Annotated in this window: 44 protein-coding genes (2 of these 44 running past the window's edge); 25 read left to right on the forward strand and 19 right to left on the reverse strand. The window is 49.8% G+C overall.

Annotated features, from left to right (window positions below; all coding sequences use genetic code 11):
- The 5 genes from Q0577_RS11275 to Q0577_RS11295 form a co-directional block, all read left to right on the forward strand.
- Window positions 1–727, forward strand: partial view of a hypothetical protein gene (locus Q0577_RS11275; RefSeq protein ID WP_298736156.1) — the 3' portion only. Its footprint begins 563 nt before the window's first position; only the last 727 of its 1,290 coding nucleotides appear in the window; the start codon falls outside the window, past its left edge; the stop codon is at window positions 725–727.
- Window positions 728–851: 124 nt separating this feature from the next.
- Window positions 852–1,769, forward strand: a complete 918-nt coding sequence (locus tag Q0577_RS11280) for a hypothetical protein (protein WP_298736160.1) — start codon at window positions 852–854, stop codon at window positions 1,767–1,769.
- Window positions 1,770–1,899: 130 nt separating this feature from the next.
- Entirely contained in the window at window positions 1,900–4,770 is a 2,871-nt protein-coding gene (uvrA, locus tag Q0577_RS11285) for an excinuclease ABC subunit UvrA (protein ID WP_298736162.1), read from the forward strand.
- A 111-nt stretch (window positions 4,771–4,881) separates the two neighbouring features.
- Window positions 4,882–5,361 (forward strand): DUF6452 family protein, encoded by a 480-nt coding sequence (locus Q0577_RS11290; RefSeq protein WP_298736164.1) that lies wholly within the window; start codon window positions 4,882–4,884, stop codon window positions 5,359–5,361.
- Window positions 5,324–6,154 carry a DUF6048 family protein gene (locus tag Q0577_RS11295; RefSeq protein WP_298736166.1) on the forward strand — a complete coding sequence of 277 codons (831 nt, stop codon included), beginning with the start codon at window positions 5,324–5,326 and terminating at the stop codon, window positions 6,152–6,154. The genes Q0577_RS11290 and Q0577_RS11295 overlap by 38 nt, the downstream gene beginning before the upstream one ends.
- A gap of 7 nt (window positions 6,155–6,161) precedes the next feature.
- On the opposite strand, the gene Q0577_RS11300 is transcribed toward Q0577_RS11295, so the two are convergent.
- Window positions 6,162–6,620 carry a GNAT family N-acetyltransferase gene (locus Q0577_RS11300; protein WP_298736168.1) on the reverse strand — a complete coding sequence of 153 codons (459 nt, stop codon included), beginning with the start codon at window positions 6,618–6,620 and terminating at the stop codon, window positions 6,162–6,164.
- An 82-nt stretch (window positions 6,621–6,702) separates the two neighbouring features.
- Between Q0577_RS11300 and Q0577_RS11305 the strand changes: the two genes are divergently transcribed.
- The 4 genes from Q0577_RS11305 to pbpC all read left to right on the forward strand — a co-directional run bounded on the left by Q0577_RS11305 (window position 6,703) and on the right by pbpC (window position 16,772).
- Window positions 6,703–8,226, forward strand: a complete 1,524-nt coding sequence (locus Q0577_RS11305) for an ATP-binding cassette domain-containing protein (protein ID WP_298736171.1) — start codon at window positions 6,703–6,705, stop codon at window positions 8,224–8,226.
- A gap of 186 nt (window positions 8,227–8,412) precedes the next feature.
- Entirely contained in the window at window positions 8,413–8,670 is a 258-nt protein-coding gene (locus tag Q0577_RS11310; protein WP_298736174.1) for a hypothetical protein, read from the forward strand.
- 85 nt (window positions 8,671–8,755) lie between these two features.
- Window positions 8,756–14,365, forward strand: coding sequence for an MG2 domain-containing protein (locus Q0577_RS11315; RefSeq protein ID WP_298736176.1), 5,610 nt, complete (start codon window positions 8,756–8,758; stop codon window positions 14,363–14,365).
- A gap of 19 nt (window positions 14,366–14,384) precedes the next feature.
- Window positions 14,385–16,772 (forward strand): penicillin-binding protein 1C, encoded by a 2,388-nt coding sequence (gene pbpC, locus Q0577_RS11320; RefSeq protein ID WP_298736179.1) that lies wholly within the window; start codon window positions 14,385–14,387, stop codon window positions 16,770–16,772.
- A 1-nt stretch (window position 16,773) separates the two neighbouring features.
- Here pbpC and Q0577_RS11325 read toward each other — a convergent pair whose 3' ends face one another.
- Together Q0577_RS11325 and Q0577_RS11330 are read right to left on the reverse strand one after the other, a co-directional pair.
- Complete coding sequence (locus Q0577_RS11325; RefSeq protein ID WP_298736182.1) at window positions 16,774–18,030, reverse strand: replication-associated recombination protein A; 1,257 nt, start codon at window positions 18,028–18,030, stop codon at window positions 16,774–16,776.
- Window positions 18,031–18,097: 67 nt separating this feature from the next.
- Window positions 18,098–18,589, reverse strand: coding sequence for a hypothetical protein (locus Q0577_RS11330; protein ID WP_298736184.1), 492 nt, complete (start codon window positions 18,587–18,589; stop codon window positions 18,098–18,100).
- A gap of 98 nt (window positions 18,590–18,687) precedes the next feature.
- Between Q0577_RS11330 and Q0577_RS11335 the strand changes: the two genes are divergently transcribed.
- The 3 genes from Q0577_RS11335 (at window position 18,688) to Q0577_RS11345 (ending at window position 21,362) form a co-directional block, all read left to right on the forward strand.
- The gene (locus Q0577_RS11335) at window positions 18,688–20,745 is read left to right on the forward strand and encodes a M13 family metallopeptidase (RefSeq protein WP_298736186.1); all 2,058 of its coding nucleotides are present in this window, start codon (window positions 18,688–18,690) and stop codon (window positions 20,743–20,745) included.
- A gap of 102 nt (window positions 20,746–20,847) precedes the next feature.
- Complete coding sequence (locus Q0577_RS11340) at window positions 20,848–21,072, forward strand: hypothetical protein (RefSeq protein WP_298736189.1); 225 nt, start codon at window positions 20,848–20,850, stop codon at window positions 21,070–21,072.
- An 11-nt stretch (window positions 21,073–21,083) separates the two neighbouring features.
- A complete protein-coding gene (locus Q0577_RS11345; protein WP_298736192.1) occupies window positions 21,084–21,362 on the forward strand; it encodes a YHS domain-containing protein in 279 nt (92 codons plus the stop codon).
- 96 nt (window positions 21,363–21,458) lie between these two features.
- Here Q0577_RS11345 and Q0577_RS11350 read toward each other — a convergent pair whose 3' ends face one another.
- On the reverse strand, window positions 21,459–21,722 hold the full coding sequence (locus Q0577_RS11350) for a hypothetical protein (RefSeq protein WP_298736194.1): 264 nt from the start codon (window positions 21,720–21,722) through the stop codon (window positions 21,459–21,461).
- Between the two features lie 286 nt (window positions 21,723–22,008).
- Here Q0577_RS11350 and Q0577_RS11355 point away from each other — a divergent pair, with 286 nt between their 5' ends.
- Complete coding sequence (locus tag Q0577_RS11355; RefSeq protein WP_298736196.1) at window positions 22,009–22,425, forward strand: hypothetical protein; 417 nt, start codon at window positions 22,009–22,011, stop codon at window positions 22,423–22,425.
- A gap of 83 nt (window positions 22,426–22,508) precedes the next feature.
- Here Q0577_RS11355 and Q0577_RS11360 read toward each other — a convergent pair whose 3' ends face one another.
- The 4 genes from Q0577_RS11360 to Q0577_RS11375 form a co-directional block, all read right to left on the reverse strand.
- A complete protein-coding gene (locus tag Q0577_RS11360; protein ID WP_298736198.1) occupies window positions 22,509–23,864 on the reverse strand; it encodes a hypothetical protein in 1,356 nt (451 codons plus the stop codon).
- Window positions 23,865–23,948: 84 nt separating this feature from the next.
- Window positions 23,949–26,819, reverse strand: a complete 2,871-nt coding sequence (locus Q0577_RS11365; protein WP_298736199.1) for a TonB-dependent receptor — start codon at window positions 26,817–26,819, stop codon at window positions 23,949–23,951.
- Window positions 26,820–27,004: 185 nt separating this feature from the next.
- Window positions 27,005–27,418 (reverse strand): hypothetical protein, encoded by a 414-nt coding sequence (locus Q0577_RS11370; RefSeq protein WP_298736201.1) that lies wholly within the window; start codon window positions 27,416–27,418, stop codon window positions 27,005–27,007.
- A 182-nt stretch (window positions 27,419–27,600) separates the two neighbouring features.
- On the reverse strand, window positions 27,601–28,431 hold the full coding sequence (locus tag Q0577_RS11375; protein WP_298736204.1) for a UDP-2,3-diacylglucosamine diphosphatase: 831 nt from the start codon (window positions 28,429–28,431) through the stop codon (window positions 27,601–27,603).
- A gap of 148 nt (window positions 28,432–28,579) precedes the next feature.
- Here Q0577_RS11375 and Q0577_RS11380 point away from each other — a divergent pair, with 148 nt between their 5' ends.
- From Q0577_RS11380 to Q0577_RS11420, 9 genes are all read left to right on the forward strand, one after another.
- A complete protein-coding gene (locus tag Q0577_RS11380; protein ID WP_298736206.1) occupies window positions 28,580–29,230 on the forward strand; it encodes a DUF47 family protein in 651 nt (216 codons plus the stop codon).
- 52 nt (window positions 29,231–29,282) lie between these two features.
- Window positions 29,283–30,290 carry an inorganic phosphate transporter gene (locus tag Q0577_RS11385; RefSeq protein WP_298736209.1) on the forward strand — a complete coding sequence of 336 codons (1,008 nt, stop codon included), beginning with the start codon at window positions 29,283–29,285 and terminating at the stop codon, window positions 30,288–30,290.
- A 164-nt stretch (window positions 30,291–30,454) separates the two neighbouring features.
- Complete coding sequence (gene rfbA, locus Q0577_RS11390; protein WP_298736212.1) at window positions 30,455–31,324, forward strand: glucose-1-phosphate thymidylyltransferase RfbA; 870 nt, start codon at window positions 30,455–30,457, stop codon at window positions 31,322–31,324.
- A gap of 27 nt (window positions 31,325–31,351) precedes the next feature.
- Window positions 31,352–32,380 (forward strand): UDP-glucose 4-epimerase GalE, encoded by a 1,029-nt coding sequence (galE, locus tag Q0577_RS11395; RefSeq protein ID WP_298736215.1) that lies wholly within the window; start codon window positions 31,352–31,354, stop codon window positions 32,378–32,380.
- Between the two features lie 53 nt (window positions 32,381–32,433).
- The gene (locus Q0577_RS11400; RefSeq protein ID WP_298736218.1) at window positions 32,434–33,396 is read left to right on the forward strand and encodes a transketolase family protein; all 963 of its coding nucleotides are present in this window, start codon (window positions 32,434–32,436) and stop codon (window positions 33,394–33,396) included.
- Window positions 33,397–33,518: 122 nt separating this feature from the next.
- Window positions 33,519–34,070 carry a sigma-70 family RNA polymerase sigma factor gene (locus tag Q0577_RS11405; RefSeq protein ID WP_298736221.1) on the forward strand — a complete coding sequence of 184 codons (552 nt, stop codon included), beginning with the start codon at window positions 33,519–33,521 and terminating at the stop codon, window positions 34,068–34,070.
- A 77-nt stretch (window positions 34,071–34,147) separates the two neighbouring features.
- The gene (locus Q0577_RS11410; RefSeq protein ID WP_298736223.1) at window positions 34,148–34,777 is read left to right on the forward strand and encodes a hypothetical protein; all 630 of its coding nucleotides are present in this window, start codon (window positions 34,148–34,150) and stop codon (window positions 34,775–34,777) included.
- Between the two features lie 24 nt (window positions 34,778–34,801).
- Entirely contained in the window at window positions 34,802–35,275 is a 474-nt protein-coding gene (locus tag Q0577_RS11415) for a hypothetical protein (RefSeq protein ID WP_298736226.1), read from the forward strand.
- 68 nt (window positions 35,276–35,343) lie between these two features.
- Window positions 35,344–36,090, forward strand: a complete 747-nt coding sequence (locus Q0577_RS11420; protein ID WP_298736227.1) for an MBL fold metallo-hydrolase — start codon at window positions 35,344–35,346, stop codon at window positions 36,088–36,090.
- Between the two features lie 9 nt (window positions 36,091–36,099).
- Here the strand turns inward: Q0577_RS11420 and mrdA (Q0577_RS11425) are convergent, their stop codons facing one another.
- The 7 genes from mrdA (Q0577_RS11425) to purD form a co-directional block, all read right to left on the reverse strand.
- Window positions 36,100–38,055, reverse strand: coding sequence for a penicillin-binding protein 2 (gene mrdA / locus Q0577_RS11425; RefSeq protein WP_298736229.1), 1,956 nt, complete (start codon window positions 38,053–38,055; stop codon window positions 36,100–36,102).
- Between the two features lie 32 nt (window positions 38,056–38,087).
- A complete protein-coding gene (rodA, locus tag Q0577_RS11430; RefSeq protein WP_298736231.1) occupies window positions 38,088–39,377 on the reverse strand; it encodes a rod shape-determining protein RodA in 1,290 nt (429 codons plus the stop codon).
- A 5-nt stretch (window positions 39,378–39,382) separates the two neighbouring features.
- Entirely contained in the window at window positions 39,383–41,338 is a 1,956-nt protein-coding gene (mrdA, locus tag Q0577_RS11435; protein ID WP_298736232.1) for a penicillin-binding protein 2, read from the reverse strand.
- Between the two features lie 45 nt (window positions 41,339–41,383).
- A complete protein-coding gene (locus Q0577_RS11440) occupies window positions 41,384–41,893 on the reverse strand; it encodes a rod shape-determining protein MreD (RefSeq protein WP_298736234.1) in 510 nt (169 codons plus the stop codon).
- Window positions 41,890–42,792 (reverse strand): rod shape-determining protein MreC, encoded by a 903-nt coding sequence (gene mreC / locus Q0577_RS11445; protein WP_298736237.1) that lies wholly within the window; start codon window positions 42,790–42,792, stop codon window positions 41,890–41,892. The genes Q0577_RS11440 and mreC overlap by 4 nt, the downstream gene beginning before the upstream one ends.
- 82 nt (window positions 42,793–42,874) lie before the next feature.
- Window positions 42,875–43,897, reverse strand: coding sequence for a rod shape-determining protein (locus tag Q0577_RS11450; protein ID WP_145710359.1), 1,023 nt, complete (start codon window positions 43,895–43,897; stop codon window positions 42,875–42,877).
- 271 nt (window positions 43,898–44,168) lie between these two features.
- A complete protein-coding gene (gene purD, locus Q0577_RS11455; protein WP_298736250.1) occupies window positions 44,169–45,446 on the reverse strand; it encodes a phosphoribosylamine--glycine ligase in 1,278 nt (425 codons plus the stop codon).
- 276 nt (window positions 45,447–45,722) lie between these two features.
- On the opposite strand from purD, the gene Q0577_RS11460 reads away from it, so the two are divergent.
- Window positions 45,723–47,426 carry a peptide MFS transporter gene (locus Q0577_RS11460; protein ID WP_298736252.1) on the forward strand — a complete coding sequence of 568 codons (1,704 nt, stop codon included), beginning with the start codon at window positions 45,723–45,725 and terminating at the stop codon, window positions 47,424–47,426.
- 64 nt (window positions 47,427–47,490) lie between these two features.
- On the forward strand, window positions 47,491–49,554 hold the full coding sequence (locus Q0577_RS11465) for an OPT/YSL family transporter (RefSeq protein WP_298736257.1): 2,064 nt from the start codon (window positions 47,491–47,493) through the stop codon (window positions 49,552–49,554).
- Window positions 49,555–49,803: 249 nt separating this feature from the next.
- Here the strand turns inward: Q0577_RS11465 and Q0577_RS11470 are convergent, their stop codons facing one another.
- The 3 genes from Q0577_RS11470 to Q0577_RS11480 are packed head-to-tail and all read right to left on the reverse strand — an operon-like array spanning window position 49,804 to window position 55,667.
- On the reverse strand, window positions 49,804–50,913 hold the full coding sequence (locus tag Q0577_RS11470; protein ID WP_298736260.1) for a 6-bladed beta-propeller: 1,110 nt from the start codon (window positions 50,911–50,913) through the stop codon (window positions 49,804–49,806).
- A gap of 11 nt (window positions 50,914–50,924) precedes the next feature.
- Window positions 50,925–52,433, reverse strand: coding sequence for a DUF1501 domain-containing protein (locus Q0577_RS11475; RefSeq protein WP_298736263.1), 1,509 nt, complete (start codon window positions 52,431–52,433; stop codon window positions 50,925–50,927).
- Window positions 52,434–52,439: 6 nt separating this feature from the next.
- Window positions 52,440–55,667: a DUF1553 domain-containing protein gene (locus Q0577_RS11480; RefSeq protein ID WP_298736265.1), complete on the reverse strand. Its 3,228-nt coding sequence runs from the start codon at window positions 55,665–55,667 to the stop codon at window positions 52,440–52,442.
- A gap of 137 nt (window positions 55,668–55,804) precedes the next feature.
- Here Q0577_RS11480 and Q0577_RS11485 point away from each other — a divergent pair, with 137 nt between their 5' ends.
- Complete coding sequence (locus Q0577_RS11485; RefSeq protein ID WP_298736268.1) at window positions 55,805–56,677, forward strand: AraC family transcriptional regulator; 873 nt, start codon at window positions 55,805–55,807, stop codon at window positions 56,675–56,677.
- Window positions 56,678–56,743: 66 nt separating this feature from the next.
- On the opposite strand, the gene Q0577_RS11490 is transcribed toward Q0577_RS11485, so the two are convergent.
- A protein-coding gene (locus tag Q0577_RS11490) for a molybdopterin molybdotransferase MoeA (protein WP_298736271.1) crosses the window boundary here: on the reverse strand, window positions 56,744–57,671 show its 3' portion. It continues 281 nt past the right edge of the window; only the last 928 of its 1,209 coding nucleotides appear in the window; its start codon lies off the right edge, out of view; its stop codon occupies window positions 56,744–56,746.

A 57,671-nucleotide genomic window follows, 5' to 3' on the forward strand; every position in this document is an offset into this window, starting at 1 on the left:
TATTATCAGCCGTGGTTACGGACTGGCTACTTTTTTCTACGGCGAGATAGAGGCAGACAAAGCCGATGGCTGGGAAACCGGCATTCGCAATAAACTGAAAGACGAACTGCGCATACAGCCACAGGAATGGAGCGCCATGGGCGTATGGGCATGGGCGTTATGCCGTGCGCTGGACTACCTGCAGCAGGATCCCGGCGTAGATCCCAGGCAGGTGATCGTGATGGGGCATTCCCGGCTGGGAAAAGCCGCCCTGTGGGCCGGCGCAAGTGATACCCGCTTTACGATGGTGATCTCCAATGAATCCGGCGAAGGCGGCGCGGCGCTGTCCAAACGCTGGTACGGGGAAACCGTTGGCGTGATCACCCATGTATTTCCCCACTGGTTTGCGCCGGCATATAAAACCTACGCCAATAATACCGATGCACTGCCGGTAGACCAGCACATGCTGCTGGCGCTGATCGCTCCACGGCCCCTGTATGTGGCCAGCGCTTTGGGCGACCAGTGGTCAGACCCTAAAGGAGAATTCCTGAGCGCACGCTACGCCGAGCCCGTATACCGGCTGTTTGGGAAACGCGGACTGGGAACTGACCAGTTTCCGCGCGTGCAGCAGCCCACCGGTGAGTTTATCCGTTACCACATCCGTTCCGGCAAGCACGATGTAACGCCTTACGACTGGGAGCAATACCTGCAGTTTGCAGGTAAGCATTGCACCCTTTATTACCCATAACAGATTTTAATATATTACGTATAGAAATATGGCTGAATGCGGGAAACATTTGATTGCGGGCGCGTGTTAACCCTTTAGCGGCATTACTATGCCAGATCCGCATCACCCATTAATCCTCCTCAAAATGAAACGAACTTCAGCCGGCCTGTACATGGCCTTTTTCTGCATTGCTTCAATGCTCATGCACGCTTGTAAGAAAAACGAACCCGGGAATCCTTCCACGCCTTGTTTTCCGCTACCTGTCTGCGATGTACAAACACTGCTTATCAGCCCGATCAACCAACATTTTCCCGGTGGCACTTATGTGACGCCCTACAAGTTTAAGAAAACGTATGGCGCCGACGGCCGGATCACTTACATAGACGCACTGCTGGGGCCCAACTGGAGCACCAACCCTTTCAAAGGCCCTGTGCGATATGCCAATAAACGTGTGTGCATGCTCAATACCAGCAACGATACCATCATGGTGGCAGAGCTGAATGATTGCGGACAGGTGATACGGGCAAGGCTGAATAACGTTTATCCATGGTCGCCAGACCCGGACGTTTATACACAGCGTTTTGTATATCAGTATGATTACAAGGGCAGGCTGTCAAGACTGTGGACTTATTTCAGCCCTTCTTATGCGCCGGATGTATGTATTTACCGCTATGACGAATATGACAATGTGCTCAATATCCAGCATGCGCAGGACATTACCAGGTATACCGCTTACAAGTATAACTACCAGCGTCCCATCAAAGGCGGCGTATATGACCAGGGGATCATACAGGCTACCGGCGCTTACCTGCTGGAAATGCTGGGCTTCTACACCACGCAGCCGCACCACCTGCTGGAAGAAATGACCACCACTTATGAATATCCTATCGGCACTTCCGTTTACTTTGACCAGGTGGTAGCTGCAGACGGTTACCTGCAGTCGTATAAGGTGTATCCTTTTGGCGACACGACCGTAGGTATAAAAGGGCAGATGGTCTGGAAATGCCCAGGCAGCGGAAGCCCTTCTACAGGGGGTAATGTGCTTACTTATCCAAAGTACTGAAAGCCAGCAAGTCCGTACTACAGGCCGGTATGGCATTCTTTTCCTCCAAAAGAAAAATTGACGTTGGCAATCAATTATGCTGTAGTTTAGTAGTTTGAAAAAGTCCGTAGCGGACTTATCGGCTAAGCTTATGTCAAAAAAGAAGAATGCAACGGTTCCTGCCGTGCCTGTAGCTGCAGATGACAATATTGCAGTGTTTGGCGCCCGGGAGCATAACCTGAAGAACCTGGACCTGCAGTTGCCCAAGAACAAGCTGGTGGTGATAACCGGTATCAGCGGCAGCGGAAAATCTTCCCTGGCTTTTGATACCATTTATGCAGAAGGGCAGCGGCGCTATATGGAGAGCTTTTCGGCCTACGCGCGCCAGTTTATCGGCGATATGGAAAGGCCTGATGTTGACAAGATCACCGGCCTGTCGCCGGTTATTTCCATAGAACAGAAAACCACCAATAAGAACCCGCGCTCTACTGTAGGCACCATCACGGAGATCTATGATTTTCTGCGCCTGCTGTACGCACGTATCGGCGTAGCTTACTCCTACAATACCGGCAAACGGATGACCCGTTTCTCGGAAGAAGAGATATTGGCACACCTGTTCAAGAACTACCCGAAGCGTAAACTGAATATCCTGGCTCCACTGGTACGCGGCCGTAAAGGCCATTACCGCGAGCTGTTTGAGCAGGTACGCAAACAGGGCTACCTCAAGGTACGGGTAGATGGGGAAATACAGGACCTGAAAGAACGTATGCAGGTGGATCGCTATAAGATCCATGAAATAGAACTGGTGATAGACCGCATACAGGTGCAGGAGGACGCCCGCGCCCGCATCAGCCAGAGTGTGCAGAAAGCGCTGCAGATGGGAAAAGGGCTGATGTTCGTAATGGACAATGATACCCAGAAGGTTAGCCAGTACAGTAAGCAGCTGATGTGTGAAGACACCGGTCTTTCTTACGAGGAGCCTTCTCCCAACACCTTCTCCTTTAACTCTCCCTACGGCGCCTGCCCCCGCTGCAAAGGCCTGGGCACCATCTACCAGATCAATATGGACGAGGTCATACCAGACTACAGCGTGTCTATCAACGACGGCGGACTGGCCCCCCTGGGTGAAGCCCGCGACACCTTTACCTTTAAACAGGTGCAGCAGCTGGCCCGTAAATATAAATTCTCCCTCAGCGCGCCTATCTCTGATATTCCCCAGAAGGCAATGAACGTGCTGCTGTTTGGCGACGAAAATGGCAAGCTGGAAGTTGATATGGAGTTTGACGGAAATGGCGGCAACGGCTACGCGACCGACTATGAAGGCGTGGTGAACATGGTGCGCCGCTATTTTAATGACACCTCTTCCGACTACGTGCGCAACTGGGCGGAAGGTTTTATGCAGCTCAGCACCTGCCCGGAATGTAATGGCGCCCGCCTGAAAAAGGAAAGCCTTTTCTTCAAGGTAGATGAGAAGAATATCTCAGCGCTGGGAGAGATGGACCTGGATAAACTGGGAGACTGGTTCCGGGACATTGAGAAGCGGCTGGACAACAAACAGAATGTAATTGCCAAAGATATTCTGAAAGAGATCCGGGAAAGGCTGCAATTCCTGCTCAATGTAGGTTTAAGCTACCTTACCCTGAACCGCCCTACCCGTACGCTGAGCGGCGGCGAATCTCAGCGTATCCGCCTGGCTACCCAGATAGGCTCCCAGCTGATGGGCATCACCTATATCCTGGACGAACCCAGTATAGGCCTGCATCAGCGGGATAATATGCAGCTGATAGAAGCGCTGCAGCACCTGCGGGAAATGGGCAATACCGTCATAGTGGTAGAGCATGATAAAGACATTATGCTGCATGCAGACCACCTGGTAGATATAGGCCCCGGTGCAGGCGTGCACGGCGGCCGGATCATTGCACAGGGCACCCCGCAGCAGGTGCTTAAGCTGGATACGCCCACGGCAGGTTACCTGGCCGGTACGCGGGGTATCGGTATCCCCGCAGAAAGGCGCAAAGGCAATGGAAAGTTCCTGGAGCTGAAAGGCGCCAGCGGCAATAACCTGAAAAATGTAAGCGTAAAGCTGCCCCTGGGCACTTTTATTTGTGTGACAGGTGTTTCCGGCAGTGGTAAATCTACCCTGATCAATGAAACGCTGTACCCTATCCTGTCTAAACACGCCTACGATTCCAAGCTGGTGCCTATGCCCTACAAGAGCATTAAAGGCCTGGAAAATATCGATAAGGTGATAGAGATAGATCAGTCGCCCATAGGCCGTACGCCGCGCAGCAACCCGGCCACCTACTGCGGTTTCTTTACGGATATCCGCCAGCTGTTCTCACAGGTACCGGAGGCCAAGATCAGGGGCTACAATGCAGGCCGTTTCTCCTTTAACGTAAAAAGCGGCCGCTGCGATGTTTGTGAAGGCGGCGGCATGCGCGTGATCGAGATGAATTTCCTGCCCGATGTATATGTGCACTGTGAAAAATGTAACGGTCGCCGCTACAACCGCGAAACCCTTGAAATACGGTATAAAGGAAAATCCATTTCAGATGTGCTGGATATGACGGTAGATGAAGCGGTGGAGTTCTTCCAGCCTGTAAACTACATTTACCGCAAGATCAAAACCCTGCAGGATGTAGGCCTGGGGTATATCACGCTGGGGCAATCTGCCGTTACCCTTTCGGGTGGTGAAGCCCAGCGTGTAAAACTGGCTACGGAACTGTCTAAAAAAGATACCGGCAAAACCATTTATATACTGGACGAGCCTACCACCGGCCTGCACTTCCAGGATATACAGCTGCTGCTGAATGTACTGAATAAGCTGGTAGACAGGGGCAATACCATACTGGTGATAGAACATAACCTGGATGTTATTAAAATGGCCGACCACATTATAGACCTGGGCCCTGAAGGCGGCGCTGGCGGAGGCACTATCCTTTGCACCGGCACACCGGAAGAGGTAAGCAATTGCAAAGGCAGTCATACTGCACGCTTCCTGAAAAAAGAGCTCAATAATTAATAATGAATATTTAATAATGCACCGTGCACAATGCCCGGGCGGTACACCAGTTCCGCAACTATTAATTATTCATTATTAATTATTGATATTGTTGTTAATTGCAGCCTGATTATGAAACAGTTTATAATATTAGCAGTGGTTGCACTGGTGACGGTAATGGCCTGCAGTGATGAAACCAAGGTGTGCGACCAGGCATCTGCTACTGATATGAGGATCCGTTTTAAACGGGACAGCTCGGGGATTATCCGGGATACCACCATGCCGGCGGTAACGCTATATGCACTGAACAGGGACAGTATTTACCGTAAACAGGCGGTATCTTCCGTGTTCCTGTCGCTCTCGCCGGTGGCAGACAGCAGCCGTTTTTACCTGAAAGTGGATACCTCCAACACCACTGTACCGGATACACTGATCTTCCGGTATACCAGGAGGCCCAATTTCATCTCTCCTGGTTGTGGCTTTTCCACTTTCTTTTCATTGGATACGGTGATCAGCACCAGGCATACCATTCAGTCATTTATCGTTAATCAAAGCGAAATAACGTCCACCCTAAATGATACAGCGCATATTACTCTTTACTTTGGGATTTAGCATCCTGGTAACCGCGGCGGCAGCCCAGGTGAAACCGGCTGCTCCCAAAACAGACAGCGTTGCGCCCAGAACGGACAGCGTGGCGGTCAGCAAAGACAGTGTGGTCAGAAAGCACGTTGGCAAAGCGCATGCGCCTGTATTACCGGACAGTTTCTATTATGTACCGCAGGGCCTCAGGCTGGGTGTTGATCTCAGCCGTATTGCCGTTAAAGCTTTTCAACCTTACAGAACGGACGTATCTGTATCGGCAGACTATCGCCTGAAAAAGAACCTGTATGCAGCAGCAGAAGCAGGTTGGCATACTACCTCTCATAGTGACAGCAATTATACCTATAAGGGAAATGGCGCCTTTATCACCATAGGCGTTGACAATAATTTCCTGAAAAAACAGGATACGAAGGAACGCTTTCTTTTTTATGGAGGCCTGCGTTATGGCTTTGCCTATCTAAATTATGAGGCGCCAACCTATACTATTTACGACAATTACTGGGGCGACCGGGTGCCGGGCAGTTTTCCCAAAACCAGTGTTAATGCCCATTGGGTAGAATTGCTGATAGGCATCAAGGCAGAAGTGCTGAAGAATTTTTTCCTGGGATGGAACATCCGGGAGAAGATCATGGTCAGCGGGCCTGACCGGGATGGCCCTTTTCCGCCTATTGTAATACCGGGCTTTGGCAGCGGTACCAAAGGTTCGCAGTTTGACTGGCAATACACGGTATCTTACTCTATTCCTCTGGGCAACCTCAGGGTACGCGAGCGCCGGAAACAGGAGAACCCTCCGCCCAGGCGGTAACCGGCAACTATTCCCGTATCATCTCTATATGCGGGATATTATCTTCCAGGTACATATCACTGGTTTGACGAAAGCCAAAGGATTGATAGAACTTTGTGAGGTACTGCTGTGCGCTTATTTTGATGGGCTGTTTGCCAAATCGTGTTTCTACTGCAGCAATGGCCTTTTGCATCAGTTCTTTTCCCGCGCCTTGTCCGCGGGCCGCTTTTGAAGTGATCACCCGGCCAATAGAAGCCTTGTTATATTGCATGCCGCGTGAGTAGATACCGGGGGCAAATATGCGCGCATAAGCAGCCAGCTGCTGCTGATCATCATATCCCATTATATGAACGGCATGCTGGTCTGCAAAATCCACATCCTGGTAAGGGCATTGCTGCTCCACTACAAACACTTCGGCCCGTAAATGCAGGAGGCTGTATAATTCGGCAGTGGTCAGTTCTTCAAACGTTTTTTCTACCCAGGTCATGATACTTCAGCTTTTTCAGGGATAATGAATATTTGCTATAAAACTAGTGCAAAGCTTTCATAAATTTATGGGCTTTATAACCATGCAACCATCATTGATCATGAGTGAAAATGCCGTTCCATTCCTTTCTCTGGAACATATAACTGTACGCTACCTGGATAAAACCTTATTCACCGGCCTGGATTGGGAACTGAAAAAAGGCGAACAATGGGCCATTACAGGCAACAGCGGCTCCGGTAAGACAGCGCTGCTGAACACTATTGCCGGTAAGTTCAATGTGATCAACGGGGGCATTCATTACCATTTTTATGATCAGCACAGGCAAACCCATACTGTCAGCGATCCTTATTTCAACTACCGCAACCTGCTGGCGCTGGTAGCGCACCACCACGATTTCAGGAACCGCAGCAATACAACGGATTTCTATTACCAGCAGCGCTTCAACAGCATGGACGCGGCTGATGCGCCTACCGTACAGCAGCACCTGTATGGTGACAATGGCGTACCTCCGCAGGAAGACCCGCTGCTGGCGCCATTGCGCATAGGCCCTTTAATGGGAAAAGAGCTGATCAAGCTCTCGAACGGGGAAACGCGCCGCGTAATGATCGCCAAAGCCCTGTTGCAAAAACCCGTGCTGCTGATGCTGGATAATCCCTTCAGCGGTATAGACGTGCAAACACGCCAGCACTTTATGGAGATGGTGAACCAGATCATCAACACCGGCATTACTGTATTGCTGGTAACAAGCCCTGATGAGATACCCGCTAATATTACCCACGTGCTTACGCTGGATAAGGGCGCTATTACCGGTAAGCACACACGTGAAGCGTTCCTGCGCGCTGCTGTTCCGGCTACAGCCATCCCGGCTGCTCCGGCCATTGATGCAGAAAAGCTGCGTGCATTCATCAAGCCGGCTCCCCGCCCCTTTGATACGATGGTGCGCATGGAACAGGTAAGGGTGCAGTATGGAGAAAATGTAATACTGGATGATATTAACTGGACGGTACGCACCAATGAAAAGTGGGCGCTGCTGGGACCCAACGGAGCCGGCAAATCAACGCTGCTAAGCCTCATTAACGGCGATAATCCGCAGGCGTATGCCAACGAGATCTACCTGTTTGACCGCAAACGCGGTACCGGTGAAAGCATATGGGATATCAAACGTAAAATAGGCTTTGTGTCTCCTGAGCTGCATCAATATTTCCCGGCAGGTAATAACTGCCTGCAGGTAGTGTGCTCGGGCTTTCACGATATACTGGGGCAATCCCGTACTGCCAGCCCTGAACAAACGGAACATGCTGCGGGATGGATGGAGATACTGGGCATTGACAGCTACAGTGCCCAGCCTTTTAAACAGGTGCCCGAAAGTGTACAAAGACTTGCCCTGCTGGCCCGCGCCCTGGTAAAAGATCCGCCCCTGCTTATTTTCGATGAGCCTTGCCAGGGACTTGATGCACAACAGAAACAACATTTCAAAAGCGTGATAGATACGCTTTGTGCGGTGATGGAATTCAGTCTCATTTTTGTTACGCACTACCAGGAAGAAATACCCGCCGCCGTTACGAAAGTACTGAAGCTGGAGAAAGGGAAAGTGGTGCCTTCCTGAAATGCCGTGAGAGCAAAACGTAGGGCCGTGTCATCTTTTTTTGTTATTTCTACCTTTTTTATAAACCTTTTCTCAGTACATCTGTTATATATTGCTGTTAACTAACCCAGGTTGCGTCATTACCAGGCGTAGCCTGGGTTTCTTATTAAGTTCAATCCTTTTGTTAACCGGTAAAAAAACCAAACCATGAACAATTTATCCTTTAACCCTTTACAGCACATCCATTACCAGTTAATGGAGCTGCAGCAAACCGTGAAGCAACGTATCTGTGAAGAATGCAACTGGAGCCTGCCTACCTACTACCGCAAGGTAAAGAACGGAGAGATCAGCAATGCAGAAAAAGAAAAGATCATTGTTATTGTCTATGATCAGCTGCGGAACACCTGGGATCATTGCAGCAACGGTAATGATCTGCCACCTGCTGCGGTAGTGGCGCCGCTCTAACCCTTTTACCCTTAAGTCATTCCGCCTTACGCATTGTGTTGCTGTACAATGCGTAAGGCTTTTTTATATATTTTACATTACCTTTATGTATCACCTAAACGTGCACAAGAGAATGTATCCCAAACCCAAGTATGCGGTGACAGCCGCTTTTACCTGCCTGTTATTCCTATTGCTATCAAATTCATGCAAGCAGGCTAAAAAAGTCATGAACCCGGCCCTGGCGCAGTATGTAGCAGCTTATACAGCCGGAGTGATCTCCAAACAAAGCACTATACGCGTACAGCTGGCCGGCAATGTGAATGTTACACATACCCAGAACGAACCACTGGAAACCAACATTTTCAATTTCAGTCCTGACATCAAAGGAAAGGCCTACTGGATTGATGCCACCACTATTGAGTTCCGGCCGGATGAAAACCTGCAGCCGGGTAAAACGTATAAATCCAGTTTCCGCCTCTCCAAGGTGATGAAGGTGCCCGGCGATCTCTCCTCCTTTGACTTTGAGTTTAAGGTGATGAGCCCATCTTTCTCCGTAGAGGATTTTGGCCTGAAAACCGCAGACAATTCCACCATGGATCGCATGGTGCTCACCGGTATGATACAGACCGCTGATGTGGAAAACCCGCAGCAGATAGAAAAACTGCTGCGCAACAGTTATAACGGTAAAGCCCTGCCCATTACCTGGCAGCATAATCCCGCAGCAAGAACGTCTAAATTCAGCATTGCCAACATTGTGCTTACCAAAACTGCCGGCAAACTGGAACTGAGCTGGGACGGCGCCCCTTTGAAAGTGGATCTCAGCGGTAAAAAAACAATAGAGGTACCCGCTGTGGGGGATTTTAAAGTAATGGACATACGGGCGGTATCAGACCCCGAACAATACGTGCTGGTGCAGTTCTCCAATCCTGTGAGCGTGGCACAGCAACTGGACGGGTTGATAGGTATCAGCGGACAAGGCGACTTACGCTATACCATCGAAGGCAGCGAAGTAAAAGTATTTGCGCCTACCCGACTGGAAGGTAATTACTCGGTTACCGTGAATGAAGGCGTTATCAATATCATGGATGTACGCCTGGGTAAAACCTTTTCTGCCAATGTGGATTTTGAGAACACGCTGCCCTCTGTCAGCATCCCCGGCAACGGTGTGATACTGCCCCAGAGCAATAAACTGGCCATGCCCTTTGAAGCGGTGAACCTTAAAGCCGTGGATGTAACCATCATCAAAATATATGAAAGCAATATCCCGCAATACCTGCAGACCAATAACCTGAACGGTGAGCAGGAACTGCGCAGGGTGGGCAAACCCGTTGTGGAAAAGACCATCCGCCTGGATATGGATAAATCCCTTAACCTGCATAAACGCAACCGGTTTTTCCTGGATCTTGAAAAGATGCTGCGTACGGAACCAGGCGCCATTTACCGCGTAACCCTTGGTTTCCGCAAATCATATGCACTGCAAACCTGCCATAGCGAAGAAAACGCCGGAGAAGGCAGTAACAATGAAGGTGAGGAAGACGGTGAAGAAGAACAACGCTACTACGGCGAACAGATAGATGAGGACGACGGCTTCTGGCAAAGGTATGACAGCTACTACCCTTATGGCTATAACTGGGATGAACGCACAGATCCCTGCTCTAATTCGTACTACAACAAAGAAAAATGGGCCTCCCGTAATATCATTACGTCCAATATCGGCCTTACCGCCAAAAGAGGCAATGATAACAGTATGGTGATCGCCGTAACAGACATCCGCGATACCAAACCAATGATGGGCGTGGAACTGGAATTACTGGATTACCAGCAACAGGTGATCTTCAAAACCAAAAGCGATGGGGACGGCCTGGCCACCTTTGAGCTGAAACGCAAACCCTGGCTGCTGATCGCTAAAAAAGACGACGAGCGGGGATATCTTAAACTGGACGATGGCAGCTCCCTGCCCCTTAGCCGTTTCGATGTGAAAGGAGAAGAAGTGCAAAACGGCATTAAAGGATTCCTCTACGGTGAACGTGGTGTATGGCGGCCCGGCGACTCACTTTTCCTGACATTCATCCTGGAAGACAAAGAAAAAAAGCTGCCCGAAAACCATCCCGTGACACTGGAGCTGTACAACCCTAAAGGACAGCTATACAAACGGATAGCGCAGCACCAGTCAGTGAACGGTTTTTACAATTTCTCTACCGCCACTGCGGCTGAAGATCCCACCGGTAACTGGAGCGCTAAAGTAAAAGTGGGGGGCGCCGTGTTCCAGAAGAACCTGAAAATAGAAACCGTAAAACCCAACCGCTTAAAAATAAAGCTGGACTTTGATAAAGGCGCTCTGTCCAAAAAGGCGCCCGTAGCAGGTACGCTCTCTGCCCAATGGTTGTTCGGCGCTGCCGGGCGTAACCTGAAAGCTAAAGTAGATGTTGCCCTCAGCTCACAAACCACCCGCTTTCCCAAATTTGCGGATTATAGTTTTGATGATCCGGTAACACATTTTGAAACGGAAGACAAAACGCTGTTTGAAGGCCCGCTGAATGACAACGGCAGCGCATCGGTAAATACAGACCTGCCCCTGGGTAAACTGGCCCCGGGCCAGCTGAAAGCCAATTTCGAAATAAAGGTATTTGAACCGGGGGGCGACTTCAGCATAGATCATTTCTCTATGCCTTATAATCCCTTTGCCACTTATGCAGGGCTGCGCATTCCGGATGGCGACCGCCTTACCGGTATGCTGCTTACAGACAAACCGCATGCGGTAAGCATCGTAAACGTAGATGAACAGGGAAATGTACTTTCCGGCGACCGGGAAGTACAGGTAGAACTGTATAAGATACGCTGGCGCTGGTGGTGGGATGACGGCGCAGGCGATGACTTCAGCAATTTCACACAGGACAGCTATAACCAGCTGCTGCAGAAAGAAACCATCACCCTGCATAACGGTAAAGGCAGCTGGAACCTGATGGTGCGCTACCCCGACTGGGGCCGCTACCTGGTAAGGGTAAAAGACATGAAAAGCGGCCATACCGCCGGACAGGCAGTATACATCGACTGGCCGGGATGGGCAGAACGCATGCAGAAAGAGAACCCGGCAGAAGCAGCCATGCTGGTATTCACCTCTGATAAAACCAGGTACAATGTTGGAGAAGATATTACCCTGACCATCCCCAGCAGCGAAGGCGGCCGCGGACTGGTAAGCGTTGAATCCGGCAGCCGGGTGCTGAAAACAGAATGGATCGAGACCAAAAAGGGCCAGACCACTTTCCGGTTCAAGGCAGAAAAGAACATGGCGCCTAATATATACGTGAACGTTAGCCTGCTGCAGCCGCACGCACAAACCGCGAACGATCTGCCCATCCGTATGTATGGCACCATACCCGTAGCTATAGAGGATCAGCAGACCATTCTGCAGCCGGTGATCAACATGCCCGCTACCCTCAGACCCGAACAGGAAGCCAGCATTACCGTTTCAGAAGCGAAAGGTAAAGCCATGACCTACACGATCGCCTTGGTAGATGAGGGCCTGCTGGACCTGACCCGTTTTAAAACCCCTGACCCGCACAAGTCTTTCTACGCAAGAGAAGCGCTGGGCGTTAAAACCTGGGACCTTTTTGATTATGTAATAGGCGCCTGGGGCGCAGATATGGACCGCATACTCAGCATCGGTGGTGATGAAGGACTGGACAGGAATGCCGGTAATGCCAAGGCCAACCGCTTTAAACCGGTAGTGAAATACATGGGGCCCTTCTACCTGAAAAAAGGAGATGAACAAACACATAAATTTAAACTGCCTCCCTACATCGGCGCTGTAAAGGCCATGGTGGTAGCTGGCTACGAAGGCGCTTACGGCGCCGCAGAGAAAATTGCCGCCGTGAAAAAGCCTTTGATGCTGCTCACCACACTACCCCGTGTACTGGGCCCTTCTGAGACCATACAATTGCCGGTGACGGTATTTGGACTGGAAAGCAACATCCGCAGGGCAAACGTTACCCTTTCAACGAACGGCCTGCTGGAAGTAGTGGGTGAACGTACCAAAACCGTTACCTTCTCCCAACCCGGCGAACAACTGGTATATTTTGACGTACGTGTAAAACCGCAGGTTGGTATTGCAAAAGTAAAAGTAACCGCCACCAGCGGCAGTGAAAAAGCAGAAGAGGCTACAGAAGTGCAGGTGCGCAACCCTAACCCGGTACTTACCACTATACAGGAAAAAACACTGGAAGCAAACTCCAGCTGGAGCACTGCTTTCAGTCCGGTGGGTATGACGGGCACCAACACTGGCACACTGGAAATATCTACCATCCCCTCACTGAACCTGGCCAAACGCCTCCGTTACCTGATAGAATACCCGCACGGCTGTATAGAACAAACTACGTCTTCCGTGTTCCCGCAGCTGTCGCTGGGCCAGTTAACAGATCTAAAATCCTCTCAGCAGGCTGAGATAGATCGCAACATCAAAGCAGGCATTAACCGTATAAAAGGTTTCCAGGCTTCAGACGGCGGTTTCAGTTACTGGCCGGGCGGCGGACAGTCAGACGAATGGGGCACCAATTACGCCGGGCACTTCCTGCTGGAAGCACAGGCCAAAGGCTACGCCCTGCCTGCAGGCCTACTGGACCAGTGGAAGAAATACCAACGCAATAAAGCGGCGACCTGGGCACCGAATTCATATAACTTCTACGGCGGCGACCTGATACAATCCTATCGCCTGTATCTTCTTGCACTGGCCAAAGTTCCCGAGCTGGGCGCCATGAACCGGCTGAAGGAATTTACCTATATCTCTCCTGCCGCCAAATGGCGGCTGGCTGCAGCCTATCGCCTCAGCGGACAACCGGAGGTGGCCAATTCACTGGTGAGCAGCCTGGGTACAGACGTAAAAGCCTACAACCAGCTGGGCGGCACTTTTGGTTCTGACCTGCGCGACAAGGCCATGATACTGGAAACCCTCACCGTGCTGGGCCAGCGCAATAAAGCAAATGAGCTGGTCAAACAGATTGCAGCACAGCTGTCGCAGGAAACCTGGTACAGCACGCAGACCACTGCCTATGCGCTGATCGCTATCGCAAAATTCTGCGGCAATAACAGCGGCGGCAGCAAAATGAATTTCACTTATGAGCTCAATGGCAGCAAAGGCACTGTAAACGGCAACTCCTATGTTACACAGCTGCCGGTGAACTTCAACACTTCCAACGGCAGCTTAACACTGCAGAACAAGGGGCAGAACATATTGTATGTGCGCCTCATCCTTCAGGGACAACCGGATGCAGGACAGGAACCTGTACCCAGCCATCAACCGGAGATCCTGGATGTACAGGTGAAATACAGCACCCGTAACGGCAAACCGCTGGATCCGGCCACCCTGCAACAGGGATCGGACTTTATGGCCACCGTTACCATTCACAATCCCGGCAAACGTGGTTATTATGAACAAATGGCGCTGAGCCAGATCTTCCCCTCCGGCTGGGAAATACTGAATACCCGCCTGCTGGAAACTGACAGCGCCTTTTCACAATCGCCATTCACGTATATGGATATACGTGATGACAGGGTATACACCTATTTTAACCTGGAAGAACGTAAAACCCATACCTATAATGTGCTGCTGAACGCAGCTTACCTGGGCCGCTATTATTTGCCGGCTACTTCGTGCGAAGCCATGTATAATAACAGCATTCACGACTTTGTACCGGGTAAATGGGTGGAGATCGTGAAATAAATAATAGTGTGCATTGAAAATGACGAGGATCCGGCTTTGGATATTACGTAAAAAATGGTGGTTAACAGGAGCAGCCCTGCTGCTCCTGTGCTACTATTTTATCCTGCCTTCAAAACTGTTTGATACCCCTACCTCATTTGTCATAGAAGACAACAGCGGAGACCTGCTGAGTGCCGCTATAGCAACAGACGGCCAATGGCGGTTTCCCCTGAACAGCGATGTGCCTGAGAAATTTGCACGCTGCATCACCACCTATGAGGATAAACGCTTTTACTATCACTGGGGGGTAGATCCCATTGCACTGGCAAGGGCCATCAGGCAGAATATAGGCCGTCATAAAGTGGTGAGCGGCGGCAGCACGCTTACCATGCAGGTAATACGCCTGTCGCGCAACAAACCGCGCAACCTGTGGCAAAAACTGGTGGAAGCCGTGCTGGCCACCCGCCTTGAATTTGCCTGTTCTAAAAAGGAGATACTGGCTTTATATGCGGGCAACGCGCCTTTTGGCGGCAATGTAGTGGGCCTGGAAGCCGCTGCCTGGCGCTACTATGGCCGCAGCGCCGGCCAGCTATCCTGGGGAGAGACGGCCGCCCTGGCGGTATTACCCAACAGCCCCGCATTGGTGCACCCCGGCAGGAACCGCCGTATCCTGGCAGCTAAGCGCGACCAGCTGCTGGACAAATTATATCAACAGCACCACATAGACAGCACCACCTGCAGCCTGGCTAAACTGGAACCCCTGCCGGATCAGCCCCTGCCCCTGCCGCAGTGGGCGCCCCACCTGCTGGACCGTTTCAAACTGGATTACCAGCAGCAACGTCAGTCAGGCGCTACCCGCATCCGCACTACCGTAGATGCCGCACTGCAAAAAAATGTGACCGGTATTATTGAACGTTATCACCAGCAGTACAAAGCCAACGGCATCAATAATGCGGCTGCCCTGGTGCTCGACGCTGAAACCGGCAACACGCTTGCCTATGTAGGCAATGTATACGATCCCGCTGATCCCGAACTGGAAAGCCATGTGGATATCATCCAGGCGCCCCGCAGTCCCGGCAGCACACTGAAACCATTGCTGTACGCTGCCATGATGCAGGACGGGCTGATACTGCCCAATACCCTGGTACCAGACATTCCGACCCAGATTGCCGGTTATTCCCCACAGAACTTTGACCTGGGCTTTGATGGCGCCGTACCTGCCTCCCGCGCGCTGGCGCGCTCCCTGAATATCCCCGCGGTACGTATGCTGCGTGATTACCGCTACGAGCGTTTTCATGCACTGCTGCGGCAAATGGGCATCACCACCCTTAAGCGCCCTGCAGATCACTATGGCCTTTCCATGATCCTGGGAGGCGGCGAAACCACGCTCTGGGAGCTGACCGGCATGTATGCCAGTATGGCCAGGACCTTACTGCACCTTGACCAGTACCAGGGTAAATATGACCGCGACGATATCCATGCACCCAACTACCGGAAGGATACCCGGCAAAGCACCGAACACGCCCCCACTACGGCAGGCGTACTGGATGCAGGCGCCATCTGGCAAACCTTCCAGGCGATGCAGGAAGTAATGCGTCCCGGGGAAGAGCTGCTGTGGCAGCAGTTCTCATCATCCCAGCGCATTGCCTGGAAAACAGGCACCAGCTTTGGCTTCCGCGACGGCTGGGCCATTGGCGTTACCCCGCAATACGTAGTAGGCGTTTGGGTAGGCAATGCGGACGGAGAAGGCAGGCCCGGCCTCCTGGGAGTAGCTACCGCGGCGCCGGTACTGTTTGATGTATTCCGCCTGCTGCCTGTAAGCGGCTGGTTCAATACGCCATACAGTAAACTGAAAAAGATTGAGGTATGCCGCCAAAGCGGCTATCGTGCAAGTGAACTGTGCCCGGATAAAGATTCAATATGGGTACCCGCCGCCGGATTACGATCAGGTGTATGCCCCTATCACCAGCTGGTGCACCTGGATCACAGCGGGCAATGGAGAGTGACAGACAATTGCGAATCGCCCCGGCTGATGCAGCATAAACCCTGGTTTGTACTGCCGCCCGCCATGGAATATTACTATCGCGCAAAAAACAACTATCAGCCCTTGCCACCTTACAAGCCTGCATGCCTGGCCTCCCTGCACCAGGAAAAAGCGCCCATGGAACTGATCTATCCCCGGCCCAATGCGCGCATATTTGTACCGGTGGAAATAGACGGGCAGCCGGGCCAGACCATCTTTACCGCAACCCACCGCAATACTGCGGCGCGTATATTCTGGCACCTGGATAATAACTATGTAGGCACAACGGCGGAATTTCACCAGCTGGCGTTGCATCCAGCTCCGGGTAAGCATACTATTACCCTGGTAGATGAAGATGGGGAAGAAGTGAGAACAGCTTTTGAAATACTGGGCAGAGAAAAATAGTTCAATAATTGTATTTATCCTTCCACAGCCCTTTCAGATAGCGCCGTAATTCCTCTTCCCTGGCATTTTTACCGGGATCGTATAGCTTAGTACCGCTTATCTCATCCGGCAGGTATTCCTGGGCGGAAAAGCTATTTTCAAAATCATGTGAATAGGCGTAATCCTTGCCGTAGTTCAGCTGTTTCATCAGCTTGGTGGGAGCATTACGTATGTGCAGCGGTACGGGCAGATCCCCGGTTCGCGCCACCAGCGATTGTGCATTGTTAATGGCCATATAGGCGGCATTGCTCTTGGGAGAAGACGCCAGGTAGGTAGCACATTGCGAAAGAATGATCCGGGCCTCCGGGAAACCGATCATGTTCACCGCCTGGAAACAGCTGGTGGCCAGTAACTGGGCGTTCGGGTTGGCATTACCGATATCTTCCGATGCCAGTATCACCATGCGGCGGGCAATGAACTTTACATCCTCTCCGCCTTCAATCATTCTTGCCAGCCAGTATACCGCGCCATTGGGATCACTGCCCCTGATAGACTTGATAAAGGCGGATATGATATCATAATGTTGTTCACCACCCTTATCGTAAATAGCAATACGCTGCTGCGCAATGTCCATTACCTTCTTGTCTGTGATCACCAGCGGGTATTCCTGCAGGGTATCTACCACCAGCTCAAAGAGGTTCAGCAGCTTGCGGGCATCGCCTCCTGAAATGTTCAGCAGCGCAGCGGTTTCTTTGAGCTCGATCTTTTTACTGCCCAGCCATTCATCTTTCTCCATGGCCTGCTGCAACAGCTGTAACAGCTCTTTTTTATCCAGGGGTTTCAGCACATACACCTGGCTGCGGGATAACAATGCTGAATTTACTTCAAAAGAAGGGTTCTCTGTTGTAGCGCCAATGAGGGTGATGATACCTTTCTCCACAGCGCCCAGCAATGCATCCTGCTGGGATTTATTGAAGCGGTGTATCTCGTCTATGAACAGCACAGCATGTCCCTGCCGCCGTGCAATTTCAATCACTTCCCGCACTTCCTTTACGCCAGCGGAGATGGCGCTCAGCGTATAGAACGGCGCCTGCAGCGTATGGGCGATGATGTTGGCGATGGTGGTCTTTCCTACTCCGGGAGGGCCCCACAATATCATGGAAGGTATTTTGCCCTGCCCTATAGCTTTACGTAGAATGCTGCCTTCACCGGTAAGATGCGCTTGCCCCACCAGCTCATCCAGCGTTGTTGGTCTTAATCTTTCTGCTAAAGGCTCCATAAAATCATTTGACGGTTGGCAGTTGGCAATTAGTCTACAGACGTTAGCCTTCCGCTATTAACAACTGCTATTTATTCGTTTCCTGCCATTGCCGCAGATAGGCAAAAGACAGGGCGCAGTTCACCAATACGGCTGCTGCATGCAGGATCAGCACAATAATAAAGCCGGTCATCATACTACGCAGGGATTGCAGGCTGGGCGCCGGCTGGCTCTTAGGCATCTGTTGCACCAACTGTGGCAGCATCTCTTCAATATTCCTCAGCACAAATATCCCGTTGGTGATCAGCAGCACCGCATAGAAAATGGCCATGAAGCCCATGATACGCAGCCCTCCCGGCGTGCTGGACTTCAGCTGCCTGGAAGGGTCTTTAATGCTTTGCTGCAGGCCTATGCTCAAAAAACTGTGTATCACAACGGCCCCGGTTAACAGCATAAAAATAAGCACCGGCGACATAGCGGGCATAAAAAGTAAACCCAGCAACAACATCAGTACAAGGAAACCTGCTATCAGTAAATTGATGATACTCAGGAACCTGAATAATCCAAACTTTGAAGACATGTTCTCACTTTTTGTAAATACAAACCTAGCTAAATTAGTTGACAGTGATTATTTAATAGTTAAATCCTGTATATTTAGCCACTAAACCTGTTTTACTTATGAATAACACGCATGCTGTAAAGCTTTTGTTGCTGGCAGCCATGACTTCTGTGGCAGCCTGTAACTCCCAAAGCTCTTCACAAGAGGCGGGGGCGGATTCTACCAAAGTACCTGCCTTTGCTGTCAACTCCATAGATTCTACCATTAAACCCTGCGACGACTTTGACGAATTTGCCAACGGCAACTGGAAAAAGAATAACCCTATTCCTTCCACTGAAAGCCGCTGGGGCGCTTTTAATGTGCTGGATAAGGAGAACAAGGAAGTAAGGCTCAAAGGCATCATCGCAGAGATCACCGCCATGACCGATCTCAAAAAAGGAACAGAAGAACAGCAGATCGCTGATTACTACCGCTCCTTTCTCGATACCGCTACCATCGAAAAGCTGGGCATCTCTCCCCTGCAGCCCTATCTTGATAAGATCAATGCAGTAAAATCCCTGGAAGAATGGTCTAAAGTAAGCGGCGAACTGCAGAAGTTCGGCGTACCTACCTTTGCTGCTTTCTACGTAGATGCTGATGCCAGAAACAGTTCCATGAATGCGCTATATGCATACCAGGACGGACTAAGCCTTGGCGAAAGAAGCTACTATGACAGAACGGACTCTAACACCGTGAACGTTAGAAATGAGTTTGTGAAGCATGTGGACACCATGTTCGCGATGGCTGGCTGGACCGATAAGAACCCGGGCAAAACGTTACTGGCCTTCGAAACCAAACTGGCCAAACTGCAGCTTACCAACGTGCAGCGCCGCGATCCTGTAAAGACCTACAACAAAGCGCCATTTTCCGAATTAAAAACACTGGCGCCGCAATTTGACTGGGATGGATACGCCAGTGCACAGGATATTAAGAAAACAGACACTATTATTATTGAAGATAAAGCTTACCTGAAAAATGCAGGCACGCTACTGAAAGCAACCCCGCTGGAAACACTGAAGCTGTACGCCCGCTGGCGGCTGCTCAGCGATTTTGCCGGCTTCCTGCCGAAGAAATTCGATGACGCCAATTTCCATTTCTACGGCACCGTAATGAGAGGTCAGAAGGAACAGAAGAAACGTGACGAAAGGGCCATCCGCTCTACAGATGGCAACATGGGCATGCCACTGGGTAAAGTGTTCGTGAAAAAATACTTCCCGGAAGATTCCAAACAGAAAGTTTCTGAAATGATCGAGAACGTGCGTAAGGTATACGGTGAAAGGATCGATAAACTTACCTGGATGAGCGATTCTACCAAGCAGATGGCGCACAAGAAACTGGCCTCCTTTACTTACAAAATAGGCTATCCTGATAAGTGGAAAGACTATTCCAGCATTAACATCCAGCCAGGCACCCTCATCGAAAACGTGATCGCAGCCAACCTGTACAGAAATGATGAAGCGGTTAAGAAGATCGGCAAGCCGGTAGACAAAAAAGAATGGCTCATGACACCGCAAACGGTGAATGCGTACTATAATCCTACCAACAACGAAGTGGTGTTCCCCGCAGGCATCCTGCAGCCGCCCTTCTTTAATCCAAATGCAGACGATGCGATCAACTATGGTGGTATCATTGCCGTAATAGGCCACGAATTTACCCATGGTTTTGACGACCAGGGCTCTCAGTTCGATGCTGAAGGCAACCTGAAAAACTGGTGGACGGCCGCTGACCGCGCCAACTTTGATAAGCTGACCGGTAAATACGCACAGTATTTCGGTGGTATAGAAGCGCTTCCCGGCTTCTCCATCAATGGCCAGCTGACACTGGGCGAAAACGTAGCAGACCTGGGTGGCCTTACCCTGGCCTATTACGCACTGGTTAAATCCCTGGAAGGCAAACCTGAACCGGCGCCTATCGATGGCTATAACTGGAAACAGCGATTCTTCCTGGGTTGGGCGCAAGTATGGCATGCCAACACCACAGATCCCGCACTGCGTCAGCAGATACAGACAGACCCGCATTCACCTGCGCGTTACCGTATCAATGGCCCGCTGCCACACATGAAAGAATTCCAGGAAGCCTGGGGCTGCACCGGTGGCAAAATGACACTGCCGGATTCAGCCCGTGTAGTGATCTGGTAATTTTATCAAAACAATAACTTTTTACATATACGTGCCACCTGGATGCTCACCGGGTGGCACGTCTTTTTGGTGTATATTTGCAGGGTTTTAAAATCCATTAAGATGACAGCTTTATTGAAACAATACAGAAAGGAGATCCGCAATATATTGCTGCTTGCCCTGCTGGTAGCCCTCTTACCCTACCTGCCGCAGGCATTCAGGTTTGCTCAGAGCTTTACGGGCCTGGTGCTCATGATAGGACTTTTATGCGCCTGTGTGCTGGGCCTGAGCCTTAAACTGCACTACCGCATTGTAGTTATGCGCATTAACCAGGAAAATCAGCTTTAAAAACATCACTCATGTATAAAGTATTATTTGCGCTCTCCCTGGCTGTTTTTTTTCTGGCCTGCGGCGCTCCGTCCGGCCAGCAATCAACCGCCACAGAAGATACGACTGCAACTGCCACGGCTACTGTTGCAGTGAATGGTAAGCCAGGTGACCCGGTGTGCGAAATGCCATACGATACCAGCTACCAGGAGTTCAGCATATACAAGGGCGACACGGTACATTTTTGCTCGGTAACCTGCAAAGGGGTATTTGACAAGAACCCGGAGAAATATGCGGCCAAACTGAATTAAGCGCGTTTTACCTGTAATGGAAAAGCTTCCCGCCGTTGAGCCGGGAAGCTTTTTTGTTGATGTATATATGTTCTTTTTAGAAACTATACCTCAAACCTAACTGCATTTGATAACGAGATGCGAAGAAATCCCTGGAATAGGGAGATCCCGGGTCAGACCCACTTTATAGCTGACAGTAGCTACGATACGATGGCGAATATCGAAGTTGGAATAGGCCAGCTGCGGATTATTTGGGTTCAGCGCCTGGTTCAGCTGCCAGTTAGATTCCATGGAGTTACGGATACCATTGGTAATATCCTTTGCCAGACCGTAAGTATAGGCTGCCGATACAATCAGGCCAGGTTTAAAGCGTTTGCTCACCTGGCCGGTAATACTGTAACGGTAACCCTTGGTAGTGTTAGATAGCAGGTACGCATTGGTATAAAGCGGGTTGATCTTGCTGCCGCTGGTTTTTAACTGGTTAGAAATTAGTTCGTTAAACGGGTAAGCTGTTTTGTCCGCATACAGCTTAGATCAAAAATACCGAGCGAATGTTATGGAAATGTTATGGCAATATTATCATTATGATGGCTGCCGGTTCACAATAGTTCCCAGAAAATGTAACAACTTTATCAAAAATTGCGTTTTAATGTTAAATGGCTCCCGTATGAAACTGCCCTTATATGGTATCACCCTTCTTTTAACTGCACTGGTCTTTACCGCCTGCTCAAAAAATGACCAGGAACAGGCTGAACCAGTTGCTCCAACAGACCTTAACGGTACCTGGCAATTAACCAGCAGGTATAATACAGACAGTGCCCGCTGGCTGCCGATCGTTACAGGCGACTCTTCTTACTACATATTCCGCGAAAATGGCACTTATGTATTCCATACCAATAATTACCAGAATGAGGGCAACTATCATCTATCACTGGTAGATAACAAGATTAAACTGGTAACTGCCGAAGAGCCGGCCGGCCTGCAGATAGAGCGGCTGGGCCAAGATGAGATAAGGGTGGATGCCTGGCTCTTTTCACGGGTCGCGGGGCACTCAGGTCGCAAGTTCATCAGAGTACCAAAATGAAACGGATATAAAAAACCGTCCAGCTATAGAGCCGGACGGTATTGAACAGTTTATGAAAATCTACGCTTACGTTACGCTTGATATTAATAATCAGTGTTCTGAGGATCCCAGTTAGCCCAACCCGCAGTCCAGTCCGTTCCATCCATTGCGCCACGGTAAGTTACCTTCTGGAAGAAAGCAGTATTCAGTGAGCCGTCAAAGTTAGCGCCTGTCTTGGCGGGAGATTCGGCTTTCAGCTTCAGGTTGGGAGCAGCAGCAGCAACGTTTTCAATACCAGCAGCAGCAACGTCTGCTAAAACAACGTTAGCGTTAGCCTCACCAGTGGCCAGGGCTTTCAAAGCAGTTGCATCCACAAAAGCAGTTTGATTAGAAACTCTAAAATCACCACCGGCACTGAACAACAGGTTATCTTTCAGTTCTGAAGTACCGTTTTTCAGGCTACCTGCAGGATCTTCACCGTTAATTTCAACAGCAACAGTTTTTGCGTCAATCACGATATTGTTGCGGAACACAAAACGGCTGTTCAGGCCAAAGTGAACGCCTGCGCCATGTTGAGTTTCGCCGGCAGCGGTACCACCTACAAAGGTAAAGTTGGAGATCATCGGCCTGGAGAACAGAGAACCGGCTACACTACCTTTGTTCTCTAATTCAATGCCTCTGGAAGTACCCGCGCCGTCAACAATCTTTGGATCTTTGATGGAGATACCGAATTGCAGAGAACCGGTATAACCCTGGTCAAAATCAAAGTCATCATCGGTAGTTTTGTAAACAATTACATTATTCAGGTTCACGGTTCCACCGAACATTTCAAAACCATCATCACCACCAAAGGAAATCTGTACGTGGTGTATCTGAGTCTGACGGCCAACGCCACAAAGTGTCAAACCGTTGATCTCTTTGTCTTTTTCTATAGCGATACCTGCATATTCAATGCGAACATAATAGAATTCACCGGAGTTATCGTCATCATTCGTACCACCGTAAGCTGCAACACCGGTACCCAGGATGCCGCCTTCGTACTGACCAGTACCATCAGCAGTATTAACCTTAGCGTTACCCGCGATGATAATACCTGCCCAGTCACCTATAGCTCTGGAACCTTTAGCCTGGTTGGAAGTAAATACAATAGGATCTTCGGCAGTACCCCTGGCGTGGATCTGCCCTCCCTTTTCAATTATCAGCGCTGCCTTTGTAGCTTTATCACCTTTAATAACAGTACCAGGTTGAATGGTAAGAGAACCGCCGTTCATTACCCGTACATAGCCTTTCAGTGTATAAACAGTATCTGATGACAACGTTCTGTTTCCTGTTATCTGCCCTTCAACTACACCCTCTTTAGATCCCGTTGGAGGAGGTGTTGGGTTATCATCATCACTACAAGCTACAAAACCCAATGTAGCAGCCAAGAACAAAGCAGCAAAAGATTTCAATTTAATCATGACAGTTTAATTTTTCGATTTACGTGCTAAATTACTTTCGGTGTATTAAGCGTATGTTAAGTGAATGTTATGGATACGCTAACATTAAAATTTATAACCAAATGACATGGTAAGGTTGTAACCGTATTTTACGCTATTGATAAGCTGATCATTGCCTTTGTCGTAGCGCTTGTTATTATTCAGGTCCTGATAGAAGTTTAAACGCTGATTAAGCAGATCGCTCACGTTCAGTTTTAGTTCACCTCTGTTTTTAAGGATCTTCTTGCTAACCTGCAGATCAATCAGGTCACGGGGTGCTTCATAAATATCCGGGTAATCGGCCTGGAACTTGCCACCTACAAACTGTCCATAACCTACAACAGATAAACGGCGGCCAATACGGTTATACAAGACATTTACAAGAAAATCGTTATTCACGTTGGCATACTGAAGCCCACCGTTGATCAGGTAAGGTGATTGCCCCTGCAATGCACGTTTGTTATTGATAGTAAGTAATTGCAGTGAAGAAAAATCGACTTCGGATTTTATCAGCGACAAGTTTGCATAAGCTGTCAGGCCTTGCGCCAGCTTTGAATGATCGCTGATGAATGCCAGGTTCTGACGCACTTCCATTTCTCCCCCGTATACGGTTGCATTCGGAGCGTTGATATAAGACATTGTCTTACTTGCGGCTGTGGCACCGGCATTTACGAACAGCTCGATCGGCTTATCCAGGCGTTTGTAGAAGCCTGAGAAGGACAGTATTTGCCCTGATGCGGGGAAATACTCAAATCTCACATCAAAGTTGTCGATCCGGGTACGCTTCAGGTCAGGATTACCGATGAGCACCACACCGGTTTCAAAATTATAGAAAGGGAAAGGCGCCAGTTCTCTGAATTCCGCCCTTGCCAGTGTTCTGGAATAGCTGGCGCGGATGTTAGACTTGTCTGTTACTGCATAGGTAGCATTCAATGATGGCAGGAAGTCACTATACTTATTACGAACATATATAGGACCTGAATTGTCTGCAGTATTCAGCTTCTCATTGTAATTCTCATAACGAACACCCCATATCAGTTTTAACTTGTCCAACATCTGATTATTGAACATTACATAACCTGCTGAAAGATCGCCACTGGCGTCATACTTGTTACGGGGATCAGTGATCTCGTCCATAATAAAGCCTTCAGGCCCTATATTCTCCGGAGCAAATATCTGGTCAGGCGGTAGGTTCAGCAGTCCAGAATTAAACTGGCTGTAGTCTGTTCTAACATAACCCAACACCCTTGCATTGAAGTTCCGCTTCCTGTATGTTTTCCAGACACCCACTTTAACGGACTGGGTCTGACCTGCAATCTTGAATGGCTGCTGATAATTCAAAGCGCCTGCATACATGTTTTCCGTAAGCTTACTGTAAAACCGCCCGGCAGTAGATGGCGTAGCTACCTGTGGAACAGATGCCTGGTACGGAATAGCATCATTGTCAGCATCGTCTATACCTTTTGAATAATATAATCTTCTCAGGTCAGGCTGATCACGTTTGGTACGGCTAAAAGACAGGTCCCAGGTCAGTTTTGCGTTACCAGGCCCCAGGCGATGATCTCCCTCAAGCATGGTGTTGATCAGGGACTTCTGTGCTACCTCAAACTGCAGGTTCCTCTGCACATAGTCCTGGTCAAAGATACCCGTACGTGCTATATAGTTATCATCAAATGTCTGGTTAAAAATATTCTTCCAGGAAATCTTGGAATTTTTTCTGCTGATGGCAAAATTTGCCAGTGCCCCTGTGCTGGTATTGAAACGATATATCTTATCGTTATACTCGAACAAGGGAATTCCCTTGCCACTGGTATTGTAGTTGATCTCGTTGAAATCGTTTCTTATCTGGTCATTAATGGTGGCACTGTTACGGTAAGAAACAGAGAGCAGCGTACCGAGGGTATAGTCATTCTTCAGCTTATAGGAGTTTCCGTAAACAACCTGCAGGTTCTGGGAAGGCAGCACAGTACCTCTCTTTTCAATACCCCATGTATTCTTGAAATCCCTGGACAGCGTCAGGCGCTGATCACGTGTCATGTTAACATACTCTTCCCTGGTAGAAGGGAAAGAGGACGGAAGCTTTCTCGATCCTTTACCAAACCCGAGATAATCCGAACCATATTTCCTTGCACCGTAAAAATCTTTGAAAGTAGCGTTACTATTGTATCCAATCCCGTAGTTCACCTCAATGGTGCGGTTGGTGGGGAAGTCTTTTGTTTTCATCAATACGATACCACCAGAGAAATCACCAGGCAGATCAGGTGTTGCTGTTTTATTGATCACCACCTGGTCTATCAGGTTCGCAGGAACGATATCAAAGGAGAAAGCCTTGCGGTCAGGTTCAGAGCTGGGCAAGGGTGCGTTGTTAACCAGCGTTGAATTATAACGGTCGCTTAATCCGCGTACAATTACAAACTTGTTATCCTGTATGGAAGCACCGCTCACACGCTTCAATACCTCACCGGTATTACGGTCGGGGGATTTTTTGATCACCTCAGATGATATGCCGTCAGAAACGCTGACATTGTTCTTCTGAAAAGCGTAAAGTGAAGCAAGTGTTTCCTGTTTGAAGGAGCCCCTTATCACCACTTCTTTCAGTTCTTTGGATGTAGGTTCATCCATGATCACATCCAGATTAGTAACAGCGGCCGCTTTTACCACTACATCACTTATTGACTTGGTTTGATAACCCATGTACTTAAAATCCAGTGTATAACTACCTGCGCCTACATTAATAATATACCTGCCCTCAACGTCTGTCACAGCCCCGGTAGTAGTTCCCTGCACCATAACCGTAACACCGATCAATGCTTCACCGGTTTTTTTATCAATTACTTTACCTGTGATTTTGCCGGGATCAGCTGCAAATGAGTTGTGTATAAAACCAAAAAGGAATAGGAATATCCAAAGTTTCGTTGTTAGTTTGCTTTTCTTCATCACCAGTTGATAGAATTTGCGGCAAAACTATCAACGCGCTGTTATCGCAATGTTATGGCAATATTACCAGAATGTTAATTGTTAAGGAATCATTAAAAAATCGTTATCTGTTGTGGCGATCATTACGGGTTTACACGGTGGCAGCCTGCAGTAAGATGAAGTAATGCCGATGATTTTCCTGGAATTTAAAAAGAAAAGCCCGGCGGGGTCTGCCGGCTGTTCAGCAGCATTTCCAGGGTGATCTCCAACGGTGTGCTGCCCTCTTCCCTGGTGCTGTGTTCATAAGCTGCTCCCATGGCGCTTACCTGGTACAGGTGAAGGCTTTTGTTCATAAAGGGTTTGTTGTCTCTTTTGCCGCATAGCTCCAGGCTGACGTTGAAATGGTCCTCCAGCTCCGCTTCAAACTCCCGCAGACTCAATGTTTCGTCAATAGGATACGCTATCAGTCCATCTCCCGCAAAACCTGTTTCTCTGAGGGTATCAAAAGCGCTGGCAGGTTTATTCTTTACATATACCATTACATTACAACAGAGCAGGCGCTGAAACTGCATCTGCAGCAGGGATATGGTCATTAAAGGGTGTAACTTCAGTACTTTCATTTCATTTGGTATTACTGCTTCCCGGCTATATAATTACGGTTCAGGCAAACTTAGCCCGCGATCTTTAATTTAATATTAAGCGCTTGTTATAATTATGTGAAAATAGTATCAAAATCGGGTAATCAACCGGCAGGGTATAATAAGCGGTAGCAGTGGGGAGGTGTTGGCATTAGGTCACGGCTTCATGGGGCCGGGAAGGTGATCACCCGGGATACTTCCCAGGGAAGCGGGGTCTCATCTTCCTCATCGGGTAACACCACCTTTGTTCTGGTAACCGGGTGCTGATATAATTGCCATTGCCCGCTGCTGTATTCCAGCGAGGTAAGGCTTTCTACCCAGTCTCCGGAGTTCAGGTAGGTAACGGTTTTGCCGTTATGCTGCATTTCCTTTATAATAGGTTGATGGATGTGCCCGCAGCACACCACGTCAAATTGTTTGTCAATAGCGATCTCTGCGACGATCTGCTCAAAATCTGATATAAATTTCACCGCCTGCTTCACGCTGTGCTTCACCTTTCGGGAAAAAGACAGCTTCTCCCGTCCCATTTTTTCCAGGACATTATTGACCAGGCGGTTCAGGATGATGAGGATATCATACCCTTTTCCTCCCAGTTTGGCCAGCCATTTGGAATTTTTCATGGTCACATCGTACACGTCTCCATGGAAAAACCAGTGTTTTTTACCATCTACTTCCAGGATCAGCTTGTTATCAATGGTAAAATTACCCAGTCCGAAACCGGCGTACTTACGCAGTGCCTCGTCATGGTTCCCGGTGAGGTAGTACACATCCGTACCCTTGCCGATCATTTTCAGGATCCGGCGGATCACCTTGGTATGCGCTTTCGGGAAATAGCGCTTGCTGAACTGCCAGATATCGATGATATCCCCGTTCAGGATGAGCATTTTAGGGTCAATACTGTCCAGGTATTGCACCAGTTCTTTGGCATGACAGCCGTAGATCCCGAGGTGTACATCGGAGATCACAACTATGTCCAGCGGGCGTTTTTCTGACATTTATATAGGATCAAAAGCTTATGCAAAGGAAAAATTGCTATATTACTTTTATATTACCCCACTGTTAAGGAATTATTAATTCGGCTTTTTTCTTGGAGGTATTGGGGGTGGATAGCTATTTTTGCGGCAAATTTCAAATTACACCTATATGGGAGGCTTCAATTCTTTTGTGAAACTTTTTATGCCGAAAGACAGGGTTTTTTATTCTTTATTTGAGGACGTGGCTGCCAATCTGGTGGAAATGGCCCAGGTGCTGAACGAACTGGTAAACACCAATGACCTGTCCCTCAGAAAAGATAAAGTTCACCTTATTGAACGGCTGGAACACAAGAATGACGACTATACCCACCGTATTTTCGTAGAACTGGGACAGAATTTTATCACCCCCTTTGACCGTGAAGACATTCACTATCTCGCTGCTACCCTGGACGACGTAGCCGATTACATACACGGCTCCGCCAAAAGGATCGACCTGTACAAAGTTTATGAACTGAACGACAGCATCCGCAAACTCGTTGAGCTGATCGGGCTGGGTGTGGCAGAACTGCACAAGGCGATCCCCGAGCTGCGTGATATGAAGAACATGCGCAATATCACAGACGCCTGCGTGAAGATCAACAGCCTTGAGAACCATGCGGACGATATCTACGATATGGCCATAGCCGACCTTTTCAGCACGGAAACCAATGCTGCAGAGCTGATCAAGATGCGTGAAATATACCAGGCGCTGGAGATAGCCACCGATAAATGTGAAGATTGCGCCAATGTGATCGAAACTATCATCATTAAGTACGCCTGATCCGCCGGCTGGACAGGCAGGAAGGTGAATGTTTTACGTAATCTCTCAGACTATGTTTTTTCTAATTGTTATTATCATATTGGCTTTCGTCTTTGACTATATCAATGGGTTTCACGATGCAGCCAACTCTATAGCGACAATTGTATCCACCAAGGTGCTCACGCCCTTTCAGGCTGTGCTCTGGGCGGCAGTATTCAATTTTGCCGCTTTTTTTATGTCAAAGTATATCTATGGGGAGTTCAGGGTAGGTAATACCATCGCCAAATCCGTATTTGAGCAGTATATTACCCTGAAAGTGATCTTTTGCGGGCTGGTAGCCGCTATCGCCTGGAACCTGATGACCTGGTGGTACGGTATCCCCTCCTCCTCTTCGCATACCCTGATAGGCGGTTTCGTTGGGGCTGCCGTTGCCAATGCACACGGCTCATTCGACGTGATCAACTATTCCAAGGTAATGCCCACCGTATATTTTATTGTGCTGGCGCCCTTTATAGGTATGGTGGTGGCCTTTGTGATCACGATCCTTATCGTAAATATCTGTAAGAAGGCCAATCCTTTCCGGGCAGAGAACTGGTTCAAGCGACTGCAGCTGCTCTCTTCCGCAGCCCTGAGCCTTGGCCACGGCGGTAATGATGCACAGAAGGTAATGGGTATCATTGCAGCCGCCATGGTGGCGCATGGTTCTATCGAAAATATTACAGATGTGCCCAACTGGGTGCCTTTGGCCTGCTTCACGGCCATTGCGCTGGGCACCATGAGCGGCGGCTGGAAGATCGTAAAGACCATGGGTACCCGTATTACCAAGGTGACACCGCTGGAAGGTGTGGCTGCTGAAAGCGCCGGTGCTATCACGCTTTATCTCACAGAATCGCTGGGTATTCCCGTAAGTACCACCCACACCATTACCGGATCTATCATCGGCGTTGGCGCAACAAAACGCCTCTCTGCCGTACGTTGGGGCGTTACGGTAAGCCTGCTCTGGGCATGGATCATGACCATCCCCATCAGCGCCATGATAGCCGCTGCAGTATATTTTGTCGTAAATCTTTTTATTAAATAAGAAAGAAGGGCGGGTCTGCGGATCCGCCCTTCTGCTATATGCCCCAACTTTTCTTATTAAAAATTCCGATCTAGCCCCTATTTTTGTGAGATTTTGTTAAAATAGCGGATCATTCGCTGTTACACCTTTAACCATAATTAATTCATTAATTAATTCATTGACAGATGAAAGGCATCATTCTGGCAGGTGGCTCCGGTACCCGCTTACATCCCATCACATACGCTATCAGTAAGCAGATCATGCCTATTTACGATAAGCCCATGATCTACTACCCCTTGTCCACCCTGATGCTTGCAGGTATAAAGGATATACTGATCATCTCCACCCCGCATGACCTGCCCGCCTTTAAACGCCTTTTTGGCGATGGCAGCCAGTATGGCCTCCAGCTCAGCTATGCCGAACAGGCTGAGCCCAATGGACTGGCGCAGGCTTTCGTAATTGGCTGCGATTTTATTGGCAACGACAAAGTAGCCCTGGTATTGGGCGATAATATATTCTATGGCGCAGGTTTAGGCACCCAGCTGGCCAACAACGTGGATCCGGACGGCGGTATCGTATACGCTTACCACGTATCAGACCCTGAACGCTACGGGGTAGTTGAGTTTGACGATAATATGCAGGCGGTATCTATCGAGGAGAAGCCTGAACAGCCCAAATCCAGCTATGCCGTACCCGGCCTGTATTTTTATGATAACGAGGTAGTGAACATTGCCCGCGATCTCAAACCCAGCCCCCGCGGCGAGTATGAGATCACTGACGTGAACAGGGAATACCTGCGCCGCGGTAAACTGAAAGTATCCATTCTGCCCCGTGGCACTGCCTGGCTGGATACCGGTACCTTTGATTCACTCATGCAGGCTACCCAGTTTGTACAGGTGATAGAACAACGCCAGGGCATTAAAATAGCCTGTATCGAGGAAATAGCCTTCCGTAAAGGCTTTATTACCAGGGAACAACTGCAGCAACTGGCAAAACCCTTGCTGAAAAGCGGTTACGGGCAATACCTGGAAGAGGTACTGAAACAAAAAGTTTGATCACAAAGAGTCTAAATTCTATACACCATGAAGGTTCTTGTTACCGGTGGTTGTGGTTACATTGGTGCGCATACCATTGTAGATCTGATCAATCACGGCTTTGATGTGGTTTCTGTGGACAGTAACATCCGCAGTACCACCCAATTATTGGACGGCATTGAAAAAATTACCGGCAAAAAGATCCATAATTACAAAGTAGATCTTTGTAACCTGGAAGATACACATGCCGTTTTTCATGAGAACCGCGATATATGCGGCGTGATCCACTTCGCTGCATTGAAAACCGTTCCGGAATCAGTAGCAGAGCCGCTCCTGTATTTCCATAACAACCTTACCTCCCTTGTTAATATCCTGAAATGTATCCAGGAGTTTAAGATCCCTAACTTCGTATTCTCCTCCTCCTGCTCTGTTTACGGCAATACAACGGCCCTGCCCGTGGTAGAAGAAACGCCCCTGGGCGAGGCTCAGTCGCCCTATGCCCGTACCAAACAGATGGGAGAACAGATCATCCAGGATTACAGCAGGGTAAACGATACGCAATCCATCCTGCTGCGTTATTTCAACCCCGTAGGCGCGCATCCCTCCGCCCTGATCGGGGAGCTGCCCCTGGGAAAACCAGACAACCTGGTGCCCATGATCACCCAGACCGCTATCGGCAAAAGGCCCAAAATGATCGTGTTTGGCCATGATTACGATACCCGCGACGGCTCCTGCATCCGCGACTATATCCATGTGATGGACATTGCCAATGCCCATACCCGCGCCCTGCAATACCTGCTGGACAAAAAGAACGGCAGCAACTGCGAGGTGTTCAACCTGGGCACCGGCAACGGTGTAACCGTACTGGAAGCCATCAGAGCCTTTGAAAAGATCTCCGGTGTTAAGCTGAACTACGAGCTGGGCCCCCGCCGCCCCGGTGATGTGATCGCTATCTACGCCAATAATACCCATGCCCGGGAAAAACTGGGCTGGGAGCCTAAAACCGGCATTGAGGATATGATGCGTACCGCCTGGCAATGGGAAGTAAGCCTGCGGGATAAAGTGCTGAGTAATTAGTATATCAGCGCATTAATAACTATTTTTACGTTTACAATAATAGCATCTGGTATATGGTAAAAGATATTCAACCCTTAAATGAAAAAGAAACACGGGCAGGATTTGGAGAGGGTATCCTGGAAGTAGCCCGTAAGAACCCGAATGTGGTGGCGCTTACCGCTGACCTCCTGGGCTCCATGAAACTGAATGCCTTTATTAAGGAATTCCCGGATCGCTTTGTGCAGTGCGGTATTGCTGAGGCCAACATGATAGGGATCGCCGCAGGTATGACCATCGGCGGTAAAATACCTTATACCACCACCTTTGCCAACTTCTCCACCGGCCGTGTGTACGACCAGATACGCCAGTCTGTAGCCTACTCAGGCAAGAACGTAAAGATCTGTGCGTCTCACGCAGGCCTTACCCTGGGCGAAGACGGTGCTACCCACCAGATCCTGGAAGATATCGGCCTGATGAAAATGCTGCCCGGTATGACCGTGATCGTGCCCTGCGATTTTAACCAGACCAAAGCCGCTACCATCGCCATTGCCGACCACCAGGGCCCTGTTTATCTTCGTTTTGGCCGTCCCAAATGGCCGAACTTTACCCCCGAGAACCAGACTTTCGAGATCGGTAAAGCACAGGTACTGCATGAAGGTACAGATGTGACCCTCTTTGCCTGCGGTCACCTGGTATGGCTGTCTGTTGAAGCCGGTAAAATACTGGAAGAAAAAGGCTATAGCGTAGAGATCATTAATATACATACTATCAAACCGCTGGACCAGGAAGCCGTACTGCGCTCCCTGAAGAAAACCGGCTGCGCCGTTACCGCTGAAGAGCATAACGTGCTGGGAGGCCTGGGCGACAGCATCGCACAGGTAGCCGCCCGTCATCTGCCCGTGCCGATCGAATATGTGGGTACCAACGATACCTTTGGCGAAAGCGGTAAACCGCTTGACCTGCTGAAGAAGTACGGACTGGATCCGGAGCACATCGTAGCCGCAGCTGAAAAAGCCATTAGCCGCAAACAAAAATGATGTTGCATATCAGATTAAACTTTTAAATAAAAAATCCATCTATAGATGGATTTTTTATTTAAATTCAAAACTAACAGGATAGAACAGTAACAATGCGCAGACGCGCGTCCATTTAACCTACCATGGCCCTTACACAGGATGATAGAGCACTTTTGGCGTTATACCGGCTACCGGATACCAGGGAGAGGGGTTTTACTGCTATTATCCAGAAATACCAGGAACGGCTATACTGGCATATCCGCCGACTGGTAATAGACCATGAGGATGCGAACGATGTGCTGCAGAACGTGTTCATAAAGGTCTGGAAGAACCTGGAAGGGTTCCGGGAAGATGCCCAGCTATTCACCTGGCTCTATAAAATAGCCACCAATGAATGCCTCACCTTCCTGGAACAGCAGAAAAGAAAGTCCTCGGTATCTTTGTCTGATATCGAAACAGGCCTTAGCAATAAATTACGAGCAGATAGTCAGTTTGACGCCAACAAACTGGAATGGAAACTACAAAAAGCCATTCTAAGCCTACCGGAAAAACAACGCGTTGTATTTAACCTGCGGTATTATGATGAAATGCCCTATGAAGAAATGAGCCGTGTGTTGGAAACCTCCGAAGGCGCCCTGAAGGCATCCTACCATCATGCCGTTAAAAAAATAGAAGAATTTATAAGAAACGGTTAAAAAAAGCCGGAGTTAGATAAATAATAACGTAATTACCCATTAAACTATTGTCCACCACCATCGTCTAAAATACTATGATGAACAAGGGGAATGACATAGCGAAAGAACTGGAGGAGATAGTTCCCGGTCTCCATTTGCCTCCAACCCCACCTTTCGAGGTGCCGGCAGGCTATTTCAACCAGCTCCCGGAGCAGGTACTGCAACGTATCCGTTCACTGGAAGCTGAGACCGTAGAGGAAGAACTTTCTGCACTGTCCCCCTTGCTGTCTGCAGCTCCCCGGCAGCTGCCCCTGAGCGCTCCGGAAGGCTATTTTGATGGTCTCAGTACCAGGATCATGGCTGGTATATCCCAGGAGCAGGATACCCCTGCCCCTGCCAGGGTAGTTCCCATCCGTTCACGCAGGCGCTATCGCTTATGGGCAGTGGCTGCCAGCCTGCTGGCCCTCCTGGGGCTCAGCACCTTGTTCCTGTTGCGTAACAACAACGGCGCAGGTAGTTTCGAAGCACAGCTGGCAGGCGTGCCTGACCAGGCGATCCTCGAATACCTGCAGTCACATTCTGATGCATTTGACAGGGAAGCCATTCTGGCAAATGTATCCGGTGTAGAAGATGTAGCGGATGAATTACCTAAAATATCGACTAACCTCGACGACCTGCCGGCTGAAGAGATCCAGCAATACCTGGAAAGCGCTGAATGGCCCAACTGAGGTGAAATATTAGCGAATTAATCCATGAAACATTTTAACATACAATCATTTATTGTCGCACTGTTTCTTTGCCTGTGCATACAGGCAAAGGCCCAGGACAAGGACAACCCTGAACTGAGAGATAAGATCAAATCTGCAGAAGTGGCCTACCTTTCCCAGCAACTGAACCTGACCCCCGAAGAAGCACAGAAATTCTGGCCCATCTATAATAACTATACCCGCGAAGTAGAGCAGTTAATTGCAGAACGCAGGCGCAACCGGCAATCAGACAGAAAGGATGATGAAGCTGCCCGCAGGGCGCTGAATACGGAAATGGATATTGAACAGAAAATGCTGAATGTACGCAAACGCTACAACCAGGAGTTCCTTAAAGCTTTGCCTGCCCGTAAAGCCGGCAACGTATTTAAGGCCGAACGGGAGTTTCGTGGTCAGCTCATCCGCCAGCTAAAGGAACGTAGCGCAGTAAACAGGAATAACCGCCGCTTCAACCGGAATTAATGTACGGGAATTCCAGATGTGGAATCTGGAATTTGGGTATTGGAATTGGGAATTTGTAATTTTACAGGATGGCACGTATTATTCCTTTATCTGAAGGATCTTTTACAGTAGACGCAACAAAGCAGTTTATTCCTTTCGATGATAAAAAAGATACCATGCAGCAACGTAATCACGGTTCGCTGCTGGTAGAAATCCAACCCTTCCTGGTAATTACAGATCGCGACTATATTTTGCTGGATACCGGTCTTGGCTTCCGTAATGCCGACGGCGTACTGCAACTGCACCAGCACCTGATCGATCACGGCGTAAACCCCATGGAGATCACTAAGGTGCTCATGAGCCACCTGCATAAAGACCACTCCGGCGGCGTAAGCATGCTGGACCCCGTCAGCGGTCAGCGCAGCCTTTCCTTTCCCCAGGCTACCTATTATGTGAACAGGCAGGAAATGAACTATGCCATTGAAATGGATGGCAAATCCTACCACGCAGAAGACGTCATCCTTTTACAGCAACGTGATAATGTAGTATTTGTAGACGGCAACGGCACAATAGACGGTTATATCCACTATGAGCACAGCGGCGGTCACTGCCCCCATCACCAGGTGTTCCTGATAGATGACGGCGAAGATAAAGTGTTCTTTGGTGGCGACGAGGCGCCGCAGATATCACAGATGAAGAACCGCTTCATCGCCAAATACGATTACAATGGCAAACGCGCCATGGAACTGCGCCAGGAATACCTGGAACGCGGCACACGTGAAGGCTGGACCTTTGCCTACTATCACGATACCAAACTGCCTTTCGGAAAGTTTTAAAGCTGCATGCTATTTACGGAAATACACATTGAGTATTTCGTCTGTTGTCATTTTGGCCGTAGCGCCGTTCAGTGAATCCAGCTTGGACTTTACACGTACAATGGGGTCTATGGTATTATAATCCAGCATGGTCTTCATCAGCGGCTTTCTTTTAACGGAGATGGTGTCTTTCAGGTACTTCTCCATCATCAGGCTGGCAATCGGCGCTGCATAGGTACCGCCGAAACCGGAATTCTCGACGATCACCGCAATCGCGATCTTAGGGTTATCCCGTGGAGCAAAGGCCACAAAAAAGGCATGGTTCTTCATCTTCTTCAGTTCCCCGTTCACGATCGCATTGTTTTGCGCCGTACCCGTTTTACCGCACACCACCACGTTCTCTATCTGTGCAATGCGGCCCGTTCCATGTTCCACCACATCTTCCATTCCATATATCACAGAGCTGTAAACGGTATCAGACACATGCGCCACCGTATGCCGTTCTTTATATTTTGCTAAAAGGCTGGACTGATCATTATCAATATGCTGCACAAAATGCGGCAGGTAATAATATCCTTTATTGGCAATTATACACATGGCATTGGCCATCTGCAGCGGTGTAACTGCGACAGCGCCCTGCCCCATCCCTACATACAATTCTGAGCAGGAGTTCCAAAGGCCGTTATAGCGTTTGTTCATTCCAACGGTATCAATAGCATAACCTGCATACTCTCCCGGAACGTCTACCCCCAGGCGGTGGCCCAGGCCAAAAGCGCTCATATACTCAAACCATTTCTGATGCCCTTTCTTCACACTACCCCACTTCCGCGCATCTACCGCCAGGCGGTACAGGTTCACAAAATAAGAGTTACAGGAGTGAGAGATAGCCAGGCGCAGGTTGGCGGCGTGTCCTGCTTCCGCATGTTCGCAGCCAATAGTGCGGCCGCACGTAGTATAGGCGCCATGACAGGCGTAACCGTAATTGGGCGTGATCACCCCTTCATCCAGCGCTACCAGCGCCATCAGCGGTTTCATGGAAGATCCGGGAGGATAAGTGCCCTGTATGGCGCGGTTAAATAATGGTTTGGTGGTATCTGTGAACAGCTTGCTGAAATTGCGGGTTCTGTAAGAACCGGTCAGCAGGTTGGGGTCAAAAGTAGGACTGCTCACCATAGCCAGGATGCCGCCGGTTTGCGGGTCTATCGCCACCACGCTGCCTATCTTGTTACGCATCAGCCTTTCGCCCAGTACCTGCAGGTCAATATCCAGGGACAGGCGCAGGTTTTTCCCTGCAACAGCCGCCGTATCAAACTCACCTTTTTCATAAGCGCCCTGCGGACGGTTCAGGTTATCTTTTACCAGGTACTGAATACCCCGGGTTCCCATCAGCACATTTTCATATGTTTTCTCCAGGCCCGTCATACCCAGGTAATCACCCATCTGGTAAGCGCTGTAAGCCTGCTTAGCCAGCATTTGCGGAGACACCTCGCCGATATAGCCCAGGATATTGGCGGCAGCCGCATAAGGGTAAGAGCGGATCTGCCGTTGTACCAGCTCAAACCCCGGCTGAAACAAGTACATGCTCTCCTGCAGCCTGCCAAAAGTTTCGGGCGGCAGCAGCGCTGCAAATACCGACGTTCTTACCCGGCCGTTCCTGATAATAGCCGCCACCATCCTTTTCCTGAACTCTTCCCGGTCAATGTCCAGTATCCGGCAGAGATAACCGGTGTCAATATTTTTAACGCTGCCGGGCGTTACCACCAGGTCATACATCACATCGTTACGCAATACGCTCTGGCCCTTACGATCGTAGATCATACCGCGGCTGGGATACACTACTTTACGCAATACCGCATTGGCATCCGCCAGTTTGGAATATTTCTTTTCAATTACCTGTAGAAAGAACAAACGGGCTACAACAAGGATCACCATTCCAAGGATGATCAGCTGCACCACTCTTTGCCTGGGCTGATTGTAAACAGACATGTGACTAAACGGTAAAACTAAACCTGAGATAATTAGCGCAGCACCATTTGCCTGTCGGCATCCAGGCGGAGCATAATAAACAGCAGCATGGTGAAGGTCATGAGTGAAGATCCTCCATAACTGACAAAGGGAAGCGGTATCCCAATCACCGGTGCAAGACCGATGGTCATGGAGATATTGATGGCCAGGTGAAAGAAGATAATACTGGCCACGCCATAGGCATATACACGGCTGAATGTCGATCGCTGTCGTTCCGCGATAAAGATGATCCGGAAAAGCAGGGCCACAAACAGGCTAAGGAATATGAGACTGCCCGCAAAACCGAAATCTTCCCCGATGGTACAGAATATGAAGTCGGTACTTTGCTCAGGCACAAAGTCAAAACGTGTTTGCGTACCTTTCAGGTATCCTTTGCCCCAGAAGCCCCCGGAACCAATAGCGATCATACTCTGACGGGTATTGTAGGTAGCCTTGGGATCGTTCTCCTTACCCAGCATCACCTCAATACGCCTTACCTGGTAGTCTTTCAGCACCTTGGTAAAGGCAAAAGGCACAATGAACATCACGAAGGCAGAGCAGAAGGCCCACACAGCCAGTATCAGCAGCAATCGGCTGCGGCTCCGCTTGATCTCACGCCGGCTGAAATAGATCACCAGCGCCGTGATCACAGAAAAGATGATGAACAATATATTTTTGTCTACCAGCAAGGCGCTCAGCACCAGGATGATCCCCGAAAAAGCTATCACCAGCAGTAAGCCTGGCAGCCCCTCCCGGTACATTACCAGGAAAAAGGCAAAATATACCAGCGCAAGGCCGGTTTCATCCTGGAGGATGATGATCGCCGCCGGGATCAGCGCCAGCGATGCAGCGATCAACCTGGAACGTAGTTTATTAAAATCCGTTTCCAGTGACGACAGGTATTTGGCCAGCGCCAGGTTGGTACAAAGCTTTGTGAACTCCGCCGGCTGAAACTGGAAACCACCAATCACCAGCCAGGAATGGGAGCCCTTCACATCCCGCCCGATACCCAGTACCAACAACAGTAACAGCAAACCAAAAGCATATAAAAGATTGGCCGTAGCTGTAAAGAACTTACTATCCGTTAACCATATAATAGTTGCCAGCACCAGTGAAACACCCCACCACATCAGCTGCCGTGAATAGTTCTTGTTCAGGTGCATGATGTTGTACCATACATTATCACCCTCCCGGTGCTCCGCCGCAAATATCGACATCAACCCCAGTATTACCAGCGCTAGATACAGCCCCATTACAGGCCAGTCAATTCCTTGGGTAAGCTTTATCTGCTGACGATCGTTCATATGGTTTAGTTACGGAAATAAATGTTAAGTATCTGATCTGTTGTCATTTTGGCCGTTGCGCCGTTCAGGGAGTCCAGTTTGGACTTTTCCCGCACAACAGGGTCCAGTGTATTGTATTCCAGCATATTTTTCACTACCTGCTTGCGCTTCACGGAGATCGTATCGTTCAGGTACTTTTCCATGATCAGGCTGGCGATGGGCGCAGCATATGTACTGCCGAAACCGGAATTTTCAACGATCACGGCAACGGCGATCTTCGGGTTGTCGCGCGGGGCAAAAGCTACAAACACCGAGTGGTCTTTCAGCTTTTTAAGCACCCCGTTCACAATGGCATTGTTCTCTGCAGTACCGGTTTTGCCGCAGACCGTAATGCCTTCTATCATAGCCGCGCGGCCGGTACCTCTTTCCACCACATCCTGCATACCCAAAACTACGGAACTATAGCTGGTATCAGATACATGCGCAACGGTATGACGTTCTTTATATTTAGCCAGCATTTCTCCGTTGTCATTATCTATGCTCTCTACAAAATGCGGCAGGTAGTAATAGCCCCTGTTGGCAATGATGCACATGGCATTGGCCATCTGCAGCGGCGTAACCACCACGGCGCCCTGGCCCATACCAACATACAGCTCTGAACATGAGTTCCATTGATTGTTATAGCGTTTATTCATGCCAATGGTATCAATGGCATAGCCGCTGTACTCACCGGGTATGTCTACCCCCAGGCGGTGCCCCAGCCCGAAAGAGCTCATATATTCAAACCAGCGCTGGTGTCCTTTTCGTATGCCGCCAAACTTGCTGGCGTCTACCTCCATCCTGTACAGGTGCACAAAATAGGCGTTACAGGAGTTGGCAATGGCCAGGCGCAGGTTGGAGGCGTGGCCGGGATTGGAGTGGGTACAGCGGATAAAACGTCCGCAACCGGAGTAGCCGCCACGGCAGGGATACCCGAAAGAAGGTGTTATCACCCCCTCGTCCAGCGCTACCAGCGCCGTGAGCGGTTTCATTGCGGAACCCGGCGGGTAGGTGGCCTGTGTGGCGCGGTTAAATAAAGGCTTGGTGGTATCTACAAATAGTTTGCTGAAATTGCGGGTACGATAGGAGCCTGTCAGCAGGTTAGGGTCAAATGTAGGACTGCTTACCATGGTCAGGATACCGCCGGTTTGCGGGTCTATAGCTACAATGCTGCCTATTTTGTTGCGCATCAGCCTTTCGCCCAATACCTGCAGATCTATATCCAGAGACAGGCGCAGGTTCTTCCCTGCAATGGCCGCGGTATCAAATTCCCCTTTTTCGTAGGGCCCCTGCGGACGGTTCAGGTTATCCTTCACCAGGTACTGGATGCCGCGTGTTCCCATCAGCACACTCTCATAGGTTTTCTCCAGGCCGGTCATACCCAGGTAATCGCCCATCTGATAAGCGCTGTAAGCTGGTCTGGCCAGCATCTGGGGCGATACCTCACCAATATAGCCCAGGATATTGGCAGCGGCAGAATAAGGGTAGGAACGTATCTGGCGCTGTACCAGCTCAAAGCCGGGCTGAAACAGGTACATGCTTTCCTGCAGCTTGCCGAACATATCGGGCGGCAGCAGGGGTGCAAATACAGACTGCCTTACGCGGCCGTTCTTGATAATGGCGGTTACTATCCGTTTTCTGAACTCTTCCCGGTCTATCTGTAATATCTGGCAGAGGTAATTGGTGTCAATATTCTTAACGCTGGCAGGGGTTACCACCAGGTCGTACATCACATCGTTGCGCAGCACACTGCGGCCTTTGCGGTCATAGATCATTCCACGGCTGGGATACACCACCTTACGCAATACCGCGTTGGCATCCGCCAGCTTGGAATATTTCTTTTCCACTACCTGCAAAAAGAACAACCTGGTAACGATGAGCAGCACCATTCCGAGGATGATCATTTGTATTACTCTTCTCCTGGGCTGATTATAAACAGACATCTAAGTTCTTATAGTAAATTCCGACACGAAATTAAAAAGTATCTCTTACTTCTTCGAAAAGAACAGCAGCTCATACAACACGATCAGTACCAGGCTGGCGATCGTTGAAAACAGGATCTTCAGCAGCAGGTAACCCAGGTTTCCAAAGCCAAACACCTCCAGGGTGAAAAGCGCCAGGTGGTGCAGGAACACCAGTATAGACACGTATATCAGGAACTGCGATACCCCCATACTGATCATGGAAGGGGTTTTCATGTTCGTTTCAAAGCCTCCCTGCGGCGACAGGATATTGATGATGAAGGGGCGCAGGTAAGCCATAAAAACACAGGCAAATGCATGTATGCCCATGGTGTTCATAAACATATCAAGGCTCAGGCCCAGCAGCAATCCCAGCAGCATCAGCGCCGGACGGGGTATATTGAATGGCAGCAGCAGGATGAACAACATGTACAGTTCAAGGCTGATGAGCTGATGCACCAGTATTTTGTTCAGCACAAATACCTGTAACAGCAGCAGCAGCACAAATCGGATAATATTACGTAACAATATGCTCATTTGATCAGGCTGTAGGTTGAATCCTCCAATCGTTGTTGTTCGTCCTTCAGAAGATTATCTATTACATACACATATTGCAGGTTATAGAAATTGGTAGCCAGCTTCACCCGGATAGTGTAGGCTGTGCTGGATTTATCCGCCAGGGCAAATGTGTCGATATATCCTACCGGGATGTTCTCCGGGAACAGGGCAGAGAAGCCGCTGGTGATCACGGTATCTCCTTTCTGCAGCTTAACGCTCCTTGGTATGTCTTTCATGATGGCATAGCCCGGGTCAGCGCCATCCCAGTATACGGTGCCTATTTCACGGCCTCTCAGCAGGCGGGCGCTCACGCCAAAGTTGTTGGAGCCGGTGCCCGAGCTCTTGGCCAGCAGTGAAAGGATCACCGCGTAATTATCGCTTACACTCCTTACCATACCCACTACGCCGCTGGGCCCTACTACACCCATGTTCGGACGGATGCCCTGCAAACGGCCGCGGCGGATGGTAATATAGTTCATGGCCCGGTTCACTGAGTTATTGATCACCTTGCCTTCCCGGTACAGATAACGGCGAAGCTCCGTGCCCGTTAACCGGTGCGAGGTGTCTCCGCTGAAATGACGGATGGTGTCCGTCTTTACAATGTTACCGGTCAGCATGCTGTCAAAGCTGCTGCGCAGCATATTATGCAGGCGCGCATTCTCTGTTACCAGGCTGTCGTTGGTAGCTTTTAAATGGAAATAGTATTGTACGTTGTTATAGCGATCGTACAGTTTACCGCTTACAGTGTTGGCAGAATTGAGGTAGGCGGTTCTCTGAAAATTATTGTTCCGGAAAACCATCACGATACAAATCACTTCCAGCAGCAGAAATAAAAAGAAGTTGAAGTAACGCCTTAAGAAAATGACTAGATTTCGCACCTTGTTAAATTGAAATTCCAAACTCCAAATACCAAATTCCAAACGTGGGCATCCGGAATCTGGGAATTGGGATTTTTCAAATCTACTGCATCAGGAACGGATACTTACCTACATGCTTCAGTGCGATGCCGGTACCCCTTACCACGGCGCGCAGCGGATCGTCTGCCACATGTACGGGCAGCTTTATCTTCTGGGCCAGGCGTTTGTCCAGTCCGCGCAATAACGCACCACCACCGGTGAGGTATAAGCCTCTGCGGTAAATATCTGCAGCCAGCTCCGGCGGTGTGGTTTCCAGCGCCTTCAGGATGGCTTCTTCTATCTTGAATATGGATTTGTCCAATGCTTCTGCGATCTCCTGGTAAGATACCATGATCTGTTTGGGAATACCGGTTACAAGGTCACGCCCGTTCACAGGCACATCATCCGGCGGATTATCCAGCTCTTTCAGCGCAGAGCCTATCTGTATCTTGATCTGTTCAGCAGTTCTTTCACCTATCAGCAAGCTGTGGTAACGGCGAAGCGCCTCCATGATATCTGCCGTGAACTCGTCGCCGGCGATACGGATACTCTGGTCGCACACAATACCAGCCAATGCTATAACGGAGATACCAGTGGTACCACCGCCTATGTCGATGATCATGTTACCTACAGGCTCCTCTACATCAATACCTATACCCAGCGCAGCAGCCATGGGCTCATGGATCAGAAATACCTCTTTGGCGCCCGCCTGCTCGGCAGAATCGCGTACGGCACGCTTCTCCACTTCCGTAATACTGGAAGGGATGCAGATAACCATACGCCAGCTGGGCGAAAACAATGGCTTCTTGGGATAAACCAACTTGATCATTTCACGGAGCATTCCTTCTGCCGCGTTAAAGTCCGCTATCACACCGTCTCTCAGGGGACGTATGGTACGCAGGTACTCATGCGTTTTTTCGTGCATCATCATGGCCTTTTTACCAACCGCCACAATTTTGCCGCTCGCTCTCTCGATGGCTACAATGGAAGGTTCATCCACCACTACCTGGTCATTGTGTATAATCAGCGTGTTCGCTGTGCCAAGGTCTATCGCTATTTCCTGCGTTAAAAAGTTAAAAAAGCCCATTGTTTGATACGGTCAAAAATTAGAATGCAAAAATGAATAATTCCAACGAATATACGATCCAAAATCTGGATGTTTAAGCAATAATACGCTTAAATATTAAAAAATCTTATTTATTGTATCTGTTAGCGTCTTACAGGCGACTCCCGATGCCTGTCCGCTAGAACGCCCTAACCATCTAAAAATTGTCTGAGTGACTAAAAATCAATCTGCTGTATAACGCCATCATATGCTGATATGGGGCATGTAATGCTTGTCCTCCCTGCTATACTTGCTATACGAATTCGAAACCTATGTCCTTTCTGTAATATTTACCGTCAAATTGAATGCGCTCCGCCGTTTGCTTTGACTGCGCCAAAGCCGCCTGCAGGCTGTCTGCCAGCGATGTAATGGTCAGCACCCTTCCGCCATTGGTCAGCAGCTGGCCGCCATTCTCACGGGTACCCGCCTGGAATACCAGCTGGCTCCCGCTTTGCTGAGGTATACCGTTGATGGCCTTGCCCTTCTCGTAGTCTTCCGGGTAGCCTTTGGATACCAGCATTACGGTGGCGGCTGCACGCCGATCTTCCTGTATTGCCTGAGCGTCCAGGGAACCGGCTGCTGTGGCCCTGAACAGCTCCAGCAGGTCGTTCTTTAAACGGGGCATGACCACCTCCGTTTCCGGATCGCCCATACGGCAATTGTATTCTATCACGTAAGGCTCGCCCCCTACATTGATCAATCCGAAGAATATAAAGCCCTGGTATACGATCTGCTCTGCAGCCAAACCAACCACTGTAGGCCGGATGATCTGCTCCTCCACTTTCTGCATAAAAGCCTTATCGGCAAAAGGCACGGGCGAGATGGCCCCCATGCCACCGGTATTCAGTCCGGTATCCCCTTCTCCGATACGCTTATAGTCTTTGGCAGTAGGCAGCAACTGGTAGCTATGCCCGTCTGTGATCACGAATACAGAAAGCTCAATCCCCGTCAGGAACTGCTCTACCACTACTTTCTTACTGGCTTCTCCAAACTTGGCCGCCTTGATCATCTGCCCGAACTCGGTAATGGCTTCCTCCCTGGAATCCAGGATCACCACCCCTTTACCGGCTGCCAGGCCATCGGCCTTCAGTACTACCGGCAGCGGGTGTTGCTGCAGGTAGGCCACGCCTTCCTCAAAATTCTCTTCGCTGAACTCACGGTAAGCAGCCGTAGGGATATTGTGCCGCAACATGAACTGCTTGGCAAAGGCCTTGCTGCCTTCCAGCTGGGCGCCCACCTTGGAAGGCCCCATCACCGGGATATGCGCTAAAGCGGCATCTGTTTTGAAAAAATCGTAGATACCCTTTACCAGCGGCTCCTCAGAACCCGGCACCACCATATCAATTCCCTGCTGCAGGCAAAAACCTTTCAGCTGCTCCATGTCGGATACAGCTATGTTCACATTCTCTCCAAACTGAGAAGTGCCGCCATTTCCCGGCGCTATGAACAACTTTTCGCAAAGTGGGCTCTGTGATATTTTCCAGGCAAGTGCATGTTCCCTGCCGCCGCTTCCAAGTAGTAGTACCTTCATATGAAATTCCAAAATCCAAATACCAAATACTAAATTCCAAGACCCAAATTCCAACATCCAAACGTTATGTCTCATATTCCGTACAGCGGCTTGTAAACAAGACATTGTTTGGAATCTGGAATTTGGGTCTTGGAATTTGCGCTCGAAATTTTTGCAAAGAAAGCTCAAAAAATAACCAAACACACCATTTTTTTATGCAGATATCTGAATTTCTTTATCTTGCCGCTTGGCAAAACGCTACATAACACTAAACACACCAACAAAAACTGACCTTCTATGAGTCAACCTGCAGTAATGCAAGAGCCTGTTATTCCTGTTCCTACCTCCCGCAAAGGACATCCGAAAGGGTTGTTTGTGCTGTTCTCCGCTGAAATGTGGGAGCGCTTTACCTTCTACGGCAACAGGGCGCTGCTCACCCTGTTCCTGGTGTCTGCACTGAATTTCACCCAGGAAGAATCTTCCATTATCTACGGCGGTTTCCTGGGCATGGGCTGGCTGACGGCCATGCTGGGCGGCTTTATGGCCGATCGTTACCTCGGTAACCGTAACTGTATCATCATCGGCGGCCTCACCATGTCATTTGGCCAGCTGCTGATGTTTGTAAGTGCCATTTTATACGCTACCAATGTTGAAACGGCCCGCCTCACTATGTGGACGGCCCTGGGCGTCCTCATCCTGGGCAACGGCTTTTTCAAACCCAATATCTCTTCCATGGTAGGGCAACTGTATCCCAAAGGCGATAACCGCCTGGACTCTGCCTTCACCATCTTTTATATGGGCATCAACCTGGGGGCCCTGCTGGGAATTACCATTTGCCCCATCCTGGGCGATGTAAAGCATATTGAAGGCGGAAAGGAAGTGCGTGACATCACCGCTTTTAAATGGGGTTTCCTGGCCGCCAGCATTGCCATGCTGATCGGCACCACCTTATTCTATTTGCTGAAGAACAGGTATGTGGTAAACCCTGAAGGCAAAGGCGTAGGACTGAAACCGCAAAAACATGACGTAGTGGAAGGTGAGGCTGCCCAGGCGCACTTTACCAGGAAAGCGGTGGTGACTACTGTTGCTGCGCTGCTGCTGCTGATGGCATTCTTTAATATGGTAGCGGGTCAGAACGTGCTGTATTCGTTTATTTACAGTACGGGTCTTGCCCTCGGCGGACTGATACTTTCCGATAAATCGCTGACCAGCGTGGAAAGGCAGCGCATTATCGTGATCTACATTGTATCGTTCTTTGTTATATTCTTCTGGGCCTGTTTTGAGCAGGCGGGCTCTTCGCTCACCTTCATTGCCGACCAGCAGATGGACCGCAACCTGTTTGGGTGGAACATGCCCCCCAGCCTGGTGCAGAATGCCCAGTCGCTCACCCTCATCTTCCTGGCCCTGCCATTCAGCTGGTTATGGCTGAAACTGCAGCAACACAAAATGGACCCAATCTCTCCTGTTAAACAGGCCATCGGCCTGGCAGTACTGGCACTCGGGTATTTTGTGATCGCACTGCAGGTAAAGAACCTGGGCAATGAGAAATTAGGGGTGATCTGGTTCCTGCTGCTGTACCTGTTCCACACCGTAGGTGAGCTGAGCGTATCGCCTATCGGTATGTCGCTGGTGTCTAAACTGGCGCCTAAACGCTTCAACTCCCTGCTGATGGGTGTATTCTTCTTATCTAATGCGTCCGGCTATGCGCTGGCGGGCACACTGGGCACCCTGCTGCCTCCCACTGGCGAAAAGTTCAATACTGCAGCCGAAAACGGTATTGACCTTCCCGGCATCCTGAATGGAACGGTTAACCTTACCGCCCAGCTGCAGGATAAACTGAAAGAGCTGAAGCTGCCATCTGCCTACCCGCAATTTGCCGGCTTCACCATTCATAACCTGTATGAATTCTTCATGCTGTTTGTAATATTGCCCGGCGTAGCCGCCGTATTGCTGTTCCTGTTATCAGGCCTGCTGAAGAAGATGATGCATGGTGTAAGATAATGACGTCATCACCCGTTAATAACACTTATAAACTTCTATCTAAAGCATACACCAAGTATTAACTATGGCAGATTCTAACTTTAAACCCTTTGTTGCTCCTGGGGTCAGGATGAAGGAGCTCACACTCAAGGCTATCCTCCTGGGTTCCTTCTTTGGTATTATTTTCGGCGCCGCTACCGTATACCTGGCGCTGAAAGCAGGCCTTACCGTTACAGCCTCCATTCCTATTGCGGTAGTGGCTATTACCCTGGGGCGAAGGTTTTTCAAAACCACCATCCTGGAGAATAACATCATCCAGACCACCGGTTCTGCCGGCGAGTCTATTGCTGCGGGCGTGGTATTCACCCTCCCCGGCTTCCTTTTCCTGTCTGATCCCTCCAGTGCCGACTATTTTAACTATTTCACCATACTTACCCTCGCCATCTTTGGTGGTGTATTGGGTACACTGATGATGATCCCCCTGCGGCGCTCCCTCATCGTAAAAGAGCATGGCACCCTTCCTTACCCGGAAGGTACGGCCTGCGGCGACGTGCTGATAGCGGGAGAGAAAGGTGGTGAATTTGCCAAAACTGCCTTCTGGGGACTTGGTTTTGCATTCGCTTATGCCCTGCTGCAAAAAGTGCTGCATGTAATTGCCGAAGTGCCTTTCTACATGACCAAACAGGCTAACAAATACTTCCCCTCTGCCCGTGTAAGCGGTGAGATCACGCCTGAGTACATGGGTATCGGCTATATCATTGGTCCCCGGATTTCGGGTGTACTGGTAGCCGGCGGTGTACTGGCCTGGTTTTGTATCATCCCGCTGCTGGCGTCCCTGGTACCGGCTGATATAATAGCCAGCCAGCTGGTAAAGCTGGGCTACCTGGCCAGTTTGACCACGCCCGGTGGCAGAGGCAATTGGGATCCTGCTACCCATACCTTTGCGGATTACTCTGCTGCTATTTATTATGCCTACATCCGGCAGATTGCGGCGGGTACGGTGGCTGCAGGTGGTTTTATTGCCTTGCTTAAAACCATTCCTACCATCATCGCATCCTTCAAAGGCAGCCTGGGTTCTATCAAGACCAAAGGCGAAACCGGCACCACAGATGCCGAAGTGCCCCGCACTGAAAGAGACCTGAACATCCGTGTGGTGGCTATCGGCAGCATCCTGCTGGTGGTACTCATGGCTTTCCTTCCGCAGCTGCCCGGTGGTTCTATCGGTCAGAAACTGCTGGTAGGCCTGCTGGTAGTGATATTTGGTGCTTTCTTCGTGACGGTGTCCAGCCGTATTGTCGGCCTGATCGGTAACTCCAATAACCCGATCTCCGGTATGACTATCGCCACCCTCATGGGTACCTGTCTGCTCTTCATTGCAGTAGGCTGGAGCGGTAAAATATACGAGCCCTTGGCACTGGTAGTAGGCGGTATGATCTGTATCGCGGCGGCCAATGCAGGTGCCACTTCGCAAGACCTGAAATCAGGTTATATTGTAGGCGCTACCCCGCGTAACCAGCAGCTGGCCCTCTTTGTAGGCGCCATCGTTTCTTCCGTGGTAATAGGCCTTACCGTTAAATTCCTGGATCAACCCACCCAGGCCATGATCCAGAACGGCGTAACCGGTCATGCCATCGGCAGCCAGTACTACCCTGCTCCACAGGGTACGCTGATGGCCACCCTGGCAAAAGGTATCCTGTCTTTCAACCTCGACTGGCAATTTGTTCTGGCAGGTGTGTTTATCGCCATTACCATGGAGCTGTGCGGTATTAAATCACTGTCATTTGCCGTGGGAGCTTACCTGCCGCTGTCTACCACCCTGCCCATCTTCATCGGTGGCGCTATCCGTGGTATCATCGACAACCAGCGTAAAAAGAAGAACATCCAGGTATCTGCAGAAGAGGAAGAACTGGGTAAAGGCAACCTGTTCGCAACCGGACTGGTGGCCGGCGGCGCTGTTGCAGGTGTGTTGATCGCAGTGCTCTCTGGCCTTAGCGGTACCGCCGATCTGATGGCATGGCTGAATCTTGAAGAAACGCTCAAAGGGTCGCTGGGCCAGGGCGGTTACTTTTTACTGGCTACCGCCTTCTTTGCCTTTATGGGCTTTGTGCTGTACAGGATTGCCAGGCAACAGAATAAAATAGAGCTGTAAGATCACTTTCTATAATAATAAAAAGGGCCGTCGCTTCATCAGCAACGGCCCTTTTTATTATTATACATTCCATATACCTGCAACATACCCTCCACATACTCCCGGGGCTTTACTTGCGTTGGTACTATTTTACCTGTCTTCTCCCTGTGCTCTCCTTGTCTCTGGCGTATTGGATTAAAATACCATCACGTTTCGCCCGCCGGCGAGCGCCAGGCATAGATCCCGCAAACGTAAGAATGTCCAGCAGCATTACACACGCGTTAGTTTAACAGGAGCAGTATGGTTGGCATTCCACTGGCATACGTACAGGTTCTTCTCATCATCCACACATACGTCATGGCCATGCTGGAATACAGGATTGGCAGCCTGCAGGGTGGGCTGCAGCACACCGTTCTTATACACAGGCGCTGCACCACCGGGATTGGATATTACTTTGTTCTCAGCATCCAGTATGGTAACAAAACCCGAATTGTCAAAGCGTTTGCCATTCGCATCTTTAGACCAGCAAACTCCTGCGTATAGCTGATGATCATCTATAACTGCGCGGCATACATACATACCGGGCATATCTATCTGCTTAATGAATTTACCATCCAGGTTAAATACTTTAAAACAATTCTCTTCACGCGAGGTACAGATCAGAACCGGGTTATTCTTATCACGGTTGTCTATCGCCACACCGTGCGCATTCTGCAGGTTATGTGCTTTATTGGCATTATGATGCCCGCCGAAGTGGCGGATGTACTGCCCCTTACTGTTGTATTGAATGATATAGTCAGAACCATAACCATCTGCAACATAGATATCGCCATTAGGCGCAATGGCCGTTTCAGTAGGCTGAAAATATTCATCGTCCTTATAGATGCCGATGGTGCGCGGATGCCCGATGGCAAAGATCAGCCGTCCGTTCAGGTCTGTTTTTACCACTTGTCCTGCCTGGCGGTTCCAGGCGCCTGTTCTGTCCTGGTACCAGCCGCAATCTGTGATGAACAGGAAATCCTCGCCGCCTTCCTTGGAAATGGAAAGACCGTGCCCACCGGGAAATGCGCTTCCCCAGTAGTCCAGCAGCTTACCCGATTTATCGAAGATGAGAATATTGTTACGTGTACTATCGCCCAGCATGATCAGCCGTCCTTTACTGTCCTGCACCATTTCATGGCAGTTGAACAAGGGCGTGCTGTTCACACTGATCTTTGCCCACTGTTTGTCTGCTTTGTATGTATATCCGCCATGTCCGATGGTGACCTCATCCGGCTGCAGTTCTTTATGGAGAATGGAAAAACCGGCTACAGGTTTTGCTACCGCTATTGCAGAGGCCATGGCAGCGTGTTTGATAAAATCTCTTCTGTTGGATTGCATGGAATTTAGTTTTAACTTAAAAGATCCTTTACCACCTTGCCTTCCACATCTGTCAGGCGGAAGCGGCGGCCCTGGAATTTATACGTCAGTCTTTCATGATCTATGCCCATAAGATACAACAACGTTGCCTGAAAATCATGCACGTGTACCGGATCTTTTACAATATTATAACTGAAATCGTCTGTTTCACCATAGCTGAAACCGGCTTTCACACCTGCTCCGGCCATCCACATGGTAAAGCAGCGGGGATGATGATCGCGCCCATAGTCAGTGGCAGAAAGCTTTCCCTGTGAGTATACCGTACGCCCGAATTCTCCTCCCCACACCACCAGTGTATCTTCCAGCAGCCCTCTTCTCTTAAGGTCTTTAATCAGCGCGGCAGTAGCCTGGTCTGTGGCCTTGCACTGCTGTGCAATGGCACTGGGTAAATTACCATGCTGATCCCATCCCTGGTGATAGAGCTGTACAAACTTCACATCTTTTTCCAGCAGCTTGCGGGCCAGGATGCAGTTGGCGGCATAGGTGCCCGGATCGCGGCTGTCGGGACCGTACATCTCGAATATATCTGCCGGTTCATCTGATACATCCATTACTTCGGGCACAGATGTTTGCATACGGTATGCCATTTCATACTGTGCAATGCGCGCATCCACTTCAGGATCGCCGTAGGCGCTGTTCTGCAGCTGGTTCAACTGAGTGAGATATTCCAGCATCTCTTTCCTGTCTGCACCATCATATCCTTCGGGGTCATTGAGGAACAGCACCGGATCTTTACCTGCCCTGAACTGTACGCCCTGGTGTCTGGAAGGCAGAAACCCGTTGCCCCACAGGCGTGCATACAGCGGCTGATCTTTCTGGCCGTTCTTCGACACCAGTACAATAAATGTGGGCAGGTTACGATTATCTGATCCCAGTCCGTAACTGACCCACGACCCGATAGACGGCCTCCCGGGCAATTGATTACCGGTCTGGAAAAACGTAATGGCAGGATCATGGTTAATGGCTTCTGAGTAAAGGGATTTAATAATACACAGCTCATCTACCACAGCAGCGGTATGCGGCAGCAGCTCACTTACCCAGGTATTATTCTGCCCGTGCTGGTTGAACTTATAGATAGAAGGCGCCACCGGCAATATGCTTTGGTTGGCGCTCATACCTGTCAGTCTTTGCCCGTTGCGTACAGAAGGCGGAAGATCCTGTCCCAGCAGGCTGGCCAGCTTAGGTTTATAATCAAAGGTTTCCAGCTGCGAGGGACCACCGCTCATAAACAGGTATACCACTCTTTTTGCTTTCGGTGCAAAATGAGGCAGCGCTTTCAATATATCTGGTTCCATACCAGCCGCAGTGTTCACAGCATTGGACGTGCTGCCAAACAACTGCCGTCCCAGCAGTGAGCCCATGGCCAGGGCGCCAAGGCCCAGAGAGGTCTTAGTCAGGAATGTACGTCTGTCCAGCTTTTTATTCAGCTGATCAAAATCAGGCGTGTGCAGTTTGAATATATCATCGTGATGGTGTGACATAAGCATTTATCTTTTGGTAAGGGCTGCATCTGAGTTCAGTATGGTATTTGCCACTACCGCATTGGCAGCCAGTAATGCGGCATCCAGTTTTTTATCTGCCACATATTGCCCGGTATGCAGCCAGCCTTTTGCCTTTGCGGGATGTTGTCTGAACTTTGCCTGTTCAGCATCGCGCAACTTCATCAGTAAGTTTACTGCTGCTGCATCGGGTGTACGGCCGGTCAGCTTACGGTAGGCATCAATAATACCCTGCGATCCGTTGCCTGCTTTCGTGATCTGTTCTCCCAATACCCGGGATGCTTCTATGAAGGTAGGATCGTTCAATGTTACCAAGGCCTGCAGCGGGGTATTGGTTTGCTGTCTTTTCACTACGCAATAGCTGCGCGATCCTGCATCGAAGGTGGCCAATGTAGGATTGGGTACAGACCTTTTGATCACTACGTACAGGCTTCTGCGATATACCGCCTGTCCGGTATCACGTGTATAGGTGGTATTGTTGATCTCCCACAAACCTTCGGGCTGATATGGCATTACGCTCTTGCCTCCGATCTGCAGGTTCATCAGGCCGCTTGCCATCAGTGCATTGTCGCGGATCATCTCTGCGGTCATACGGTAAGCGGGGCCGTGAGATAACAACCGGTTCTCCGGGTCTTTTTCCCTGGCCGCTGCACTTGCACGTGAATCCTGCCTGTACGTGGCAGACATCACGATCATTTTATTCAGCTGTTTGATATTCCAGCCAGACCCCCGGAAGTGGATGGCCAGCCAGTCCAGCAGTTCCGGGTGACTGGGCATTTCTCCCTGGTTGCCAAAATCGCCGGAGGTCTTTACCAGCCCTGTACCAAAAAAGTTTTGCCAGATGCGGTTCACCACCACCCTTGCGGTAAGCGGGTTATCTTTATCTGTAAGCCATTGGGCCAGTCCGTAACGGTTCTTCGGCAGTTTATTTGAAAATGGAAGGATAGCTTCCGGTGTGTTGGGAAATACTTCTTCTCCCAATGCATCATAGTTGCCCCGCAGCAGAATATGTGTTTTACGTGGCTCCGGCATTTCCTGCATTACCATCAGCTCAGGCACCTGCTCGGTGGAATCAGCCAGTGTGGTGCGCAGCTGTTGCAACGTTGCCTGTGCTTTCTGCACACCGGGATCAACCGCTGCTACATAATAATCTTTCAGTGCCTGCAAACCGGCGGCGGATATGTGATCCGGGGATTGCGCTGTGATATCAGGCCATTGCGCTTTACCTGCAATGATCTTTATTTCGTAGGGCGTGAGCACCCGGTTGTATACCAGCACATCATCGGCCTTACCGTTTTTAAAGCCCAGGCCTCTCCACCATCCGCCTATCTGCAAACCTGGTTGCGGACCGTTGATAAAGAGGATGTCTTTAGTGAGCTGGTCCATTGTTGTTTCCATCGGCAGCGGCGCTCCGTCCATATACAATTGCAGCCCGGCCGCCCTGGACGATCCGTCATAGGTAAGCGTTAACTGTATCCAGCGGTCTTTAGGTACAGGCGCTTTGGACATCCTGGTAATAGCATTGGAAGGGGCTGTATGTGCCATATTTATTTCCAGGTGATCATCTTTCAGGTACAAATGATATCCCCTGAAATTATACAAGCGTTCTGCCTGCCCTTTGTGAAAGATCACGCCTTCTTTCAATGCCTGGGGTATACTCACCCATATGCCTATACTAAAAGGAGTTGAACGGCGGAATATACCTGTTGTGCCCAGATCCAGCCAGGTATCTCCGTTCAGCACCAGCGCCTTTCCGTTGTGGCCATCTGTAAACACAGGCGCATCGCCCGCCTGGCCGGTTTCCCGCTTCATACTGCCGTGGGAGGATGCATGCACACTGTTCTTAAACGCGGCATTATCCAGCGTATAATATGCCTGTAATCCTGCACGGGGTATTGACTCGCGCGCCAGCTGTTTGTAGGCGCCGCTTTGCAGCCATTGCGCAAAGCCTGCTGCAGCCACCTGCTTTTTCTCTGCTGCAAGTTGGTGCTCCTGTTCGTCTACACAACGCTGCATATACTGCAGCAGCGCTTCTTTCTCTTTATCAGGCAGCAGCAGGGTAGGTGTGGGCAGGGCATCATCCCAGGAGATCTGTCCGGCCTCTTTTACATTGTTGAAAAAGCTGAACAGTTCATAATAACTTTTCTGCGAAACGGGATCAAACTTATGGTCATGGCATTTGGCGCAGCCTATAGAAATAGCCAGGAAGGCTTCACCAAAGGTGTTGGTCCTGTCTACCACATACTCTGCCTTGAATTCGTCTTCAATAATCCCGCCTTCCATATTCTGCGGATGATTGCGGTTAAAGGCGGTAGCGATCAGCATTTCTTTGCTGGGATGAGGCATAAGATCGCCCGCCAGCTGCCAGTGGATGAACTGATCGTAAGGGAAATTATTGTTGAAGGCATTGATCACCCAGTCGCGGTAAGGCGACATATCCCGCAGGCGGTCTACCGTATACCCGTGTGAGTCTGCATAGCGTGCCACATCCAGCCAGTCTACCGCCATTTTCTCGCCATAGTGCGGCGAGCTTAATAAGCGGTCTACCTGCTTCTCATAGGCGTTGGGCGATGTATCTTTCAGGAAAGCGTCTATTTCCTGCAGGCTGGGCGGCAGGCCGGTAAGATCCAGGGACAGTCTTCTTAACAAGAGTTCCCTGTCTGCTTCCGGCGATGCTTTCATACCCTCCTGCTGCAGTCTTTCCAGTATAAAATGATCTATCTCGTTATGAGCTGCAGCGCCTTTGGCTACAGCAGGTACCTCCTGCTTCTCTGGTTTTACAAAGGCCCAGTGAGGTTTATAGGTGGCGCCTTTGCGAATCCATTTTATCAGCACTGCTTTTTCCCTTGCACTTAAACGCAGGTGCGATTCAGGCGAGGGCATCATATACTCCGGATCATTGGAGAGTATGCGGTGAAAGAGCTCACTGCCCCGCAGATTGCCCGGGGCAATGGCCACCTTACCGGGGTTCTCCGGCAGCTCGCCAAAAGCAGCAGCAGGAATATCCAGCCGCAGGCCGGCTTTCTGTTTGCCTTTATCAGGACCATGGCAGGCAAAACATTTGTCTGACAACACCGGCTTCACATCCTTATTGTAATCCAGCTTTTCCGGCAGCTCCTGGTAAGCTGCAGCTACATCTTCCGGCAACTCAGGAGAGCAGGCATACAGGCAGCAGCATACCACTGCAAAGCGTACTATATAACGTGGAAGGTACATCCCGGCTGATAGTTTTATTTACTTAAAAGTACCGCCCTCCGGCAGGAAATAGTAATACAAACACAACAGTTTTTTGTACAAATCCGACTTTTATCCTTAATTTCAGCCAGGATCGTGTGCCAGCTTACCTTACCGATATGAACAGGATGGTTTTTAAAAGTACTTTTTCACTCCTGAATGTCGATTATGTGCAACTGGGTGTGAACTGGAACTATAAGAATGTGACCAGCACATTTTATCGTATCTACCTGATAGATGATGGTAATGGTGTGCTGTATGATCCCGGCAGTTCCTTCACGCTGGAAAAAGGTCATTTGTACATGGTACCCAGCTTTACCACCTGTAACTATTACTGCGGCGAATACCTGAGCCAGTACTACATCTCATTTATAGAAGAAGCGCCGGATGGCACATCACTCTTTGCCAACAACCGGCGGATACTGAAAATACCCGCTATTCCTGCCGACCTGGAGCATTTTAAACGGATACTGGAGCTCAACCCCAACCGGGGATTAAAACGATCGGATGACCCGAAGGTGTATGAAAAATATCCTGTACTGCAAAGCTTCCGTGAACTGAACAATTACATGCAGCTGTCTGCTTATGTGGAAACCCAGGGGCTGCTGCTGCAAATGCTGTCCCGCTTTCTCACACCTGACTGTTTTGACGCGCCTGAATCTGTTATCCATTCAAAGATATCAGCTGCCATCAATTATATCCAGACCAACCTGCATAAGCCTATTACAGTGGCCACACTGGCGCAGCAGGCCAATCAGAATGCAGATTATTTTTCAAGGCTGTTCAGGGAGCATACCGGAGAACGGCCGCTTTCCTATATCCAGTTAAAGCGGGTAGAGCGGGCGCAGTTCCTGCTGGGAAATACAGACCAGCCGCTGGCGGAGATAGCCGCGCAAACAGGCTTTGAAAGCCTGTCGTATTTCACCAGGATCTTCAAAGAGAAAACAGGACAGACACCTGGGGAATATAAAAATAGCCACCGGTTATTATAAGCACACGTTTGAGAGTTTGAAGGTTTGAAAGAGGCCTGTAATGTGGGGTGACGTTAATCGCACAAACTATTTAAACTTCCAGATTGGAAACGTGTCTCCTTCTTTGAATGTATTTTGTTCGGCGGGCAATTCCATAAAAGCGTCTGCTTTGAGGAGGCTTGCCAGATCACCAGAGCCATGGTAGGCATGCGGTATCGCTTTACACAGGCCGGAGGGCTGCAGCTGTAATTGCACCGGTAGAAAGTAGGTCATGGGTTTATCAAACAATATATCGGCTCCCAGCACCGCGTAGGATGGTGCCGGAGGTTCCTGTCCCATAGCGCTTAGTATCCATGGTTGCACGTAACGGTAGTAACACATGAAGCCGGATACCGGGTTGCCTGGCAGGGCAAATACCACCGGGCCTTCGCGCATCACGCCAAAGAGAAATGGTTTACCGGGGCGTTGTTCTACTTTATGGAATATACGTTGCATACCAAGCCCTTCCAGTATTTGCGGCAGGTGATCAAACTTACCTGCGGATACGGCGCCTGAACAGATCCAAACATCCGCATGCCGCAGGGATTGCAACAGTTCAGTAATGGCCTGCTGGTTATCTTCTACCTGATGGCAATCTGCCCGGATGCCAAGCTCGCGCAGGGAAGCGGCCAGTGTCCACATATTGGAGGTACGTATCTGGTGCGGAGCTGGTGTAGCTGCAACAGGTACCAGTTCATCGCCGGTAGAAATGATGGCTACTTTTGGCAGGCGGCCTACGCTTACCTGGTGTCTGCCTACAGTGGCCAGCACGCCGATCTCCGCTGCGGTGATCCTGGTGCCTGCAACAATAAGGGTTTGCCCGGCAGCTACATCCGTGCCTTCCCAATGTACATTCTGCTGCGGTATTACGGGCTGTGTAATAGTAAAACGGCGGAAGCCTTCATGCTCTGAAGCCTGTAGATGTTCATAGGGTATCACCGTATCTGTCAGATCAGGTAATACGGCTCCTGTCATC

This window comes from uncultured Chitinophaga sp. (assembly GCF_937898475.1).
Classification (GTDB): Bacteria; Bacteroidota; Bacteroidia; order Chitinophagales; family Chitinophagaceae; genus Chitinophaga.

What these genes read in the sequence shown, in the direction of transcription:
- Q0577_RS11280 (WP_298736160.1), top strand. Translation starts at nt 852, where the DNA reads ATGAAACGAACTTCAGCCGGCCTGTACATGGCCTTTTTCTGCATTGCT.
- uvrA (WP_298736162.1), top strand. Translation starts at nt 1,900, where the DNA reads ATGTCAAAAAAGAAGAATGCAACGGTTCCTGCCGTGCCTGTAGCTGCA.
- Q0577_RS11290 (WP_298736164.1), top strand. Translation starts at nt 4,882, where the DNA reads ATGAAACAGTTTATAATATTAGCAGTGGTTGCACTGGTGACGGTAATG.
- Q0577_RS11295 (WP_298736166.1), top strand. Translation starts at nt 5,324, where the DNA reads ATGATACAGCGCATATTACTCTTTACTTTGGGATTTAGCATCCTGGTA.
- Q0577_RS11300 (WP_298736168.1), bottom strand. Translation starts at nt 6,620, where the DNA reads ATGACCTGGGTAGAAAAAACGTTTGAAGAACTGACCACTGCCGAATTA.
- Q0577_RS11305 (WP_298736171.1), top strand. Translation starts at nt 6,703, where the DNA reads ATGCAACCATCATTGATCATGAGTGAAAATGCCGTTCCATTCCTTTCT.
- Q0577_RS11310 (WP_298736174.1), top strand. Translation starts at nt 8,413, where the DNA reads ATGAACAATTTATCCTTTAACCCTTTACAGCACATCCATTACCAGTTA.
- Q0577_RS11315 (WP_298736176.1), top strand. Translation starts at nt 8,756, where the DNA reads ATGTATCACCTAAACGTGCACAAGAGAATGTATCCCAAACCCAAGTAT.
- pbpC (WP_298736179.1), top strand. Translation starts at nt 14,385, where the DNA reads ATGACGAGGATCCGGCTTTGGATATTACGTAAAAAATGGTGGTTAACA.
- Q0577_RS11325 (WP_298736182.1), bottom strand. Translation starts at nt 18,030, where the DNA reads ATGGAGCCTTTAGCAGAAAGATTAAGACCAACAACGCTGGATGAGCTG.
- Q0577_RS11330 (WP_298736184.1), bottom strand. Translation starts at nt 18,589, where the DNA reads ATGTCTTCAAAGTTTGGATTATTCAGGTTCCTGAGTATCATCAATTTA.
- Q0577_RS11335 (WP_298736186.1), top strand. Translation starts at nt 18,688, where the DNA reads ATGAATAACACGCATGCTGTAAAGCTTTTGTTGCTGGCAGCCATGACT.
- Q0577_RS11340 (WP_298736189.1), top strand. Translation starts at nt 20,848, where the DNA reads ATGACAGCTTTATTGAAACAATACAGAAAGGAGATCCGCAATATATTG.
- Q0577_RS11345 (WP_298736192.1), top strand. Translation starts at nt 21,084, where the DNA reads ATGTATAAAGTATTATTTGCGCTCTCCCTGGCTGTTTTTTTTCTGGCC.
- Q0577_RS11355 (WP_298736196.1), top strand. Translation starts at nt 22,009, where the DNA reads ATGAAACTGCCCTTATATGGTATCACCCTTCTTTTAACTGCACTGGTC.
- Q0577_RS11360 (WP_298736198.1), bottom strand. Translation starts at nt 23,864, where the DNA reads ATGATTAAATTGAAATCTTTTGCTGCTTTGTTCTTGGCTGCTACATTG.
- Q0577_RS11365 (WP_298736199.1), bottom strand. Translation starts at nt 26,819, where the DNA reads ATGAAGAAAAGCAAACTAACAACGAAACTTTGGATATTCCTATTCCTT.
- Q0577_RS11370 (WP_298736201.1), bottom strand. Translation starts at nt 27,418, where the DNA reads ATGAAAGTACTGAAGTTACACCCTTTAATGACCATATCCCTGCTGCAG.
- Q0577_RS11375 (WP_298736204.1), bottom strand. Translation starts at nt 28,431, where the DNA reads ATGTCAGAAAAACGCCCGCTGGACATAGTTGTGATCTCCGATGTACAC.
- Q0577_RS11380 (WP_298736206.1), top strand. Translation starts at nt 28,580, where the DNA reads ATGGGAGGCTTCAATTCTTTTGTGAAACTTTTTATGCCGAAAGACAGG.
- Q0577_RS11385 (WP_298736209.1), top strand. Translation starts at nt 29,283, where the DNA reads ATGTTTTTTCTAATTGTTATTATCATATTGGCTTTCGTCTTTGACTAT.
- rfbA (WP_298736212.1), top strand. Translation starts at nt 30,455, where the DNA reads ATGAAAGGCATCATTCTGGCAGGTGGCTCCGGTACCCGCTTACATCCC.
- galE (WP_298736215.1), top strand. Translation starts at nt 31,352, where the DNA reads ATGAAGGTTCTTGTTACCGGTGGTTGTGGTTACATTGGTGCGCATACC.
- Q0577_RS11400 (WP_298736218.1), top strand. Translation starts at nt 32,434, where the DNA reads ATGGTAAAAGATATTCAACCCTTAAATGAAAAAGAAACACGGGCAGGA.
- Q0577_RS11405 (WP_298736221.1), top strand. Translation starts at nt 33,519, where the DNA reads ATGGCCCTTACACAGGATGATAGAGCACTTTTGGCGTTATACCGGCTA.
- Q0577_RS11410 (WP_298736223.1), top strand. Translation starts at nt 34,148, where the DNA reads ATGAACAAGGGGAATGACATAGCGAAAGAACTGGAGGAGATAGTTCCC.
- Q0577_RS11415 (WP_298736226.1), top strand. Translation starts at nt 34,802, where the DNA reads ATGAAACATTTTAACATACAATCATTTATTGTCGCACTGTTTCTTTGC.
- Q0577_RS11420 (WP_298736227.1), top strand. Translation starts at nt 35,344, where the DNA reads ATGGCACGTATTATTCCTTTATCTGAAGGATCTTTTACAGTAGACGCA.
- mrdA (WP_298736229.1), bottom strand. Translation starts at nt 38,055, where the DNA reads ATGTCTGTTTACAATCAGCCCAGGCAAAGAGTGGTGCAGCTGATCATC.
- rodA (WP_298736231.1), bottom strand. Translation starts at nt 39,377, where the DNA reads ATGAACGATCGTCAGCAGATAAAGCTTACCCAAGGAATTGACTGGCCT.
- mrdA (WP_298736232.1), bottom strand. Translation starts at nt 41,338, where the DNA reads ATGTCTGTTTATAATCAGCCCAGGAGAAGAGTAATACAAATGATCATC.
- Q0577_RS11440 (WP_298736234.1), bottom strand. Translation starts at nt 41,893, where the DNA reads ATGAGCATATTGTTACGTAATATTATCCGATTTGTGCTGCTGCTGCTG.
- Q0577_RS11450 (WP_145710359.1), bottom strand. Translation starts at nt 43,897, where the DNA reads ATGGGCTTTTTTAACTTTTTAACGCAGGAAATAGCGATAGACCTTGGC.
- purD (WP_298736250.1), bottom strand. Translation starts at nt 45,446, where the DNA reads ATGAAGGTACTACTACTTGGAAGCGGCGGCAGGGAACATGCACTTGCC.
- Q0577_RS11460 (WP_298736252.1), top strand. Translation starts at nt 45,723, where the DNA reads ATGAGTCAACCTGCAGTAATGCAAGAGCCTGTTATTCCTGTTCCTACC.
- Q0577_RS11465 (WP_298736257.1), top strand. Translation starts at nt 47,491, where the DNA reads ATGGCAGATTCTAACTTTAAACCCTTTGTTGCTCCTGGGGTCAGGATG.
- Q0577_RS11470 (WP_298736260.1), bottom strand. Translation starts at nt 50,913, where the DNA reads ATGCAATCCAACAGAAGAGATTTTATCAAACACGCTGCCATGGCCTCT.
- Q0577_RS11475 (WP_298736263.1), bottom strand. Translation starts at nt 52,433, where the DNA reads ATGTCACACCATCACGATGATATATTCAAACTGCACACGCCTGATTTT.
- Q0577_RS11480 (WP_298736265.1), bottom strand. Translation starts at nt 55,667, where the DNA reads ATGTACCTTCCACGTTATATAGTACGCTTTGCAGTGGTATGCTGCTGC.
- Q0577_RS11485 (WP_298736268.1), top strand. Translation starts at nt 55,805, where the DNA reads ATGAACAGGATGGTTTTTAAAAGTACTTTTTCACTCCTGAATGTCGAT.